This window comes from Pseudomonas sp. SJZ077 (assembly GCF_007993905.1).
Classification (GTDB): Bacteria; Pseudomonadota; Gammaproteobacteria; order Pseudomonadales; family Pseudomonadaceae; genus Aquipseudomonas; species Aquipseudomonas mandelii.
The window spans coordinates 1-57,671 of sequence record NZ_VIUJ01000027.1; the positions used below are offsets into that span (position 1 = coordinate 1).

The 57,671-nt window shown below is 60.5% G+C and carries 44 protein-coding genes and 2 riboswitches (1 of these 46 running past the window's edge); of the genes, 21 read left to right on the forward strand and 23 right to left on the reverse strand.

Annotated elements, in window-relative coordinates; all coding sequences use genetic code 11:
* Positions 1–270: 270 nt before the first annotated feature.
* The gene (gene metH / locus FBY01_RS28175; protein WP_102595011.1) at positions 271–3,981 is read right to left on the reverse strand and encodes a methionine synthase; all 3,711 of its coding nucleotides are present in this window, start codon (positions 3,979–3,981) and stop codon (positions 271–273) included.
* Positions 3,982–4,136: 155 nt separating this feature from the next.
* Between metH and FBY01_RS28180 the strand changes: the two genes are divergently transcribed.
* From FBY01_RS28180 to nfuA, 3 genes are all read left to right on the forward strand, one after another.
* Positions 4,137–6,422 (forward strand): fatty acid cis/trans isomerase, encoded by a 2,286-nt coding sequence (locus tag FBY01_RS28180; RefSeq protein ID WP_145310540.1) that lies wholly within the window; start codon positions 4,137–4,139, stop codon positions 6,420–6,422.
* A 186-nt stretch (positions 6,423–6,608) separates the two neighbouring features.
* Positions 6,609–7,643: an acyltransferase gene (locus tag FBY01_RS28185; RefSeq protein WP_010460918.1), complete on the forward strand. Its 1,035-nt coding sequence runs from the start codon at positions 6,609–6,611 to the stop codon at positions 7,641–7,643.
* Between the two features lie 57 nt (positions 7,644–7,700).
* Complete coding sequence (gene nfuA, locus FBY01_RS28190; RefSeq protein WP_007898222.1) at positions 7,701–8,285, forward strand: Fe-S biogenesis protein NfuA; 585 nt, start codon at positions 7,701–7,703, stop codon at positions 8,283–8,285.
* A 156-nt stretch (positions 8,286–8,441) separates the two neighbouring features.
* Here nfuA and cobM read toward each other — a convergent pair whose 3' ends face one another.
* The 4 genes from cobM to FBY01_RS28210 form a co-directional block, all read right to left on the reverse strand.
* Positions 8,442–9,188, reverse strand: a complete 747-nt coding sequence (cobM, locus tag FBY01_RS28195) for a precorrin-4 C(11)-methyltransferase (RefSeq protein ID WP_145310538.1) — start codon at positions 9,186–9,188, stop codon at positions 8,442–8,444.
* Positions 9,189–9,286: 98 nt separating this feature from the next.
* Positions 9,287–9,700, reverse strand: coding sequence for a cobalamin biosynthesis protein (locus FBY01_RS28200; RefSeq protein WP_102595008.1), 414 nt, complete (start codon positions 9,698–9,700; stop codon positions 9,287–9,289).
* On the reverse strand, positions 9,697–10,401 hold the full coding sequence (locus FBY01_RS28205; RefSeq protein WP_077747684.1) for a CbtA family protein: 705 nt from the start codon (positions 10,399–10,401) through the stop codon (positions 9,697–9,699). The genes FBY01_RS28200 and FBY01_RS28205 overlap by 4 nt, the downstream gene beginning before the upstream one ends.
* 11 nt (positions 10,402–10,412) lie before the next feature.
* On the reverse strand, positions 10,413–10,604 hold the full coding sequence (locus FBY01_RS28210; RefSeq protein ID WP_010460909.1) for a CbtB-domain containing protein: 192 nt from the start codon (positions 10,602–10,604) through the stop codon (positions 10,413–10,415).
* A 118-nt stretch (positions 10,605–10,722) separates the two neighbouring features.
* A riboswitch (cobalamin riboswitch) is annotated at positions 10,723–10,951 on the reverse strand.
* Between the two features lie 176 nt (positions 10,952–11,127).
* Positions 11,128–11,342: riboswitch (cobalamin riboswitch) on the forward strand.
* 99 nt (positions 11,343–11,441) lie between these two features.
* On the opposite strand from FBY01_RS28210, the gene cobW reads away from it, so the two are divergent.
* The 5 genes from cobW (at position 11,442) to FBY01_RS28235 (ending at position 20,042) form a co-directional block, all read left to right on the forward strand.
* Positions 11,442–12,503, forward strand: a complete 1,062-nt coding sequence (gene cobW / locus FBY01_RS28215; RefSeq protein WP_145310536.1) for a cobalamin biosynthesis protein CobW — start codon at positions 11,442–11,444, stop codon at positions 12,501–12,503.
* A gap of 3 nt (positions 12,504–12,506) precedes the next feature.
* A complete protein-coding gene (gene cobN, locus FBY01_RS28220) occupies positions 12,507–16,415 on the forward strand; it encodes a cobaltochelatase subunit CobN (protein ID WP_145310534.1) in 3,909 nt (1,302 codons plus the stop codon).
* 149 nt (positions 16,416–16,564) lie between these two features.
* A complete protein-coding gene (locus FBY01_RS28225) occupies positions 16,565–17,563 on the forward strand; it encodes an ATP-binding protein (RefSeq protein WP_145310532.1) in 999 nt (332 codons plus the stop codon).
* A 53-nt stretch (positions 17,564–17,616) separates the two neighbouring features.
* Positions 17,617–18,228 carry a VWA domain-containing protein gene (locus FBY01_RS28230; protein ID WP_145310530.1) on the forward strand — a complete coding sequence of 204 codons (612 nt, stop codon included), beginning with the start codon at positions 17,617–17,619 and terminating at the stop codon, positions 18,226–18,228.
* 167 nt (positions 18,229–18,395) lie between these two features.
* Positions 18,396–20,042, forward strand: coding sequence for a phospholipase D-like domain-containing protein (locus FBY01_RS28235; protein WP_145310528.1), 1,647 nt, complete (start codon positions 18,396–18,398; stop codon positions 20,040–20,042).
* A 117-nt stretch (positions 20,043–20,159) separates the two neighbouring features.
* Here the strand turns inward: FBY01_RS28235 and poxB are convergent, their stop codons facing one another.
* Positions 20,160–21,884, reverse strand: coding sequence for a ubiquinone-dependent pyruvate dehydrogenase (gene poxB / locus FBY01_RS28240; protein WP_145310527.1), 1,725 nt, complete (start codon positions 21,882–21,884; stop codon positions 20,160–20,162).
* Between the two features lie 83 nt (positions 21,885–21,967).
* Positions 21,968–23,191: an NADH:flavin oxidoreductase/NADH oxidase family protein gene (locus FBY01_RS28245; RefSeq protein WP_145310525.1), complete on the reverse strand. Its 1,224-nt coding sequence runs from the start codon at positions 23,189–23,191 to the stop codon at positions 21,968–21,970.
* Positions 23,192–23,268: 77 nt separating this feature from the next.
* On the opposite strand from FBY01_RS28245, the gene FBY01_RS28250 reads away from it, so the two are divergent.
* Positions 23,269–23,673 carry a MerR family transcriptional regulator gene (locus FBY01_RS28250; RefSeq protein ID WP_010460898.1) on the forward strand — a complete coding sequence of 135 codons (405 nt, stop codon included), beginning with the start codon at positions 23,269–23,271 and terminating at the stop codon, positions 23,671–23,673.
* Here the strand turns inward: FBY01_RS28250 and FBY01_RS28255 are convergent.
* Positions 23,670–23,927, reverse strand: a complete 258-nt coding sequence (locus FBY01_RS28255; RefSeq protein WP_145310523.1) for a DUF2790 domain-containing protein — start codon at positions 23,925–23,927, stop codon at positions 23,670–23,672. The two genes, FBY01_RS28250 and FBY01_RS28255, sit on opposite strands and share 4 nt — an antisense overlap.
* Positions 23,928–23,990: 63 nt before the next feature.
* Positions 23,991–25,529 carry an MFS transporter gene (locus FBY01_RS28260; protein ID WP_145310521.1) on the reverse strand — a complete coding sequence of 513 codons (1,539 nt, stop codon included), beginning with the start codon at positions 25,527–25,529 and terminating at the stop codon, positions 23,991–23,993.
* 164 nt (positions 25,530–25,693) lie between these two features.
* Between FBY01_RS28260 and FBY01_RS28265 the strand changes: the two genes are divergently transcribed.
* On the forward strand, positions 25,694–26,560 hold the full coding sequence (locus FBY01_RS28265; protein WP_145310518.1) for a LysR family transcriptional regulator: 867 nt from the start codon (positions 25,694–25,696) through the stop codon (positions 26,558–26,560).
* A gap of 104 nt (positions 26,561–26,664) precedes the next feature.
* Here FBY01_RS28265 and FBY01_RS28270 read toward each other — a convergent pair whose 3' ends face one another.
* On the reverse strand, positions 26,665–27,105 hold the full coding sequence (locus tag FBY01_RS28270) for a thioredoxin family protein (protein WP_145310516.1): 441 nt from the start codon (positions 27,103–27,105) through the stop codon (positions 26,665–26,667).
* 343 nt (positions 27,106–27,448) lie between these two features.
* On the opposite strand from FBY01_RS28270, the gene FBY01_RS28275 reads away from it, so the two are divergent.
* The 8 genes from FBY01_RS28275 to FBY01_RS28310 all read left to right on the forward strand — a co-directional run bounded on the left by FBY01_RS28275 (position 27,449) and on the right by FBY01_RS28310 (position 34,149).
* Positions 27,449–28,297 (forward strand): transporter substrate-binding domain-containing protein, encoded by an 849-nt coding sequence (locus tag FBY01_RS28275; RefSeq protein ID WP_010460890.1) that lies wholly within the window; start codon positions 27,449–27,451, stop codon positions 28,295–28,297.
* Positions 28,298–28,349: 52 nt separating this feature from the next.
* Positions 28,350–29,012: an amino acid ABC transporter permease gene (locus FBY01_RS28280; protein ID WP_010460889.1), complete on the forward strand. Its 663-nt coding sequence runs from the start codon at positions 28,350–28,352 to the stop codon at positions 29,010–29,012.
* 9 nt (positions 29,013–29,021) lie between these two features.
* On the forward strand, positions 29,022–29,684 hold the full coding sequence (locus FBY01_RS28285) for an amino acid ABC transporter permease (RefSeq protein WP_077747697.1): 663 nt from the start codon (positions 29,022–29,024) through the stop codon (positions 29,682–29,684).
* Positions 29,681–30,472, forward strand: coding sequence for an amino acid ABC transporter ATP-binding protein (locus FBY01_RS28290; RefSeq protein WP_077747698.1), 792 nt, complete (start codon positions 29,681–29,683; stop codon positions 30,470–30,472). The genes FBY01_RS28285 and FBY01_RS28290 overlap by 4 nt, the downstream gene beginning before the upstream one ends.
* Positions 30,473–30,504: 32 nt before the next feature.
* A complete protein-coding gene (locus tag FBY01_RS28295) occupies positions 30,505–30,894 on the forward strand; it encodes a RidA family protein (RefSeq protein WP_010460883.1) in 390 nt (129 codons plus the stop codon).
* A gap of 157 nt (positions 30,895–31,051) precedes the next feature.
* Positions 31,052–31,816 carry an IclR family transcriptional regulator gene (locus FBY01_RS28300; RefSeq protein WP_010460880.1) on the forward strand — a complete coding sequence of 255 codons (765 nt, stop codon included), beginning with the start codon at positions 31,052–31,054 and terminating at the stop codon, positions 31,814–31,816.
* Positions 31,817–31,855: 39 nt separating this feature from the next.
* Positions 31,856–33,073, forward strand: a complete 1,218-nt coding sequence (locus FBY01_RS28305; protein WP_145310514.1) for an amino acid deaminase — start codon at positions 31,856–31,858, stop codon at positions 33,071–33,073.
* Positions 33,074–33,213: 140 nt separating this feature from the next.
* The gene (locus tag FBY01_RS28310; protein WP_083376588.1) at positions 33,214–34,149 is read left to right on the forward strand and encodes a sugar kinase; all 936 of its coding nucleotides are present in this window, start codon (positions 33,214–33,216) and stop codon (positions 34,147–34,149) included.
* 121 nt (positions 34,150–34,270) lie between these two features.
* On the opposite strand, the gene FBY01_RS28315 is transcribed toward FBY01_RS28310, so the two are convergent.
* Positions 34,271–34,546 carry a peptidylprolyl isomerase gene (locus FBY01_RS28315; protein ID WP_007898282.1) on the reverse strand — a complete coding sequence of 92 codons (276 nt, stop codon included), beginning with the start codon at positions 34,544–34,546 and terminating at the stop codon, positions 34,271–34,273.
* A 65-nt stretch (positions 34,547–34,611) separates the two neighbouring features.
* Positions 34,612–37,149, reverse strand: coding sequence for a PAS domain-containing protein (locus FBY01_RS28320; protein ID WP_145310512.1), 2,538 nt, complete (start codon positions 37,147–37,149; stop codon positions 34,612–34,614).
* 121 nt (positions 37,150–37,270) lie between these two features.
* Between FBY01_RS28320 and FBY01_RS28325 the strand changes: the two genes are divergently transcribed.
* Together FBY01_RS28325 and FBY01_RS28330 are read left to right on the forward strand one after the other, a co-directional pair.
* Positions 37,271–38,380, forward strand: a complete 1,110-nt coding sequence (locus tag FBY01_RS28325; RefSeq protein ID WP_145310510.1) for a PilT/PilU family type 4a pilus ATPase — start codon at positions 37,271–37,273, stop codon at positions 38,378–38,380.
* 125 nt (positions 38,381–38,505) lie between these two features.
* On the forward strand, positions 38,506–42,366 hold the full coding sequence (locus FBY01_RS28330) for a hypothetical protein (protein WP_145310502.1): 3,861 nt from the start codon (positions 38,506–38,508) through the stop codon (positions 42,364–42,366).
* Here the strand turns inward: FBY01_RS28330 and FBY01_RS28335 are convergent.
* The 11 genes from FBY01_RS28335 to FBY01_RS28385 form a co-directional block, all read right to left on the reverse strand.
* Positions 42,363–44,318: an acetoacetate--CoA ligase gene (locus FBY01_RS28335; protein WP_145310500.1), complete on the reverse strand. Its 1,956-nt coding sequence runs from the start codon at positions 44,316–44,318 to the stop codon at positions 42,363–42,365. The two genes, FBY01_RS28330 and FBY01_RS28335, sit on opposite strands and share 4 nt — an antisense overlap.
* A 148-nt stretch (positions 44,319–44,466) precedes the next feature.
* Positions 44,467–45,240 (reverse strand): 3-hydroxybutyrate dehydrogenase, encoded by a 774-nt coding sequence (gene hbdH, locus FBY01_RS28340; protein WP_010460859.1) that lies wholly within the window; start codon positions 45,238–45,240, stop codon positions 44,467–44,469.
* A gap of 7 nt (positions 45,241–45,247) precedes the next feature.
* On the reverse strand, positions 45,248–46,639 hold the full coding sequence (locus FBY01_RS28345) for a GntP family permease (protein ID WP_145310498.1): 1,392 nt from the start codon (positions 46,637–46,639) through the stop codon (positions 45,248–45,250).
* 298 nt (positions 46,640–46,937) lie between these two features.
* Positions 46,938–48,353, reverse strand: coding sequence for a sigma-54-dependent Fis family transcriptional regulator (locus tag FBY01_RS28350; RefSeq protein WP_010460855.1), 1,416 nt, complete (start codon positions 48,351–48,353; stop codon positions 46,938–46,940).
* Positions 48,354–48,523: 170 nt separating this feature from the next.
* A complete protein-coding gene (locus FBY01_RS28355) occupies positions 48,524–50,098 on the reverse strand; it encodes an ABC transporter ATP-binding protein (protein WP_083376592.1) in 1,575 nt (524 codons plus the stop codon).
* A gap of 14 nt (positions 50,099–50,112) precedes the next feature.
* Positions 50,113–51,135 carry an ABC transporter permease gene (locus tag FBY01_RS28360; RefSeq protein WP_010460851.1) on the reverse strand — a complete coding sequence of 341 codons (1,023 nt, stop codon included), beginning with the start codon at positions 51,133–51,135 and terminating at the stop codon, positions 50,113–50,115.
* On the reverse strand, positions 51,135–52,196 hold the full coding sequence (locus FBY01_RS28365; RefSeq protein ID WP_010460849.1) for a microcin C ABC transporter permease YejB: 1,062 nt from the start codon (positions 52,194–52,196) through the stop codon (positions 51,135–51,137). The genes FBY01_RS28360 and FBY01_RS28365 overlap by 1 nt, the downstream gene beginning before the upstream one ends.
* Positions 52,196–54,064 carry an extracellular solute-binding protein gene (locus tag FBY01_RS28370; protein ID WP_145310496.1) on the reverse strand — a complete coding sequence of 623 codons (1,869 nt, stop codon included), beginning with the start codon at positions 54,062–54,064 and terminating at the stop codon, positions 52,196–52,198. Before FBY01_RS28370 ends, FBY01_RS28365 begins: the two co-directional genes overlap by 1 nt.
* Before the next feature lie 135 nt (positions 54,065–54,199).
* A complete protein-coding gene (locus tag FBY01_RS28375; RefSeq protein ID WP_007912303.1) occupies positions 54,200–54,481 on the reverse strand; it encodes a peptidylprolyl isomerase in 282 nt (93 codons plus the stop codon).
* Positions 54,482–54,563: 82 nt separating this feature from the next.
* Complete coding sequence (locus tag FBY01_RS28380; RefSeq protein WP_145310494.1) at positions 54,564–55,445, reverse strand: triacylglycerol lipase; 882 nt, start codon at positions 55,443–55,445, stop codon at positions 54,564–54,566.
* A 289-nt stretch (positions 55,446–55,734) separates the two neighbouring features.
* Complete coding sequence (locus FBY01_RS28385; protein ID WP_145310492.1) at positions 55,735–56,823, reverse strand: 3-deoxy-7-phosphoheptulonate synthase; 1,089 nt, start codon at positions 56,821–56,823, stop codon at positions 55,735–55,737.
* Between the two features lie 661 nt (positions 56,824–57,484).
* Here FBY01_RS28385 and FBY01_RS28390 point away from each other — a divergent pair.
* A protein-coding gene (locus FBY01_RS28390) for an N-acetyltransferase (RefSeq protein WP_145310490.1) crosses the window boundary here: on the forward strand, positions 57,485–57,671 show its beginning. Its footprint extends 257 nt past the window's final position; the window shows 187 of its 444 coding nt (coding positions 1–187); it begins with the start codon at positions 57,485–57,487; its stop codon lies off the right edge, out of view.

The window sequence follows — 57,671 nt, forward strand, 5'->3', positions numbered from 1 at the left end:
GCTTGCGCGGGTGGCATTCGCCTTGCTGAAAGGGCAAAGCGAATATCAGTCAAAGGTCAGTTGAGGGTTTCCCCTCAACCATAGAATCTCCCACACTTGATCGGGTTGATCCACACGTTTGTGAACGACCCAAAACAACTGTGGGAGCTAGCCTGCTAGCGAATTGGCCATAGCATTCAACATCTTCGTTGAACGTTATAACGCCTTCGCGAGCAGGCTCGCTCCCACAGGGGGCTCATCTGGCCACAATATTGTGGCCAGGCGCCTGGGTTAGTTGTCGTAACCGAGGTTAGGCGCCAGCCAGCGTTCGGTCACGCTCAGTTCCTGCCCTTTGCGCGATGTGTAGCTCTGCACCTGGTCCTTGTCGATTTTGCCCACCGCAAAATATTGCGCCTGCGGATGAGCGAAGTACCAGCCGCTGACTGCTGCCGCCGGGAACATCGCGTAGTGCTCGGTGAGGAACACGCCGCTGCGGCCGGCCTGCATTTCGCTGGCCTCGGGGTCGAGCAAGGCAAACAGGGTGCTTTTCTCGGTGTGATCCGGGCAGGCCGGGTAGCCCGGGGCAGGGCGGATGCCGGTGTATTGCTCTTTGATCAACGCCTCGTTGTCGAGCGTCTCGTCCTTGGCGTAACCCCAGTGTTCTTTTCGCACCTGCTGGTGCAGCCACTCGGCACACGCCTCGGCCAGTCGGTCGGCCAGTGCCTTGACCATGATCGAGTTGTAATCATCGCCGGCGTCTTGATAGGCCTTGGCCACTTCTTCGGCGCCGATCCCGGCCGTGGTGATGAATCCGCCCACGTAGTCGGTGATTTCGCTGTCCTTCGGCGCGACGAAGTCGGCGAGGGAGAAGTTCGGCTTGCCATCGGTCTTGATGATCTGCTGGCGCAAGTGATGCAGCTTGGCAATCGGCTTGCCGTCATCGCCGTAGACTTCGATGTCATCCTCACGCACCTGGTTGGCCGGCCAGAAGCCGAACACCGCACGGGCGCTGATGAGTTTCTCGTCGATCAGCTTGGCGAGCATTTCCTGAGCATCGGCATACAACGCGGTAGCGGCTTCACCGACCACTTCGTCCTGGAGGATGCGCGGGAACTTGCCGGCCAGGTCCCAGGAGATAAAGAACGGCGTCCAGTCGATGTATTCGGCCAGAACCTTGAGGTCGATGTTGTCCAGCACCCTGGAACCGGTAAAGGTCGGTTTGACCGGCACATAAGTGCTCCAGTCGAACTGCGGCTTCTTGGCGATGGCGGCCGGGTAGCTCAGGCGTTCGGTGCGGGCGCTGCGATTGGCGGTGCGCTCGCGAACGTCGATGTATTCCAGGCGAGTCTTTTCGACGAACGCCGGTTTCAACTCCTTGGACAGCAACTGCGTCGCCACGCCTACGGCGCGGGAGGCGTCGGTGACGTAGATCACCGCATCGTTGCTGTACTTCGGTTCGATCTTGACCGCCGTGTGCGCCTTGGAGGTGGTCGCGCCACCGATCATCAGCGGCAGATGGAAATCCTGACGCTGCATCTCGCGGGCCACGTGGACCATTTCATCCAGTGAAGGCGTGATCAGACCGGACAGGCCGATGATGTCGCACTTCTGCTCCTTGGCCACTTGCAGGATCTTCTCCGCCGGGACCATCACGCCGAGGTCGACGATGTCGTAGCCGTTACAGCCGAGCACCACACCGACAATGTTCTTGCCGATGTCGTGCACGTCGCCTTTCACCGTGGCCATCAGGATCTTGCCCTTGGCTTCCGGCTTGTCGCCTTTTTCCAGTTCGATGAACGGGATCAAGTGGGCCACGGCCTGTTTCATCACACGGGCGGATTTCACCACCTGCGGCAGGAACATTTTGCCGGCGCCGAACAGGTCGCCCACGATGTTCATGCCGGACATCAGCGGGCCTTCGATCACTTCGATCGGGCGGGCGAACGACTGGCGCGATTCTTCGGTGTCTTCCACGATGTGCGTGGTGATGCCCTTGACCAGCGCATGCTCCAGACGCTTGTTGACGTCCCAGTTGCGCCACTCTTCGGTCTCGGCTTCCTTGACGCTGCCGTCGCCCTTGTATTTGTCGGCGATGGCGAGGAGGGCGTCAGTGCCGTTCGGCGTGCGGTTGAGCACCACGTCTTCGACCGCGTCGCGCAGCTCGGCCGGGATCTGGTCGTAGATCTCCAGCTGACCGGCGTTGACGATACCCATGGTCAGGCCGTTGCGGATCGCATACAGCAGGAACACCGAGTGAATCGCCTCGCGCACCGGGTTGTTGCCGCGGAACGAGAACGACACGTTGGACACGCCGCCCGAGGTCAGCGCGTAGGGCAGTTCGTCGCGGATGTAGGCGCAGGCGTTGATGAAGTCCACAGCGTAGTTGTTGTGTTCTTCGATGCCGGTGGCCACGGCGAAGATGTTCGGGTCGAAAATGATGTCTTCCGGCGGGAAGCCGACTTCGTTGACCAGAATGTCGTAGGAGCGTTTGCAGATCTCTTTCTTGCGCGCTTCGGTGTCGGCCTGGCCGGCTTCGTCGAACGCCATCACGACCACGGCGGCGCCATAGCGCTTGCACAGTTTGGCGTGGTGAATGAACTGCTCGACGCCTTCTTTCATGCTGATCGAGTTGACGATGCCCTTGCCCTGAATGCACTTGAGGCCGGCTTCGATCACTTCCCACTTCGAGGAGTCGATCATGATCGGCACACGGGAGATGTCCGGTTCACCGGCAATCAGATTGAGGAAGGTCACCATGGCCTTCTTCGAATCGAGCATCCCTTCATCCATGTTGATGTCGATGATCTGGGCACCGGCTTCAACCTGTTGCAGGGCCACTTCCAGCGCTTCGGTGTAGTTGTCTTCACGGATCAGGCGGGCGAATTTCGCCGAGCCGGTGATGTTGGTACGCTCGCCGACGTTGACGAACAGCGAACTGCGATCGATGGTGAACGGCTCCAGGCCCGAGAGGCGGCAAGCCTTCGGGATTTCCGGAATGACACGTGGTGCATAACCGGCCACGGCTTTGGCGATGGCTTCGATGTGGCCTGGCGTGGTGCCGCAGCAGCCGCCGACGATGTTGAGGAAACCGCTCTGGGCGAATTCTTCGATGACCTTGGCGGTTTCCGCTGGCAGCTCATCGTACTCGCCGAATTCGTTCGGCAGGCCGGCGTTCGGGTGTGCCGAAACGTGGGTGCCAGCCTTGTTTGACAGTTCTTCCAGGTACGGGCGCAATTCTTTGGCACCGAGGGCGCAGTTCAGGCCGACCGAGATTGGCTTGGCGTGGGCGACCGAGTTCCAGAACGCTTCGGTGGTCTGGCCGGACAGGGTTCGGCCGGAGGCGTCGGTAATGGTGCCGGAAATCATGATCGGCAGTTCGATACCCAACTCTTCAAACACACCCTGCACGGCGAAGATCGCGGCTTTGGCGTTCAGCGTGTCGAAAATGGTTTCGATCAGGATCAGGTCGGCGCCGCCTTCGATCAGGCCTTTGGTGGCCTCGGTGTAGTTTTCAACCAATTCATCGAAGGTCACGTTGCGGTAGCCGGGGTTGTTCACGTCTGGTGACAGCGAGCAGGTGCGGCTGGTCGGCCCGATCACGCCAGCGACGAAGCGCGGCTTGTCCGGCGTTTCCAGGGTCTTTGCGTCGGCCACCTTGCGTGCCAGGCGCGCGCCTTCTACGTTTAACTCATATGCCAGGCCTTGCATGCCGTAGTCGGCCAGGGAAACCTGGGTGGCGTTGAACGTGTTGGTCTCCAGAATATCGGCGCCGGCATCCAGGTAGGCTTTCTCGATCGACCCGATCACGTCCGGGCGCGTCAACACCAAGAGGTCGTTGTTACCTTTGACGTCGCTTGGCCAGTCAGCAAAGCGTTTGCCCCGGTAATCCTGCTCTTCGAGCTTGTAGCTCTGGATCATCGTGCCCATGCCGCCATCGAGAATCAGGATGCGCTCTTTGAGGGCGTGCTTGAGAGCTTGAAGGCGAACGCTGCGATCGGACATTGGGACTACTCGAAAAGACCATGACGAAGGGCCGGGATAATAGCAAACCTGTGCGCTTTTAGAGCATGCTCCGGTTTTGCATGAATATCGCTCATGTTGGTGAGGGGGCGAGACCGGTAGAATCGCGGCGTTTTTTCAGGATCAGGACCAGGGACATGTCGTATCGCGTCATCACCAGCATCTTTATGCTGCTTATAAGCTGGGATGCCGCTGCGCAGGATCCGGCGATTTCCTACACACGTGACATTCAACCGATCTTCACCGAAAAGTGCGTGGCCTGCCATGCCTGCTACGACTCCGCCTGTCAGCTCAATCTGGGCAGCGGCGAAGGGGCGGCGCGTGGCGGGACCAAATCCCCGGTCTACGACGGCGAACGCAGTCAGGCTGCGGCGCCGACCCGGTTGTTTTATGACGCTTTCGGCAAGCGTGCCTGGCAGCAGAAAGGCTTCTATTCGGTACTTGACGCCCAAGGCAGCCAGGCGGCGTTGATGGCGCGAATGCTGGAACTGGGCCACACAACCCCGTTGCAACCCAACGCCAGGTTGCCGGAAGACATCGTCCTTGGCCTCAACCGGGAAAACATGTGCGCCATGCCGGCGGAGTTCGACGGCTACGCCAGTACCCACCCGAAAGAAGGCATGCCGCTGGCCGTCACCGGCCTGACCGACCAGCAATACCAGACGCTCCAGCGCTGGCTGGCTTCGGGTGCGCCCATCAATGAGCAAGGCCTGGTCCCGAGCGCGAAAGAGGCCATGCAGGTGGTGCAGTGGGAAAACCTGCTCAACGCCCCGGGTGCCCGGGAAAGTCTGGTCGGTCGCTGGTTATTCGAGCATTGGTATATCGCCCATATTTACTTCAAGGACGGTGAGTCGGGGCATTTCTTCCAATGGGTCCGTTCACGCACCCCGACGGGGCAGCCGATCGACCTGATCGACACGCGCCGGCCGAATGATGATCCGGGCACTCGGATTTATTACCGTTTGTGGCCGGTGCAGGGCGTGATCGTGCACAAGACTCACATCACTTATCCGCTGAGCGCGTCGAAGATGGCGCGGATCAAAACACTCTTTTACAGCGGCAACTGGCAGGTCGATGCCTTGCCGGGATACGGGCCGGAGCGCCGGGCCAATCCGTTCAGTACGTTTGAAGCGATCCCGGCTCAGGCGCGTTATCAGTTCATGCTCGATAACGCCGAGTACTTCGTCCGTACTTTCATTCGCGGTCCGGTCTGCCGTGGCCAGATCGCCACGGACGTGATTCGTGACAACTTCTGGGCGTTGTTCCAGGCGCCGGAACATGACCTCTACATCACCGACCCGAACTACCGCGGCCAGGCCACGCCGTTGTTGGCGATGCCGGGACAAAACGACGATGTCGGCAGCGTCCTGAGCCTGTGGCATGACTACCGCGACAAGCGCAACGAGTACGAAGCGCTACGCCGGGACAACTACGCCGATCTGCCGGCGCCGAGCTGGTCGACCCTGTGGGCAGGCAACGACAACGCGTTGCTGAGCATCTTTCGGCATTTCGACAGCGCGTCGGTGAACAAGGGCCTGATCGGCGACGTGCCGCAAACCATCTGGCTGTTTGACTATCCGCTGCTGGAACGCACGTATTATCAGTTGGTGGTCAACTTCGACGTGTTCGGCAACGTGTCTCACCAGGCCCAGACACGCTTGTACTTCGACCTGATCCGCAACGGCGCCGAGCAGAATTTCCTGCGCTTGATGCCGGCCGATTCGCGGGACGATTACCTCGATGATTGGTATCAAAGCGGTGGCAAATTCAAAATGTGGCTGGATTACGAGTCCATCGACAATGACACGCCGACGGCCCTGAAGCTGGATGAAAAGGACCCCAAGCGCGACTTCGCGATGCAACTGCTGGCCCGTTATGGCGAGCTCGATGCCAAGCCTGATCCGATTAACCGTTGCGACGGCGCTTACTGTTCGCGACCGAACATCGAACCGGCGTTGCAGAGTGCCGAGCAAGCCTTGAGTCGCCTGACGTCACGCCCGGCGGCCGGTTTGAATGTCATCAATCAATTGCCGGAAGCGACGGTGCTGCGCATCGAGACGGCGAGCGGCAAGCGCGAGGTCTACAGCCTGCTGCGCAATCGGGCCCACAGCAATGTGGCCTTCCTGCTCGGCGAATCGCTGCGCTATCAGCCTGGGCTCGACACCTTGACCATTTTCCCGGGCGTGCTCAGCAGCTACCCCAATTTCATGTTCAACATACCCGCCGACCAGGTGCCGGCGTTCGTCGATGCGATGGAAAACGCCAAGGATGCGCACCGCTTCGAGAAAATCGTCGAACGCTGGGGCATTCGCCGCAGCCATCCGCAGTTCTGGTTCTACTTCCATGACCTGAGTCGCTACATCCACGAAACCGAGCCGGTGGAAGAGGGCGTGTTGGATATGAACCGGTACGAGAATCTTTAATCGACCTTTGACTGCTGGTCGGTGTCGGACTCAATAGGCACCGCCATTCCCCTGTAGGAGCGAAGCTTGCTCGCGAAGAGGCCGGTACATTCAACATCATTGTTGGCCGGTCGATCGCCTTCGCGAGCAAGCTTCGCTCCTACGAGGATCTGCGGTGATTTGTGGAGTGCGATCGGAGGGGCGCCGATGTTGATTTCAGTACAGGCACTGCGCGCCGTCGCGGCATGGACGGTGGTCTGCCACCATTTCATGCAGATATTCTTCGACTTCAAGGCCCGTGGTCCCGTGGGTCAGATGTTCATCGACAAGGGCGCGGTGGGCGTTGATATCTTTTTCGTCATCAGTGGCCTGGTGATCTTCCTGTCCACCGAAGGGAAATCGCTGCCACCTGCACGGTTTCTCCTGTATCGACTGTTTCGCATCGTTCCGGCGTACTGGCTGTACACGGTGCTGATGGCGCTGGTGGTCGTGTTCGCACAGCCTGTGTTGCCGGATCAGACGGTCGACTGGTCACATGTCCTGCTGTCGCTGTTATTCATTCCCACACAAAACCCCGGTGGCTACGGCATCTATCCGACCCTCAATGTCGGCTGGACGCTGAATTACGAAATGCTGTTCTACGTGCTGTTTGCCTGGGCGTTGCTGTTCCGTTTGCAGGTTCGGCTGCTGATCGTCGCGGCGTTGCTGTTTGCGGTGTGCCAGGCGTGGACCGGTTATGGCTGGATCAGCGAGTTCTACCGCTCGGACATTGTTTATGAGTTTCTGCTGGGGATCGCCATCGGCATGATCTACCGGCGCGGCTGGATCAAGCCGGGTGTCTGGCTGCCCTTGCTGGGGATTGGCGGCGCGTTGCTGGCGATTTATAACCTGGCACCGCAGCCACGCTTCCTGGCCTGGGGCGTGCCCGGTGCGGTGTTGGTGATGGCGTGCATGGCGCTGGAACGCTTTTTCGAGAACACCCGTCTGTTCAAGGTGCTTGGCGATTGTTCCTATTCGGTTTACCTGATGCATGTGCTGGTGCTGTCTGTCGGCGGATTTGTCGCCCAGCGTTATGGGGTAAATCCCTACGTGATGTTCGCCGTTTGTGTGGTGACCATCGGCGTGGCTTCCTGGGCAAGTTACGAATATGTCGAAAAATGCAGCTATCGGTGGCTTAAAGAGTGGATCGACGGTGAATCGGCAAGAAACGCTGTTCCGGCTCTTTCCCGACAAAAATACTAGGACTTTGTACGGCGCGATGATTGGCGTAAACTGCGCCCAAGCCTGCGAGGAGTTTCCATGACCGCTATTACCATCACCGACGCCGCACACGATTATCTGGCTGATCTGCTCTCCAAGCAGAACACCCCGGGTATCGGCATCCGCGTCTTTATCACCCAGCCTGGCACCCAGTACGCCGAAACCTGCATTGCGTACTGCAAACCGGGCGAAGAGAAACCTGAAGACACCGCGCTGGGGCTCAAAAGCTTCACCGCTTACATCGATTCGTTCAGCGAAGCTTTCCTGGACGACGCGGTCGTCGACTACGCTACCGACCGCATGGGCGGCCAACTGACGATCAAGGCGCCCAACGCCAAAGTGCCGATGGTCAACGCTGACAGCCCGGTCAACGAGCGCATCAACTACTACCTGCAAACCGAGATCAATCCGGGGCTGGCCAGCCACGGCGGTCAGGTCAGCTTGATCGATGTGGTCGAAGATGGCATCGCCGTATTGAAATTCGGCGGCGGTTGCCAAGGCTGCGGCCAGGCAGACGTCACCCTTCGCGAAGGCATCGAGCGCACCTTGCTCGAGCGCATTCCCGAGCTCAAGGGTGTACGCGATGTGACTGACCACACGCAGAAAGAAAACGCCTACTACTAAGTAAGGTGTTCGCTGCGAAATGAAAAAACGGCACCCGTGAGTGCCGTTTTTTTATGGGTGAAATTCACTGGCCCCATCGCGAGCAGGCTCGTTCCCACAGGGGACTATCATTGGATACCCAATCTGTTTCCGCCGCAGATCCAATGTGGGAGGGCCCTATGGCCTGTAGAGATGTGCATGTCCGGCGCGGTACAGCGACGACTCGCTGAATTGATCACTGCCCAACACCCGACCCACCAGAATCAACGCCGTGCGGCGAAATCCCTTGGCTTCAACCTTCCCGGCAATGTCCGCAATCGTCCCCACCACCCAATCCTGATCCGGCCAGGTCGCCCGGTGAATCACCGCAATCGGGCAGTCGGCGCCGTAATGTGGTTGCAACTCCGCCAGGATCTTCTCCAGATGATTGACCCCCAAATGAATCGCCATGGTCGCCCCGTGCTGGGCCAGGCTCCCCAGTTCTTCACCGGCCGGCATCACGGTTTTGTCGGCGTAGCGGGTCAGAATCACACTCTGTGAAATGTCGGGCAGGGTCAGTTCAGCCCCCAAAAGCGCCGCACACGCGGCAGTCGCTGTGACCCCCGGGATGATTTCAAACGCAATCCCGAGTTCGCGCAGACAGCGAATCTGCTCGCCAATCGCTCCGTAAAGACTCGGATCACCGGAATGCACCCGCGCCACGTCCTGGCCGTTGGCATGGGCGGTCTTGATCAGTTCGATGATTTGCTCCAGGTGCAATTCGGCGCTGTTGACCACCTGTTCGGCACCATGGCCTTCGAGCACGGCGGCGGGCACCAAAGAGCCTGCATAGATGATCACCGGGCAACTGCGAATCAGCCGTTGGCCTTTGACGGTGATCAGTTCCGGGTCGCCGGGACCTGCGCCAATGAAGTAGACGGTCATCGTCCGTTCCTTTGAATAAAGAGTCTGTCAGAAAAGGGGCTTGGGCAAGGCTTCAGATGAAGATTGCTCATGATCGAAGGCGGGGATTATCGGGGGTCTTACGCAACGCAGGCCAATGCCAGGGTGGCCTGGGCATATTTTTGTCGCGAAATCAGCAGTTTTGCCGGGGCCTGGGCCAAGTGTTCGGCGAGGGCCAGGGCGGCACTTTCCGCCACGCCGTAGCAGCCGGTGCGTTCGAACGCGATGTCCGAATGATGGCTGAGTTGCGGTTTGTAACCTTCCAGTTGCTTACTGCTGAAATACATCAGCGGTAACGCCAGTTGTTCGGCGAGCTCGACCAGGCCAGGCTCATCACGCTTCAGGTCGATACTGGCCAGGGCCTTGATCTGGTGAAGTCCGATTTGATGAGCCTGCAATGCCTGATCGATCAACGCCCGCAACGTGCTGGCGGGGCAGCCGCGCTGGCAGCCCAGGCCGACGACTAAAGTCGGCGCTGTGCGGGGATCAATCATGCGTGGTATTGGCCATCGCTTTTGCGGCGGAACAACCAGGCGCTGATCAGGCCCAGGGCCAGCCAGAACGCGACGTTGGTCAGCTGCGACGCGATTTTGAACTGCGCTTCCAGCGCTTGCGGAGCGAGCATCGAGTGCACTTCCGGTTGCGGCGCGCCGATCATGTGCGGAACGGCGAGAATCGCCACGCCAAGGATCTTCATCAGCCAGTGACGGCTGAACACGATCAAGGCGATGCCGACCGCCGTTGAGGCGGCTGTACTGATCCACCAGAGTTGCCGTTGCGCCAGATCAGCCGCGGCAGTGCCCGGCAGTTCAGGCGGCAGGCCGAGGGTCGGGGCCAGCACGAAGGTCGCGTAACCGGCCAGGCCCCAAAGCAAGCCCTGGGAGGTTTTGGTGGGTGCACGCAAGGTGTAGAGGCCCGCGAGCATCAGGGCGAAACCGACGGCGACCACCAGGTTACCGCCCGTGGTCGACAGCACCCGCTGCCAGCCGTCTTCCGGCTCCCAGGCTTCGGCGTCGTGAGTGTGAGCGGCGGCACCGGCGGCGTGTTCGTGAACTTCAACAGCGGCCGGCTCGGATTTTTCGTAGGTTTCGGCCTGCAGAATCAGCGGCGATACCCAGAAACTTTGCAGCAGGGTCAGCAGCAGGGCGGCCAGCAGCCCTGTGAAACCTGCGGTTTGCGCAATACGCTTGATCATGTCAGCAGGTCTCAATGGCACGGGAAGGCAGAGCTGTGACGGGTGTCGTGCGCGGCATTGTGCACCGCTTCGATGTGCGAGAACCCAGCGAAATACACAAGGCATGCGCCAAGGATCGACGCACACACGGCGGCGGTCAGGCGTTGGCTCAGGGTTGTGGTGGTACTGGCGGTGCTGTGGTCGGTGCTGCTGATGATCGACATGGCGCATCCCTCTGGTCTGTCAGCGGGTGAATAGAGCGCATGGAAGACCCCTGCGAATCGGGCGCACAGAGGTTCAAACAGCGCCCGCCCACCGCGGGTTTGTTATTCAGTGACGTAAAGGTCACTTTGTGTTGCGGGCCGGTCTCCGGGCTCACGAGGGGTCAAGGCTTGCGCCTGTACCTGCAAGCATCACCTTCCCATGCCGAACTGCTGGCACAGTGGATCTGACGCTTCGCTCGCTTACCGTTGCGGGGGCAGCACCGGACTGACATGGCTTGGAGTAAAGCACATGATTCACCGGTTTCCCGTTTCACCCTGTGAAGGGCACCCGTAACAAGGCGTGTAGGAGAGCATGGGCGGGGGTTTGACGTCAATTGGCATGGGTTCTCATTCGATGGCCAGGTGAATTCTTCGCGGGCACGCCTCGCTCCTGTAAACGCACCGCTGTCCCGCAGGAGCGAGGCGTGCCCGCGAAGGCGCCGGTGAGAGCGCCACAAGACATTGACCCGCCCCCACACCATGCGTAGCCTTGCGCTTTCGAGGTTCTTCGGCATTTGCCGAAGCTAAGAAGGGAACGCGGTCGATGCCGCGGCTGCCCCCGCAACTGTGAACGGTGATGTTCGCTGCCACGCCACTGCAAACCCTGTGCAACGGGTTCGCGGGAAGGCGCAGCGAATGCCAGGTCCATCGACCGGCACACCGTCAGCCAGGAGACCTGCCTCGACACAGATTCTCACTACAACCGGGCGGGGTGATCCGGTGGCGAACTCTTCCGCGCGCGCATCCGTCGCAGCGATTGTCGTCCCGTATGCCCGCCACCTTGCCAAAGGGCATCCGATGAAAACACTGGCCAAACTCCCCGTCACCATCGTTACCGGCTTCCTCGGCTCGGGCAAAACCACCTTGCTGCGGCACATGCTCGACAACGCTCAGGGCCGCCGCATTGCGGTGATCGTCAACGAGTTCGGCGAGCTGGGCATCGATGGCGAAATCCTCAAGCAGTGCTCCATCGGCTGTACCGAAGAAGAGGCCAACGGCCGCGTCTACGAATTGGCCAACGGTTGCCTGTGCTGCACCGTTCAAGAAGAATTCTTCCCAGTGATGCGCGAGTTGGTCGCCCGTCGTGGCGATCTCGACCACATCCTCATCGAAACCTCGGGCCTGGCCCTGCCAAAACCGCTGGTGCAAGCCTTCCAGTGGCCGGAAATTCGCAGCGCTTGCACCGTTGACGCGGTCATCACCGTGGTCGACAGCCCGGCCGTCGCCGCTGGCACGTTCGCCGCGTTCCCGGATCGGGTCGATGCCCAGCGCAAACTCGACCCGAACCTGGACCACGAATCGCCGCTGCACGAGCTGTTCGCCGACCAACTGGCCAGCGCCGACCTGGTGATCCTCAACAAGGCCGACCTGATCAGCCCTGAAGATCTGGCCCGGGTGCGCCTGGAAGTCGCCGAAGAACTGCCACCGGCCGTCAAAGTCATCGAAGCCAGCAGCGGCCGCGTGCCACTGGACGTGCTGATCGGTCTCGGTGCCGGTTCCGAAGAACACATCGACAGCCGTCACAGCCATCACGATCACCACCACGAAGGCGAAGACGATCACGACCACGACGCCTTCGACTCCATTTCCATCGAATTGCCCCAAGCCGACGAAAGCCTGCTGCTGGACGCGCTGACCCAACTGGTGGTCCAGCACAGCATTCTGCGGGTCAAAGGTTTCGCGGCGATTCCGAACAAACCGATGCGCTTGCTGATTCAGGGCGTGGGCACACGTTTCGACAAGCACTTCGACCGTCAGTGGGGCATCGATGAAGCGCGCAACACGCGTCTGGTGTTGATCGGTCAGGAGCTGGACGCCACGCTGCTTGAAGCGCAATTGCGCGCCGCGCTCAGCGTTTAAGCCATGCACCTGCTCAGGACCCAGCCCGGCGGTTTCGTGTCGGATGACAACATTGCCGACCTTGGACAAACCCCCGCCGAGCTGGTGATCCTGTGCAGCGGCGATTCCAGCCTGGCGCTGCTCGCCGAAGCGGCGCAGCAGTTGCCGGACAACTACCCGAGCGTGCGCCTGGCCAACCCGATGCAGGTGCAGAATCACGCGTCGGTCGACCTGTATGTCGACGAAGTGTTGCGCCACGCCAAGGTCATTCTGATTTCGTTGCACGGCGGCATCGCCTATTGGCGTTACGGGGTCGAGCGTCTGGTGGAGCTGTCCCAGCGCGGTGTTCAGCTGATTCTGGTGCCCGGCGATGACCGCCCGGACCCGGAACTCAGCGACCTGAGCACCGTAACCGCCGCCGACCGCGACCGGCTCTGGCAGTTTTTGCGTCAGGGCGGCATGGCCAATGCCCTGGATTTTTTCCGCTGCCTGGCCAATCGCTGGCTGGATCGCGATTACGCCTGGGCCGAGCCGCAAACCCTGCCGCGCACGGCGATATACCACCCGCAAAAGAGCCCCGCCGACCTTCACGATTGGCAAGCCGATTGGCAGGCCGGTCAACCGGTGGCAGCGGTGCTGTTCTATCGATCGCATTTACAGGCGGCGAACACCGCGTTCATCGATGTTTTCTGCCAGCGTTTGCAGGCGGCGGGTTTGAATCCGTTGCCGATTGCTGTGGCCAGTCTGAAAGAACCCGGCTGCCTGACGGTGGTCGAGGACCTGCTGGACGACGTCGAGGCGGGGGTGATCTTGAACACCACCGGTTTCGCTCAATCCAGCCCCGAAGCGCCGCATCTGCGGCCGTTTCGACGCAACATTCCGGTGATCCAGGCGATCTGCGCCCAGGACAACGAGCCGGGTTGGCTCGCCAGTGAACAGGGCCTCGGCCCCCGTGATCTGGCGATGCACATCGCGTTGCCGGAACTGGACGGACGGATCATCAGCCGGCCGATCAGCTTCAAGGACCTGGCGTGGCGCAGCGAGCGCAGTCAGTCGGACGTGGTGTGCTATCGGGCGCAACCGGAGCGCATGGATTTCGTCGCCGAACTGGCGCGGCGCTGGATCGATCTGGCCCGGGTACCGAACAGCGAAAAACGCATCGCGCTGATCCTCGCCAACTACCCGACCCGTGACGGGCGCATCGGCAACGGTGTCGGCCTCGACACCCCGGCCGCCGCGCTCAACATCCTGCGGGCGCTGCACACCGAAGGCTATCCGCTGCCTGCCGGGTTGCCGGACAGCGGCACTGCGTTGATTCAACAGTTGCTTGGCGGCGTCAGCAACGACCTCGACACCCTTGATCAGCGTCCCTGCGCGCAAAGTTTGGCGATGGACGACTATCGGCTGATGTTCCACCAATTGCCCAAAGCCAATCAGCAAGCGGTGCTGGAGCGCTGGGGCACGCCCGAAAGCGATCCGATGTGCCGTGACGGCCGCATGATGGTCGCCGGGCTGCGCTTTGGCCTGACCTTCGTCGGCATTCAACCGGCGCGGGGTTATCAGGTTGATCCGAGTGCGGTGTATCACGACCCGGACCTGGTACCGCCCCACGGCTACCTGGCGTTCTACTTCTGGCTGCGCCATACCTATGGCGCCCACGGCGTGATCCACGTCGGCAAGCACGGCAACCTCGAATGGCTGCCGGGCAAAGGCGTCGGGCTGTCGGAAAACTGCTGGCCGGATGCGCTGCTCGGGCCACTGCCGAACATTTATCCATTCATCGTCAACGACCCGGGCGAGGGCGCCCAGGCCAAGCGTCGCACCCAAGCGGTGATCATCGACCACCTGATGCCGCCGCTGACCCGCGCCGAAACCTACGGCCCGCTGCGCAATCTCGAACTGCTGGCCGACGAGTATTACGAAGCGCAATTGCTCGATCCGCGCCGCGCCCGAGAGTTGCAGCGCGACATCCTGCAACTGGTGCGCGACACGCACATCGACCGTGAACTGCAACTGGACGAAAAGCTCAACAGCGACGTCGATGCGGCGATCTGGTTGCCACGGCTGGACACGTACTTGTGCGACTTGAAAGAGTCGCAGATCCGCGATGGCCTGCACATCTTTGGCGAGTCGCCGACCGGGCGCTTGCGCATCGATACGTTATTGGCGCTGTTGCGCATCCCCCGTGGCGACGGTCGTGGCGCGCAATCAAGCCTGTTGCGGGCGTTGGCCAAAGCGTTTGAACTGGGGTTTGATCCGCTGGATTGTGCGTTGGCCGAGCCATGGGCGGGGCCGCGTCCTGTGGAACTGCAATCGCTTGACGAGGAGGCTTGGCGCACCGCCGGGGATACCCGCGAACGCCTCGAACTGTTCGCAGCTCAACTCATTGCGCAAACTCTGAATACCAACGCCGAACCTCATGGGAACGAGCCTCTGTGGCGAGGGAGCTTGCTCCCGTTGGTTCGCGAAGCGGACCCGGAAAGTGGGACTGCTGCGCAATCCAGCGCGATGATGCTGCATTCCGACAAACTCCCTCGCCACAAAGGCCTGTTACCACAGGAAGCGGGTTGGTCCGACGTCCGCGCCATCCTCGACAGCCTGCGCGAAGTCGTCGCCCCGCGCCTGGACGCCTGCGGCCCGGCAGAAATGCGCGGCCTGCTCGATGCCCTGAGCGGTCGTTTCGTCCCGGCCGGCCCCAGTGGCGCGCCGAGTCGCGGTCGTCTGGACGTGCTGCCGACCGGGCGCAATTTCTACTCGGTGGACGTGCGCAACCTGCCAACTACCACGGCGTGGCGCATCGGTTTCCAGTCGGCCAACCTGATTCTCGAACGGCATCTGCAAGACCACGGCGATCACCTGCGTCAGCTCGGCCTGTCCGTCTGGGGCACCGCGACCATGCGCACCGGCGGCGATGACATCGCCCAGGCCATGGCGCTGATGGGCGTGCGTCCGGTCTGGGCCACCGGCAGTCAGCGGGTCGACGACTTTGAAATCCTGCCACTGAGCTTGCTCGACCGTCCTCGCGTGGATGTGACCTTGCGCGTGTCCGGATTCTTTCGTGATGCCTTCGCCAATCTGATCCGCCTGTTCGACGCTGCCGTGCAAGCGGTCGCCGCGCTGGACGAGCCGGACGATCTCAACCCGTTGGCCGCCAAAGTGCGCGCCGAACGTGAAGCACTGATGCAATCGGGCCTTGATGAAGACGCGGCCAAGCGTCAGGCCGGTTGGCGCATCTTCGGGGCCAAGCCCGGTGCTTATGGCGCAGGCGTGCAGGGTGCCATCGACGGTCGTCTGTGGCAAAGCCGCGAAGATCTGGCCGAGGTTTACCTGAACTGGGGCGGCTACGCTTACGGCGGGTCCGATGAAGGCACCGCCGCCCGCGAACAATTCGCCCAGCGTCTGAGCCAGGTGCAGGCGGTGCTGCAAAACCAGGACAATCGCGAGCATGACCTGCTCGATTCCAACGACTATTACCAATTCCAGGGCGGCATGCTCGCTGCCGTGGAAAGCCTCAGCGGCGAAGCGGCGGCCAGTTACCACGGTGATCACAGTCAGCCGGACTTGCCGAAGATCCGCACCTTGAAGGAAGAGTTGAACCGGGTGATCCGCTCCCGGGCGGCGAATCCGAAGTGGATCGACGGCGTGAAGCGTCACGGCTATAAAGGCGCATTCGAATTGGCCGCGACGGTCGATAACCTGTTTGCGTTCGACGCCACGACCCAGTTGATCGACGATCATCAATATGCGTTGCTGGCGGATGCGTATTTGCTCGATCCGGCAACCCGGGATTTTGTGCGTGAGCATAATCCGCATGCGCTGCGCGACATGACCGAGCGCATGCTCGAAGCGCAGCAGCGGGGAATGTGGCAGGAGCCGGGCGCGTATCGCGAGGCGCTGGAAAACCTGTTGCTGGACATAGAAGAAGACGGCTGATACACCGCAAACCCCGTACGAGCGAGGCTTGCCCGCGATGAGGCCTTCACATTCAATAGTGATATCGACTGAATAGACGCCTTCGCGGGCAAGCCTCGCTCCTACAGGTACAAAGTGTGCCTGCTACAGACCATGACCGAGTATTGAATATGACCGACACCCCGCATTTCCCGCTCTCCGCCGTGGTCGGCGCCGACGATCTGAAGCTCGCCCTCTACCTGACCGCCATCGACCCGAAAATCGGCGGCGTGCTGATCGAAGGCCCGCGCGGCATGGCCAAGTCGACCCTCGCCCGAGGCCTGGCGGACTTGCTGGCCAGCGGTCAATTCGTCACCTTGCCCCTCGGTGCCACCGAAGAACGGCTGGTCGGCACCCTCGATCTCGACGCCGCCCTGAGCGAAGGCCGCGCGCAATTTTCCCCCGGCGTACTGGCCAAGGCCGACGGCGGTGTGCTGTACGTCGATGAAGTCAATCTGCTGCCCGATCACTTCGTTGACCTGTTGCTCGACGTGGCCGCCAGCGGCACCAACTTGATCGAGCGCGACGGTATATCCCATCGGCATTCGGCGAAGTTCGTCCTGATCGGCACCATGAACCCGGAAGAGGGCGAGCTGCGTCCGCAACTGCTCGACCGTTTTGGCCTGAACGTCGCCCTCAGTGGTCACACCGCACCGGTCGAGCGTGGCCAGATTATTCGCCGGCGTCTGGATTTCGACACCGATCCCCAGGGTTTCTGCGTCGAGTGGGAAAGCCAGCAGCAGTCCCTGCGTGAACGTTGCCAGAAGGCGCGCGGCGCATTGGCGAGCATCCCCCTGGATGATGCCGCACTGACGCAGATTACCGAGCGCTGTTTTGCCGCCGGTGTCGATGGCCTGCGCGCCGATCTGGTCTGGTTGCGCGCGGCCCGTGCCCACGTCGCATGGCGAGGGGCGGGCGCCATCGCCGAGGAAGACATCGACGCCGTCGCCGAGTTTGCCCTGCGTCATCGTCGTCGCGAGCAATCGCCACCAGCGCCGCACCACAATCAGTCGCCCTCGGCGCAATCTTCCAGCCCGAGCGAAGGCCAGGGCCAATGGGGCGAAATGCCCGCTCAGGCCCTGCCGGTCGGCGCCCGACGTGAAGTGCCGAGCTGGCCAAAAAAGCCCTAGGCATTCGCCCTCGATCTGACGCGGGGGCGAATGCCAGACCCCGCGCAGGCCGACTGGATAACGGTAAACAGGGCAAGCGTCACGCTGCGCGCAGTGGCTCGATCAACTGGCCCGGCACTTTGCTCAATGGTCGGCCGCGTCAACGCAAAGATGTGCTGTTCCACCTGCGCACACGTTCCTCCCATGAGCTGTGGCTGGTGATCGTCGACGCGTCGGCCTCGACACGCCGTCATCAGGCGTTGAGCGATGCCAAGGGTTTACTTGCGCAAGTGTTCGACGACGCGTACCGCCAACGCGCGCGCCTGGCCTTGTTGACCGCCAGCGGTCAGGCGCCGAAGTGGCAGGTGCAAGGCTTGAAAGCGTCGACGGGGTTGCGTGCCTGGCTCGATGGCCTGGGTGCGGGCGGCGGCACGCCGTTGTTGGCGGCGCTGGATGAAGCGGGGCGTTGGCTGGCGGCACGGAAAAAACGCTTTCCGGCGGAACAGCAAAGGCTGCTGCTGGTGACCGATGGGCGATTGAAGGACTGGCCGGGGTTGCCGGTGCTGGACTGCCCGGGGTTATTGATTGATATCGAGCGCGGGGCGATTCGGTTAGGTCGGGCCAGACAGATGGCGGCAGAGTTGCAAGCGGATTATCGCCACATTGATGAGCTGGTTTCAGGCTGAGGACTGTGTTGTCTGCAAAGGCCCCATCGCGTGCAGGATTTGTTTACGCCGCAGATCCCTTGTGGGAGCGAGCCTGCTCGCGATGGCATCACCCCGGTTCCGGATATTCATGGTGAATCCGCATCGCTCCCCTATGCTCTGAGTGCATTCGATCAAAGGAGTGAATCATGCGCGCACTTGCCGTTAACCATCAGAACGATTTCCGCGTCAAAGCCTATGCCGGCACCAATGGCGTGCTGTTGGCCATGGATGTGGCCGAACCCCGCCGCAAAGGCCTGCTGGGTTTCGCCATCGAAAAGCAGCAGGGCAGCAAACCCTGGCAGTTTTTATTCAACAGCCTGACGTTCCCGGGCAAGACCCATAGCTTCCCTCAATACCACGCCACCCCCAGCAATATCGCGCCGTTGCAGAAATTTCGCTGGGCCGATTACGCGGTCAATCCGGGGCTGACGATCCAATACCGGGTCTATCTGGCTTACGGCAGCGCCGATGCGCCGCAACTGGGCGAATCCCTGGAGGTGACGGTCACTTCCGACGACGGCCATCCCGGCAACCAGAGTGTCAATTTCAACCGCGCCGTGGCCGCCAGCCAGGCGTTCCAGCGCAAGTTTCCAGAGCTCGACGCGCTCCTTGGCGGCAAGGAAAGGTTGCCCCTGGAATCTTGGCCCGATGCCCCGCGTCGATGGCTGGAAAACGGTCTGCTCGGGCGTTTGCTGGGGTTTATCGAGCGTGCCGTCGGCAGCGAATGGGCACTGGATGTCGCCATCTACGAATACCAGTTACCGGTGATTGTCGAGGCGGTGAACGCGGCGCGGGAGCGCGGGGTGCACGTTCGCGTTCTGTATCACGCGCAACCGGGCGAAGACACCACCGCCTTTAACGAGGCCAGCCTGGAAAAGATCCCGGCGGCAAACAAGCGCGGGCGCGTCACCCACAGTATTTTCCATAACAAGTTCATCGTCCTGAGCCGGTTCGATGCCGCGGGTCTGCGTCAGCCTGAAGCCGTGCTCTGCGGCAGCACCAACTTCACGCCCAACGGCATTTACCGTCAGGCCAACGTGGTGCATGTGCTGGACGATGCTCGGGTCGGCGCCCGTTATCTGCAAACGTTCGAGCAGGTCTGGGACACACCGGCGGATGTCGGTGCCGCGCGGCAGTGGATTACCGAACACAACCCGATGGACCCGAGCCAACCGTTGTTCGCCGGATTCTCCCCGCGCTCGGGTCAGGGCGACTTGCATGAGTTCGTCGACATCATCAATGCGGCGAAGAAAGACCTGCTGTTCGTCACTGCCTTTACCTTGCCCGACGCCATCCTCAACGCGTTGCTCGGTAAGCCCCACGACGACATTCTGCGCTACGGCCTGCAGAACTCCGTGAGCAAGATCACCGGGTTTCATGCCGACCGCAGCGCCGAATTCACCACGGTTGCGTTGCTCAATACCGGCATTGAAGGCTGGCTCCTTGAAAGCAAGGAAGGACAGAAGGGCAACCTGCTGGTGCACACCAAAGCGATCGTCACGGATTTCACCAGCGATACGCCAACGATCATCAGCGGCAGTCATAACCTCAGTGCGGCGGCCAGCAACAGCAATGACGAGAACTACTTGATCATCCGCGGCGATACCGACCTGGCGGACCGTTATGGTCTGGAGTTGCTGCGGTTTTATGAGCATTACCGGTTTCGCTATTACGCGAAAAAACTGGCGCTAAAGCAGGTCCAGCCGTTGGCGGCGGATGACAGTTGGACGGATGATTATTATGTCGAGGGGAATTTGCGACAGTTGTCGCGACTGCGTTTTTCCGGGCAGTAATCGTTGGCCTCACGGGGCCCCATCGCGAGCAGGCTCGCTCCCACACTGGATCTCGGGCGTTCACAAATCCTGTGGGAGCGAGCCTGCTCGCGAAGGGGGCGATGCGGTCCAGGCGCGTCAGCGGAACAGATTAGTACGCGCCAACTCAATCACCTCATCCCCACGCCCGCTCATCACCGCTTTGAGCATGTACAAACTGAACCCTTTGGCCTGTTCCAGCTTGATCGTCGGGGGCATCGCCAGTTCCTGGGTCGCCGTCACCACGTCCACCAGCACGGGCCCGTCATGCGCCAGCGCGCGGCGCAAGGCCGGTTCCAGCGCTTCGGATTCCTCGACACGAATCCCCAGGATCCCCATGGCATTGGCCATCGCCGCGAAGTCCGGATTGTGCAGGTCCGTACCGGTGTCCAGCAGCCCGCTGGATTTCATTTCCATGGCCACGAACCCGAGCGAGGCATTGTCGTAGACGATGATTTTCACCGGCAGCTTGAGTTGCGCCAGCGAAATGAAGTCCCCCATCAACATGCTGAAGCCGCCATCGCCAGACAGCGAAATTACCTGCCGCCCGGGAAATGACGCTTGCGCGCCAATGGCCTGGGGCATCGCGTTCGCCATGGAACCGTGGTTGAACGAGCCGAGCAATCGGCGCTTGCCGTTCATTTTCAGATAACGCGCGGCCCAGACGGTCGGCGTGCCCACGTCGGCGGTGAAGATCGCATCGTCATCGGCCAGCTCACTGAGCAGGCGAGTGAGGTACTGCGGATGAATCGGCCGACCCGACGCCGACGGTTGAGCCAGGTCATCCAGCCCCTGACGGGCCTTCTGGTAGTGCTTGAGGGATGATTCGAGAAAGCTCCGGTCGCCACGATAAGGCAGGCGCGGCAGCAACGCGGCGAGGGTTTCACCAACATCGGCGGCGATGCCCAGATCCAGCGTGGTCCGCCGTCCGAGGGCTTGCGGGTCGTGGTCGATCTGAATGATGGTGGCGTCGGTTGGGTAGAACTGGCGATAGGGAAAGTCAGTCCCGAGCATCACCAGCGTGTCGCAGTTGAGCATCGCGTGATAACCGGAGCTGAAGCCGATCAGCCCGGTCATGCCGACGTCGAACGGATTGTCCCACTCCACATGCTCCTTGCCGCGCAACGCATGCACCACTGGCGCGCCGAGGGCGTCGGCCAATGCCACCACCTGATCGTGGGCGCCCGCGCACCCGGCGCCGCACATCAGCGTCACGGCGTTGCTTTGACTCAGCAATTCGACCAGCCGATCCAGGTCGTGAGGCGCGGGCAGGGTGCGAGGTTTGGACAGCGCCGGCCAGGGTTTGAGGTTGTCTTCGACCTCCTGCAGCGCGACGTCGCCGGGAATCACCACCACCGCGACACCGCGATTGAGGATGGCACTGCGCATCGCCCGATGCAGCACCTGGGGCATCTGCGCCGGGCTGCTCACCAGCTCGACGAAGTGGCTGCATTCCTTGAACAGTTCCTGCGGGTGGGTTTCCTGAAAGTAATTCAGGCCTACTTCCGAAGACGGAATCTGCGCCGCGATGGCCAACACCGGTACATGGTTTTTATGGCAATCGAAGAGCCCGTTGATCAAGTGCAGATTGCCCGGCCCGCAACTCCCGGCGCAGACCGCCAGTTCCCCGGTAACCGCCGCATCGGCGCCGGCGGCGAACGCGGCGACTTCCTCGTGGCGCACGTGCATCCACTCGATGCTGTCCATGGTGCGCAGGGCTTCGGTCAGGCCATTGAGGCTGTCGCCCGTCAGGCCCCAGATGCGTTTCACACCTGCTTGTTCAAGGGTGGTCGCCAGTTGCTGGGCAAGGGTGATTTTCGCCATGGGGTGCTCCAGTGGTTAATGAATGGTCCTCAGGGTTAAAAGAGGACAACGCTGCGGCAACCATGACTCACCCCGATTTGAGATTACTTGCCCATCGCCTGCCGGTACTGACGCGTGCGCCGGGCGAGATACAGCTGATCAACGATCAGCGCCCATAGCGCTGAAACCTGTGGCCGGGTCTTGCGTCCGCGGCTCAGGCGATTGAGCTGGAACTTCACTACGGCCATGTTCGCCAGGGCGGCCAGCGGTTTACGTTTCCAGAGGATCGGCGGCAATTGCGGGTGGCTGTCCTGGCCTTCGCGCCAGCGTTTGACCAGCTGCGGTTCAATGGCGAGCGCCGTGCCGATACCGGCCATGGCGATGCCGCTGTCGAGCACCTGTTCGACGATGGCCAGACGTCGAATCCCACCCGTTACCATCACCGGCATGCTCGCAACGCTAGCCAGTTCGCCGGCCATTTCCAGAAAGTACGCCTCTCGGGCCAGGGTCCTGCCGTCGCGGGCATCGCCTTGCATGGCTGGTGCTTCGTAGCTGCCCCCAGAGAGTTCGAGCAAATCCAGTGGTTGGTCGTTGAGCCACTGGATCACTTGGCGGGCGTCGTCAGCGTCGAAACCGCCGCGCTGGAAGTCTGCCGAGTTGAGCTTTACCGAGACGCAAAACTGAGGCGACACCGCTTGGCGAACGGCGCTGACCACGGCCAGCAACAGCCGGGCGCGATTCTCCAGGGAGCCGCCCCACTGGTCAGCCCGACGGTTGGTCAAGGGCGACAGAAACTGGCTGATCAGGTAGCCGTGTGCCGCGTGAATCTGCACGCCGGTGAAACCGGCTTTTTCTGCAAGGGCGGCACTGGTGGCGAAGCGTTGGATAACCTCGGCGATATCGCTTTCCGACATCGGTTTGGGCTCGGCAAACATCTTGGAAAAAGAACCCAGGTCCAGCGCCACGGCGGAGGGTGCCCAGGCTTGCTGACCGAGGTTGGCCATGATCTGGCGCCCGGGATGGTTGAGCTGCATCCACACATGCGCGCCACCGGAGCGGCCAATGGTGGCCCACTGACGGAACAGCTCAAGATGGCGCTCGTCTTCCAGCACGACACCTGCAGGGCTGGTCATGGCGCGGCGATCGATCATCACGTTGCCGGTCAGCAACAGGCCCGTTTCACCTTCGGCCCAAGCCTGATACAACTTGAGCAGCGCAGTAGAAGGCGCTTGTCCGGTATCGGCAAGGTTCTCATCCATCGCAGCTTTGGCGATGCGATTGTCGAGGGTCTGGCCGTTGGGTAACTTCAGCGTTTGAAAGGGTGACATGCTTGACTCCTCATCAGTAATGCGAAGAGGCTAAGCTTAAAGTTAACTTTAATGTCAAGCAGGCAAATGAGGCCGAGATGAAGATTGGTGAATTGGCGCAATTGAGCGGGTTGAACGCGTCGCGCATTCGGTTCTACGAGGCTCAAGGCCTGATCCGGCAAGTGGAGCGCATGGCCAACGGCTATCGGCGTTACCCGCCGCAAGTTCTGCAAACCCTGAAGATTATTCAGTGCGCACAGCAGGCCGGGTTCAGCCTCGACGAGCTCAAGTTATTGTTGCCAGACACCGTAACAGGCGAGTTCGACGACGATGCACTGGTGGCGAGCCTGGGGCGCAAAGTCGAACAGATCGAAGCGATGCAACTGCACCTGGCGCAAAACAAGGCGCAGTTGCTGGGGTTGATCGAGAACATCCAGACGCGGCCCGAAGGAATGGCGTGCGGTGAGAATGCCGAGCGAGTGCTGGCGTTGATCCAGCATTAATTTTGACCGAGGCAGTTATCGCCAAAGGCCTGGTAACGCAGGACATGGGTGGTGCCCGCAGTATCAATGTAAGTCATCTCCCGTGGCAGGGGACCGCAACCATCGTCGCGGGTCATGTTAAGTACTTTGGCGATATGGAGCGGCGTCGAGTACTTGTAGTCCTCGACTTTCGGCGTGCTGGAGTTGTCGACGGAGGCGGCCGCTGCAACACCGCTCAGGCTGATGAGAAACAGGGCGGACAGAATGCGTTTCATGATGGGGCTCTCATAATGACTACTGAACGATTTCAGTGGCAGTACGACGAGCCCCGTTGGGGTTTATTCCAGGCTCAGGGAAAAACTTTTCGGCGCAGGGATCGGATTGCGCATCAGCGTGCCGACCACCAGTGCCCCCAGCAGGGCCAGCAAACCCGCGACCAGAAGCAGCAGGCTGAAGCCGCCGACGAAGGCCTGACGCGCCAGTGGCTCGACCAACGCACGCGCGGTTTCCGGCAGCAGGTTCATCGCCGCCGTCATGTCTCCTGCGACCACCCGTGAGGCAATGCCCTGGTTCTGGCCGAGCCATTGCGGACCCTGCGTCGACAGGCTGGTGCGCAACAGCAATTCGGTGTGGCTGGACAGCAGCGCGCCAAAGACACCGATGGCCAGCACGATCGCGCTGAAACGCATGGTGGTGCTCATGCCTGAGGCCATGCCGGTGCGCTCGCGAGGGACGCAGGCCATGATGTTCTTTTGCGTGTCGCCATTGAGTAGGCCGGCACCGGCGCCCGTCACGGCGATGGCCAGTGCGAAGGGCAAGTAGCCGCCGCTGCTGACGGCCCAGGCGCTGAGCAGGTTGCCGCTGCCGACCAGGGTCAAACCCGCCGCCATCAGCGTGGCTGGGGCAAGTCGATTGGCCAGCCGAGCGCCGATGCGCGAGCAAATCAACATGGTCACGGCAAACGGCAACATCCCCAGCCCCGACGCGATGGCCGAGAAGCCCAGGCCGTTTTGCAGGTAGAACGGCAGCAACGTCATCATCACCTGAGCGCAACCGGCGTAGGCAAACATGCCAAGGAGGGCGCCGATGAAACGCGGATGCCTGAATAATTTCAGGTCGACCATCGGCCGCTGTTGCATCCGCTCAATCAGTACAAACAGCCCCAATAGCAGCGCGCCCCCGATGATCCGGGCGTAGGTGAGCGGGTTGCTCCAACCGATTCGATTGGCTTCGATCAAGCCCCAGATCAGGCACAGCAAACTCGCACTGAACGCCAGGCTGCCCCAGGGATCGAGTCGCGCCGATTGGGGGTCCCTGGATTCCGGCACGGCGCGCCATACCATGAACATCAAGAATGCGCCCACCGGCAGGTTGAGGTAGAAGATCCAGCGCCAGCCAACATATTCGGTGATCAGCCCGCCGACCGTCGGCGCAGCGGTCATCGCCACGCCCATGCACGCACCCCAGAACGCCCAGGCCTTGGCCCGTTCGACTTCATCGTGAAAGGTGTGGCCGATGGAGGCTAGGGCCGAGGTCAGCAACAGTGCCGCGCCGACACCCTTGACCGCCCGCGCAATGTCAAGGAACAACGCCGTGGGCGCCGCGCCGCAACCGATGGAGGCAAGGATGAAAATCCCCAGCCCCCAGAGCAGGGTTTTCTGCCGGCCAAAGCGGTCGGCGATGCTCCCGGCGGGCAGCAACAACGCTGCGAACGCCAGCATGTAAGCGCTGACCACCCATTCAATGTCGGCAAAGTCCGCGCCAAGGTCCCGTGCGATGGTCGGCAGGGTGACGGCGACGATGTTGGTGTCGAGCACGATCAGCGAGCAGACGCCGGAGGCCGTCAGCAGCGTCAGGCGCGGACTGACCCGGCTCACGGCCTGATTGCCTTTTGGGCAAGGTCGTTGATTGTGGCGGCGCAAAGGTGTTTGACGTACATGGCGTTGGCTCTCTACTGTGATTGCCATTGAGCTTATCGCGGTCGATTGTCGGCTCTGTTAGCCCGGCACCGGGACTTCATTACCTTTGAGCTAATGCACCCATGGACATACGGCATTTCCGCTACTTTCTGGCCGTTGCCCGGCAAGGCAACTTTACCCGCGCCGCCGAACAACTCGGTATCGCGCCGCCGACCTTGACCCGGCAGATCCAGGACATGGAGAACGAACTCGGCACGCGACTGTTCGTGCGCCAGACACGTGAAGTCAGCCTGACCGAGGCCGGCGCGGCGTTAATGATCGAAGCCGAGGCGACGGTGCGGCAATTCGAGTACGCCCAGCACAATGCCCAACGGGCCGGACGCGGGGATATTGGCCATATCGAACTCGGTTACGTGGCGTCGGCGGTGTACTCGGGGGTGCTGCAAAAACAGGTGCAGGCTTTTGGTCGTGAATGCCCGGACGTCAGCTTGAATGTTCGGGAAAGCCCTATGGCGTCATTGCCAGCCATGGTGGTCGAGGGGCGATTTGATGTGGGCTATGTCCGCTCACCGATGACCCTGCCCGACGGACTGGAGGCTATTCGTCTGGACTCAGAAGGCTTTGTGCTGGCGCTGTCCTCCGAGTCCTGGTTGTGCCGACTGCCAGAGATTGCTCCGGAGCATCTGCAAAACGAGACGTTCATCCTGCCGGAGCAAATCAGCGGCACTTTGCAAGTCGCCGCCGAGGGCGGGTTTGCACCGAAACTGGGCGCGCAGCCGGGCGGGCTGGTGGCAGTGATCGCGCTGGTATCGTTGGGGCAGGGCGTGGCGGTCGTGCCGGCGTCGGTGGTCGGGCATGTCGGGTTGCCCGGTGTGTTGTACCGCACGATCAAGGGCTGCGAGGCGACGTCGTGGTTGTCGTTGATTCATCGACGGTTCGAGAAATCGGCGGCGGTGTCCAGGTACATCGAGCAGGTCAAAAATCGCTAAGGCCAAAAGCTTTCGCGAGCAGGGATCTTGTGAACACTGAAGATCCAATGTAGGAGCGAGCCTGCTCGCGAAAGCAATCTACCCAACGCCACCAATGCCCCAACCTAACAGCAAACCCGACGATTCAACCGCTCAGTGGCACGAGGCACCGTGCACAGCCGGCGCAAGGTCCGTCGCAACCATGTCATATCGTGCGTCGGTTTACGCTTCTCCCTCGCCGGTTTCACCCTGCCAATGTGCCTGGCGAAATCCGCCCTCAACGCTTCCTCAGTGCCGATCCCCTTGAGCTTCTTCAGCAGTTTCCCGTCCTTATAAAACAGCACAGTCGGCGTACCGGTGACGTTCGGGTGTCGAGGCGAGTCAACCGTGTTCAGCATGTAGATGTGCGCTTGGTGCCGATAAGTCTCGGCGATCCCACGAAAGACCGGCCCAGCCATTTCGCAGGCAGGACAGTGCTGGCTGCCGAAGTACAAAATCACTGGGCGCCAGGTTTTCAGGGCTTTGCGGTAGGTCGGGGCCAGCGTGTTGTGGGCAGCCGAGCGCATGGTGAACTCCTTTTTCACTGTGCATTGAGTGTCTGTCGACGGTAAAGGATCGGAGACGGGTGGGTCTACTGTCAGAAATTACAGGTAACACGCTGCCCCAATTTGAACCGCCTCAAGACGAATGTGGTGCAAGTACCCGAACCGTGTAGCCAAAGGTAGCGTTCGTTCCCCTGTGCGTTTCGTAACGTGCATTTTTAACGTTCACCCATCCATTTGATTCACAACACTTTCCAATCTACCCGACATTCCCCTCGCAACCTGTGGCACACTTTCTGCTGTCTATTCCGTTGTTACACACCTATGTCCGGTATAGCGGAATAAACATCACCCTGGAGTGCTTGCCATGCAACGCCGACCTTCCTTGTTTAAAGCGTGTATTTTTCTTGTCGCTGCTTCGGCTGCTGCCATGGGCGTGGCCCAGGCGGCGGACAGCAAGCTCGATAGCGTGCTGGCCCGCGGGAAACTGATCGTGGGCACGGGCAGTACCAATGCGCCGTGGCACTTCCAGGGAGCGGATGGCAAGTTGCAGGGGTTTGATATTGATATCGGGAAAATGATTGCCAAGGGTTTGTTCAATGACCCGACCAAGGTTGAATTCGTGGTGCAGTCGTCCGATGCGCGGATTCCCAACCTGCTGACGGACAAGGTCGACATCAGTTGCCAGTTCATCACCGTGACCGCCAGCCGTGCCCAGCAAGTGGCGTTCACCCTGCCGTACTACCGCGAAGGTGTCGGACTGCTGCTGCCGGCCAACAGCAAGTACAAGGAAATCGAAGACCTCAAGGCCGCCAACGACAGCGTGACCGTGGCGGTGCTGCAGAACGTGTACGCCGAAGAGCTGGTGCATCAAGCCTTGCCCAAGGCCAAGGTCGATCAGTACGACAGTGTTGATCTGATGTATCAGGCCGTGAATTCCGGCCGGGCCGACGCCGCCGCCACCGATCAATCGTCGGTGAAATACCTGATGGTGCAGAACCCTGGCCGCTATCGCAGCCCGGCCTACGCCTGGAGCCCGCAGACCTACGCCTGCGCGGTCAAGCGCGGCGATCAGGACTGGCTGAACTTCGTCAACACCACCTTGCATGAAGCCATGACCGGCGTTGAGTTCCCGACTTACGCGGCGTCCTTCAAGCAATGGTTCGGTGTAGATCTGCCAACCCCGGCCATCGGTTTCCCTGTCGAATTCAAATGATCCCGTGAGAGCGGGGCGCCGATGACGCGCCCCGTTCAAGGTACTGCTGACCATGAACTATCAGTTGAACTTTGCCGCCGTGTGGCGCGATTTCGACACCTTGCTGGCGGGGCTCGGTCTGGGCCTTGAGCTGGCGCTGGTGTCGATCGCCATCGGTTGCGTGATCGGCCTGATGATGGCGTTTGCTTTGCTGTCAAAGCACCGTGCATTGCGGGTGCTGGCGTCGGTGTATGTGACGGTGGTCCGTAATACGCCGATTCTGGTGTTGATTCTGTTGATCTACTTCGCCTTGCCGAGCCTGGGGATCCGGCTGGACAAGATCCCGTCGTTCATCATCACCCTGTCGCTTTACGCCGGGGCGTACCTGACTGAAGTGTTCCGTGGTGGCTTGTTGAGCATTCCCAAGGGGCAGCGTGAAGCGGGCCTGGCGATCGGGTTGGGCGAGTGGCAGGTCAAGGCCTACGTCACCGTGCCGGTGATGCTGCGCAATGTGTTGCCGGCCTTGTCGAACAACTTCATTTCGCTGTTCAAGGACACCTCGCTGGCCGCCGCGATTGCGGTGCCGGAGCTGACTTACTACGCACGCAAGATCAATGTCGAGAGCTACCGGGTGATCGAAACCTGGCTGGTGACCACAGCGCTCTATGTTGCGGCCTGTTACCTCATTGCCATGATGCTGCGTTACCTCGAGCAGCGTCTGGCGATCCGCCGATAGGAGGCCACCATGTACGAATCCCCCAGTTGGTTGCATGAGTTATGGGTGGCGCGGGAAGTTCTGTGGCAGGGCTTTTTGACCAGTGTGCAGGTCTCGGCCCTGGCGATTTTGCTGGGTACGATGGTCGGTATTGTTACCGGTCTGGTGCTGACCTACGGCAAGTTCTGGATGCGCGCACCGTTCCGGTTTTACGTGGACATTATTCGCGGCACACCAGTGTTTGTACTGGTGCTGGCCTGCTTCTACATGGCGCCCGCATTGGGCTGGCAAATCAGCGCGTTTCAGGCCGGTGCCTTGGGGCTGACGCTGTTCTGCGGCTCCCACGTCGCGGAGATTGTGCGCGGCGCGTTGCAAGCGTTGCCCAGTGGCCAGATGGAGGCAAGCAAGGCCATCGGCCTGACGTTTTATCAGGCGCTCGGCTACGTGTTGTTGCCTCAGGCGTTGCGGCAGATCCTGCCGACCTGGGTCAACTCGTCGACCGAAATCGTCAAGGCGTCGACCTTGCTGTCGGTCATCGGTGTGGCGGAATTGTTGCTCAGCACGCAGCAGATCATCGCGCGCACCTTCATGACGCTGGAGTTTTACCTGTTCGCCGGATTTCTGTTTTTCGTCATCAACTACGCCATCGAATTACTCGGCCGGCACATTGAAAAGCGGGTGGCCTTGCCATGACTCAACCTCAAGTTTCGACACAGAACCAGGCCCTGCTGGACATTCGCGGCCTGCACAAACAGTACGGCAAGCTTGAAGTGCTCAAGGGCGTCGACCTGACCATGCAGCGCGGCAACGTGGTCACGCTGATCGGCTCCAGCGGCTCGGGCAAGACCACGCTGCTGCGTTGCGTGAACATGCTCGAAGAATTCCAGGGCGGGCAGATCGTGCTCGATGGCGAGTCCATCGGCTATGACGAGGTCAACGGCAAGCGCGTGCGTCACCCGGAAAAAGTCATCGCCCGGCACCGGGCAATGACCGGCATGGCGTTCCAGCAGTTCAACCTGTTCCCGCACCTGACCGCACTGCAGAACGTCACTCTTGGCTTGCTCAAGGTCAAGAAACTGCACAAGGACGAAGCGGTGGCGCTGGCGGAGAAATGGCTGGAGCGGGTTGGCCTGCTGGAGCGTCGTGATCACTATCCCGGCCAGTTGTCCGGCGGTCAGCAACAGCGCGTGGCGATTGCCCGGGCGATTGCGATGAACCCGAGCCTGATGCTGTTCGACGAAGTGACCTCGGCCCTGGACCCGGAACTGGTCGGCGAAGTGCTGAACGTGATCAAGGGCCTGGCCGACGAAGGCATGACCATGTTGCTGGTCACCCACGAGATGCGTTTTGCCTTCGAGGTCTCGGACAAGATCGTCTTCATGAACCAGGGGCGGATCGAGGAGCAGGGGCCTCCCAAGGAGCTGTTCGAACGCCCGCAATCGCCGCGTCTTGCCGAATTTCTCAAGAACACGCGGTTTTAACTTTTATATTTTTTCGATCAGGAGAAACACTCATGAGCATTACTCGTTACGGCACCGGCAGCACCGCCGCTGGCGGTCAGCCTCGCCCTTTCGCCCGAGCCGTTGAAGCCGATGGCTGGCTGCACGTTTCCGGGCAGGTGCCGGCGGTGGACGGCGAGATCATTACCGGTGGCATCGTCGAGCAGACCCACCAGGCCATGAAGAACCTGATCGCGATTCTCGAAGAGGCCGGTTATGGCCTGGAAGACGTGGTGCGTGCTGGCGTGTGGCTGGAGGATCCGCGGGATTTCACCAGTTTCAACAAGGTCTTCTCCGAGTACTTCAAAAGCGAGCACGCACCAGCCCGGGCCTGTGTGCAGGCGAACATGATGGTCGATTGCAAGGTCGAGATCGACTGCATCGCGTACAAGAAAAAGGCCTGAGCCTAATGATCGATCCCACGCTCTGCGGGGGAATGCAGCCCGGGGCGCTCCGCGTCGCAAAGCGGACTCAGAGCGTCCATTGAGGCATTCCCACGCCGAGCGTGGGAACGATCATTAGCGGTAAACTCCCCGGCGAATTTGTATGGGAACCACTGACATGACCGAAGACACCATCAAGCGCCGGGCTCGCGGTCTGGACCGGGCGTTCGATATCCTCGATTTCCTCAAGGAAGTCGGCAAACCGCTGCGCCCGAATGAAATCGCCAGCGGCATCGACAGCCCGAAATCCACGATCTACGAACTGGTCGCTTCCCTGCTGGAACGTCGCATTCTCGAACCCGTGGGCAAGGACGGTCACGTCTACCTCGGCCGTCAGTTGTACTTTCTCGGGCAAGCGCATTTGCGCCATTTCGACCTGACCCGCGAAGCCGATCACGCTTTGCAGGACATCGTCAGCCAGACCCATGAAACCGCGCAGATGTGCCTGCTTAACGGGCGCAAATACACCGTCGCGCTGATGAAAGAGGGCGAGCGGCATTTCCGTATTTCCTCGGACATCGGCGAGAACGCGCCAATCCCCTGGACTGCGTCCGGGCGCCTGCTGCTGGCGCACCTGAGTGATCAGGAGATCATTGACCTGATCGACCACGACGACTTCATCCTGCCCGACGGCGAACGCCTGCCGCTGGAGCAGTTTCTCAAGGAAATCCGTCAGGCCGGTATCGATGGCTTCTTCTCTTTCGATAGCGTCGCCGACACCTTCACCCATTGCTTCGCCGCCCCGGTCAAAGACCCGAGCGGCGTGGCCATTGCGACCCTGTGCATCGTCGCCCCACGGGACGACGCCAAGAACAATTACAACGACTATCGCCGGGTGCTGATCGACAGCGCCAATAGCCTGGCCCGGCGTATCAACGAATAAAAGCGGCTGTCTGCAGCCGCGAATGTGAGGAGTTCGACCATGTCTTCTGCCCAAAACACTGCCGCTGTGGAAAAGGGCTTTGCCCAGACTGGCGCCAATCTCGTGCGCGACGTCAGCCTGCCTGCGCTGGTGCTGCACCGCGAAGCGCTGGAACACAACATTCGCTGGATGCAGGCGTTTGTCAGCAACAGCGGCGCCGAACTCGCGCCCCACGGCAAAACCAGCATGACGCCCGCGCTGTTCCGGCGCCAACTGGACGCCGGCGCCTGGGGCATCACCCTGGCCAGCGCCACGCAAACCCGCGCGGCCTATGCCCACGGTGTGCGTCGGGTGCTGATGGCCAACCAATTGGTCGGTACGCCGAACATGGCGCTGATCGCCGACTTGCTGGCGGACCCGACGTTCGACTTCCATTGCATGGTCGATCACCCGGACAACGTCGCTGACCTGGGCGCGTACTTCGCCTCGCGCGGTGTGCGCCTGAACGTGATGATCGAGTACGGCGTGGTCGGTGGTCGTTGCGGTTGCCGCAGTGAAGACGAAGTGATCGCGCTGGCCAAAGCCATCAACGCCCAACCGGCGCTGGCACTGACCGGCATCGAAGGCTACGAGGGCGTGATCCACGGTGATCATGCGGTCACAGGCATTCGTGAATTCGCCGCCTCCCTGGTGCGTCTGGCCGTGCAGTTGCAGGACAGCGGCGCCTTTGCGATTCCCAAGCCGATCATCACCGCGTCGGGTTCGGCCTGGTACGACTTGATCGCCGAATCCTTCGAAACGCAGAACGCGGGTGGACGTTTCCTCAGTGTGTTGCGCCCCGGCAGCTACGTGGCTCACGACCATGGCATCTACAAGGAAGCGCAATGCTGCGTGCTCGACCGCCGCAGCGATCTGCACGAGGGCCTGCGCCCGGCGCTGGAAGTCTGGGCGCATGTGCAGTCGTTGCCGGAGCCGGGTTTCGCGGTGATCGCCCTGGGCAAACGCGACGTCGCCTACGACGCGGGGTTGCCGGTGCCGCTGCTGCGTTACAAGGCCGGCGTGGTGCCTGCCACCGGCGACGATGTCAGCGCCTGCAAAGTGACGGCGGTGATGGACCAGCACGCGTTCATGACCGTGGCGCCGGGGGTTGAGTTGCGGGTGGGCGACATCATTTCGTTCGGCACTTCGCACCCGTGCCTGACGTTCGACAAGTGGCGCACGGGGTGTCTGGTGGATGAGCAGCTGAACGTCATCGAAACAATGGAAACCTGTTTCTAGGCTTCGGACCGAGGCGCGGCCTTCGCCAGCAAGCCGGCTCCCACAGGGATCTTGTGAACACTGAAGATCCAATGTGGGAGTGAGCCTGATCGCGATGGCATCCTCCCAGACAACACCGCAATACCAGAGACCCCACAACAATGAACACCATCAACACCCTCGGCCCCAACACCCCGCGCATCGCCTTGATCGGCGAGTGCATGATCGAGCTGCAACAACGCGCCGATGGCACGCTGCAACAGAGCTTCGGCGGCGATACCTTGAACACTGCGGTCTACCTGTCCCGGGAACTCGGCACCCGCGGCATCGTCGATTACGTCACTGCACTGGGCGACGACAGTTTCAGCGATGCCATGTGCCAGACCTGGGCCGACGAACACATCGGGTTGGGCATGGTTCAGCGCCTGCCCGGACGACTGCCCGGTTTGTACTGCATCCAGACTGATGCGGCGGGCGAGCGCCGCTTCCTCTATTGGCGTAACGAAGCGGCCGTGCGCGACTGCTTCACCACCCCGGCCGCCGCGCCGATCCTGGCCGCGCTGCCGGATTACGACGTGCTGTATTTCAGCGGCATCACCCTGGCGGTGCTCGGCGTGCAAGGTCGGGTGAAACTGCTGGAAACCCTGATCGAGGCCCGTCAGCGGGATGCGCGGATCGTGTTCGACAACAACTACCGGCCACGCTTGTGGGCGTCAGTCGAAGAGGCGCGGGCGGCTTATCGCAGCGTCTTGCCCTATGTCGATCTGGCGTTGCTGACCGTCGATGACGAGCAGGCGCTGTTTCATTTTTCCGATGGCGAGGCGGTGTTTGCCGCTTACGAGCAGATTGGCACCCCCGAAGTGGTGCTCAAGCGTGGCGCCGAGGCGTGTCTGATTCGCTGTGATGGCGAGTCGTTCGAGGTGCCCGCGCAGAAGGTCGAGCGCGTGGTGGACACCACGGCGGCGGGGGATTCGTTCAGCGCGGCGTATTTGGCCAGTCGGCTCAAGGGTGGAAGTGCGGTTGAGGCGGCCGAGGCGGGGCATCGGTTGGCGAGTCGGGTGATTCAAGTGCCTGGAGCACTGATTCCCAAAGATTGAAATAAGCTTTTGTGGCAAGGGAGGTTGCTCCCGTTCGGGTGCGCAGCAGCCGTAAATTGGGGCCGCTACGCAGCCCAGCGGGAGCAAGCTCCCTCGCCACAGGGCCTTTAAGCCAAACCCATCAATCCCGGTAAAACACCTGCACCAGGTGATACCCGAACTTGCTCTTGATCGGTCCATGCACCACCCGCAGCGGTTTTTTGAAGATCACTGCGTCGATCACCCCGACCATTTGCCCGGGCCGCACTTCACCCAGGTCGCCCCCGCGTTTGCCGGACGGGCAGGTGGAGTACTTCTTGGCCAGCACATCAAAGGCTTCGCCCTTGGCGATGCGTTGTTTGAGCTGCTCGGCTTCTTCCGAGGTTTTCACCAGAATATGGCGGGCTTGAGCTTTCATGGGGGCATACCTTGCAACGGTGGTGGCTATGTTGATGCCAGCGGGGCGCGCGATTATGCCTCAACTCACTCGGGTTGGCCGATCATCGTGCGAATCTTGTTGGCCAACAGGTCAATGGAAAACGGTTTGGCGACCATGTCCATGCCTTCTTCCAGGAAGCCTTGGCGTTCGGCGGCTTTCTCCGCGTAACCGGTCATGAACAGGACCTTGAGTTCGGGGCGGTGCTGGCGAGCGATCTCTGCCAGTTGCCGACCGTTCATGCCCGGCAGGCCTACGTCGGTCACCAGCAGATCGACCCTCAGGTCGGATTCCAGCAAGGGCAGGGCGGTCTTCGCATCCTCGGCTTCGTGGGCGTGATAACCCAGCTCGTTGAGCAGGTCGAGCACCAGCATGCGCACCGCCGGGTCGTCTTCCACCAACACCACGGTTTCGCCGGCAATCGCCGCCGGAGCCTCGCCCGTGAACGGCAGCAGTACTTTTTCCGGTTCCGTGGCGTGCAATCGGGGCAAGTAAAGGCGAACGCTGGTGCCCTTGCCCGGCAAACTGAACAGGCTGACATGTCCGCCCGACTGCTGGGCGAACCCATAAATCATCGACAATCCAAGGCCGGTACCCTGGCCGATGGGTTTGGTGGTGAAGAACGGGTCGAACGCCTTGGCCAGCACCGACGGTGTCATCCCGGTGCCGTTATCGCTGACGGCAATCATCACGTAATCCCCGGCCTTGACCGGTTCCAACGTGGTGATGTCGCTGCCGTCGAGGTAAACGTTGGCGGTTTCGATCAGCAACTCGCCGCCATCGGGCATGGCGTCCCGGGCGTTGATGACGAGGTTGAGCAGAGCGTTTTCCAGTTGGCTGACGTCAGTGCTCACCGGCCAGACCTCGCCGGCCAGCAGCAGTTTGAGTTCGATGTGATCGCCCTTGGTCCGGCTGAACAAGTCTTCCAGGGAGTGCACCAGGTCATTGGCGTTCAGCGGCCGGCGATCAAGCGACTGACGCCGGGAAAACGCCAGTAGCCGATGGGTCAGGGCGGCGGCACGATTGGCCGAGGACACCGCGGCTTCGGTGAAACGGCCAATCTCGGCGGCGCGCCCTTCCGCGATATAGCGCTGCATCAGATCGAGGCTGCCGATGATCCCGGTCAGCATGTTGTTGAAGTCGTGGGCGATGCCGCCGGTGAGCTGCCCGACCGCCTCCATTTTCTGTGCATGGCGCAAGGCGTCTTCCGCGCGTTCACGCTCGAACATCTCGTTTTGCAGCCGTTGGTTGGCTTCGGCCAATTGCTGGGTGCGGGCCGCGACCCGTTCCTCAAGGGTATCGTTGAGATTGCGCAGGGCTTCTTCCGTCTGTTTGCGCTCGGTTTCGTCAATGACAAAGATGTAGAAACCATTCACCGTGCCGTCGGCACCGTGGCGCGGCAAGTAATTCATCAAGGCATGGCGGTTACTGCCGTCCCGGTGCGGGGTATTGATGCTGAAACAGCAAGACTTGCCCGTCAGCGCCAGGGCAATGTGTTCGGCGCGCAAGGCATAGGCTTCTTCGCCCAGCACTTCACGAATGGTGCGGCCATAGAGTTCCTGCGGTGTCAGGCCATACCAGTCCAGATAAGCGGCGTTGTTCAAGCGAAAGCGTTCCTCGCTGTCCACGTAGCTGATCAGGATGGGCATGGCGTTGATGATCAGCTGCAACTCGGTCTGGCTCTGGCGCAGGGCTTGCTCGGTGAGCTTGCGTTCGGTCAGATCCAGCGCGGCGCCAAGGAAGCGGATCGGCCGGCCATGGTGGTCCTTGTAGCAGCGACCGCGGGCAAACACCCAGCGCAGGTGACCGCTGGGTTGCAGCAAGCGATATTCCTCGGCGTATTCGGTGCCGTGGGTGATGGAATATTTGATGCTGCGGGTGACCATGGCGCGATCTTCCGGGTGCACGGCCTGGAGGTAGGCGCTGATGGGCAACTGACTGGCGAGCAGCGGGTCGATGTTGTGCAGTTCGGCGAAATGCGCATCGGCGATGAAGCGATCTTCGCCGATGTCCCAATCCCAGGTGCCGACGGCGTCGGTGGCCGCCAGCGCCAGTTGCAGGCGCTGTTCGGTTTCGTGCTGGGCCTTGAGACTGGCGGCCGACCGCTGTTCCAGTTCCAGCGCGATGCGTCGGCGTTCATTGGTTTCGATGGCGGTGACCAGAATGCCAGCAACCTCAGCGTTTTCATCGCGGATCGGGCTGTAGGTCAGGTCCAGCCAGAAGTCGGAATCACCTTCGTCGCGCTGCAAGGTAAAACGTTGTTCGCTGTAGGTACGCACCTGGCCTTGTAGGACAGCGCTGTAAATGGGGTTGGTAAAGTCCTGAAGTTCTGGCCAGATCTGGTGCGTCGGTTGTCCGAAAGCGTGTGGATGCTTGCTGCCGGCGAGGAGGGCGAAGCCGTCGTTGTAGATCTGCGTGAGGTGCGGCCCCCACAGCAACAGCATCGGCATCGGTGAATGAATCACGATGTCCACGGCAGTGCGCAGGCTCTGTGGCCAGGTGCTGGCAGCGCCCAGCGGGGTGCGTGTCCAGTCCAGTCTGGCGATCAAGGCCTGTGCATCGCTGCCCGTCAGTGTTGCGTTCATCAAATTGTCCTGCACTTAAGTCGGTGGCGCGGCGTCTACTATCCTTGCAGGGCGGTAGACGCTGGATGACCTGCCATGGGTCATTACTTTTTCATTGAATGCTTCGCGGGTGTTTTTTGCCATGGAAATCGATGCACTGTTGCAGATACTGTCTGACCGGAATGGATCCGATCTCTATCTTTCCACCGGCGCACCACCCAGTGCGCGGTTCGACGGTGTGCTCAAGCCGCTGACCGACCAGCCATTCAAGCCGGGAGCAGTCGCGGCCATTGCCGAGTCCATCATGGACGCCGAACAGCGCCTGGAGTTCGATCGGGAACTGGAGATGAACCTGGCAATCTCCCTGGCGGGTGTCGGGCGCTTTCGGGTCAACATCTTCAAGCAACGCAACGATGTGTCAATCGTGGCACGCAACATCAAGCTCGACATCCCGCGTTTCGAAGACCTCAAACTACCGGCTGTGCTGCTCGAAACCGTGATGCTCAAACAAGGATTGATACTGTTCGTCGGCGCCACCGATTGCGGCAAGTCAACCTCCCTCGCGGCGCTGATCGATTACCGCAACCGCCACAGCACTGGCCATATCGTCACCATCGAAGACCCGATCGAGTACATCCATCGGCACAAGCAGTCGATCATCAACCAGCGCGAGGTCGGCGTCGATACCCGCAGTTTTCATGCTGCCCTGAAAAACACCCTGCGCCAGGCCCCGGACGTGGTACTGATCGGCGAAATCCGCGACCGCGAAACCATGGAGCACGCGCTGGCGTTTGCCGATACGGGCCATCTGGTGATCTCGACGTTGCACGCGCACAACGCCCATCAGGCGCTGGACCGCATCATCAATTTCTTTCCCGAAGAGCGGCGGAAGCAGTTGCTGCATGACTTGAGCAACAATCTGAAAGCGTTTGTTTCCCAACGATTGGTGCGGACCCTTGACGGTCAGCGCAGGGCGGCAGTGGAAGTGATGTTGGGAACACCCACGATCGGTGACTTGATAAGGCGCAATCAACTGGACGAACTTAAAGACATCATGGAAAAGTCCGCAGAGTTCGGTATGCAGACGTTCGATGGCGCACTGTATGCACTGGTGATGGAAGGCGCAATCAGTGAGGAAGAGGCGCTAAAAAATGCGGACTCGCTGAGCAATCTGAAGTTGCGCCTCAAGCTGTATGGCGGTGGGCCTTCGACCGTCAATGCGCCCAATGGGGACTGGGGGTTAGTGGATTGATGAGGTGGGTAAGGCGGCGACGATGAAATGTTGTCTTATGAAGTTTTACTGTTTAGTTAATTTTTGGTGGGTCAGGATTCACCTTCGATTAATGAATCAGTGAACTAAATACATAAGGTTGTTTCATGGTTGTTAAGTTGAAATATAAAGACTATCCGTTGTCCGGAGCCGTTTCCGAAGTCCAGCACCAGTGGTTAAGGGCCGATGCCGCTGAACGACAAGTGGTCGCGCGCTTGTTGCAAAGTGTCTTCGAAGATCAAGAGGATGAAGGACCGTACCATTGGCAAGGTTATGAGTTTGAGCTGGCAAAAGGTTCTTCGCTGTATGAAGTCCATATGCCGGGGCGAGTGGCATGGAATAACCTGGCCAACTACACGGTCGTAATGGACGAACTCCGTCGCCACCGTCCGGAGAATATGGCGGCAACCCGTATTAACGAAAACGGCGGACTTGAGATATTCCGAAAAGATCGGCAAGTGTGGGAAGTCGTCGACGTGAATATCGTCCAGGCGTCGCACTATTATCAAAAGCTGCTGGTGGTAGGTGATATTGCCAGGCAAGCCGGTGGATACATTTACACCGAAGATTTCGTCGATGTGGACCAATGGCTGAGGTTTCATGGCCTGACGGTTCCAACGAACGCGAGCGAAACCAGAAACCTGATCGCGCTTTTCGAGTTTGATCCTGATGTCGATGAGTTGGGGCACTATTGGGGGCAGTTGGTTACGGATGATTCATCGTTAGCCGTCTTGTCGGCTGAGCAACGGACCGCCATTCGGCAGGTTACTCAGCGTGTTACCCAGAACACCAGACTGCTGGACATGTTGTACCGCGAAACGGGACGCGCCGTTGCGACACACGATAATGCCGCCGAGCGGATCGTCGCGTTGGTCAAGCATCCGCTGGCCCAGGCCTGTGCCAGGGAGATTCTGGAAGCGTCGGACTGGTTCGGCGCGCATCCCGGGCAGAACGTCTCTGCGCAAGATCTCGAGCAACTGCTGGTCACCAGCCTGTTGCTGGATCTTTATCCGTCTCTTGGTAGCACCGGGGATCGCAAGAGTCTCGGTGGTTTCGCTTTATATGCGCCGAGCAACGTAGAGCGGTCGCCGGCCATGGTCCGCGAAGAGCTGCAAGCCTTTCTCTATACCAAGGGCTGGGTTGATCCTGCGGCGGCGCCACTGGCGTGTCATCTGCTGCTGGCGGACATTGCGCCGGAATTTCTGGTCAGGGGCGTGCCATCGTCGATGACGATGGGGTCGGTTGCCTGGGTAACCTTTTGCCATGGCGTTGCCTTGGCGGAAGCGGTCAGGAAGGGCGCGTCGCGTGTGCTGACGTATGCGCAAATCATGGCGTATGTCGAACTGGAGCCTGTCAGCGAGCCGCTGTCCCGACTGCGGGATTTGGCAATGATCGATCCGATCGTCGACTGGGCCCTGATCAACAGCGTTATCAGCGCAAGCGAGCTGACTCAAGCGGCAAAGGACACCACCGAGCGGGCCATCACCGCGTTCCAGGCATATGCGGAAAACTTCACCCATCTGGCGCGCGTCTATTCCATCCCGATGCCCAACCGCGAAACCATCGCGCGCGAAGCCTTGCAAGGCGCGGTGCCGGAGTGTGATTTTCTCGACGATAAAGTGCTCTATCAACACCCCGGCCTTTATGCGTCCTCCAACCCCATGTCCATGGTCGAGTTGCACATGTCGGCGGATCTGGAAGGTGGCCAGTGGGATTTTCCTGCGGTCTTTCCCGATAAAGTTATTTCCGGGACCCCAGATTTGTTGGCCGGTATCACCCATTACAAAAGACCAACTCGGTACGACCCCTCCGTCACTAGCCTTTATAGTCGCTTTCCAAGGTTGCGGAGCCTGCCTCCCAACAATGTCGAGTACCATCGCCAATTGCGCGATTATCTCGGCCAGTTGAATAACGCACTGACGAGCAACATCAAGTTGGCCCTTTCACACATGCTTCCTCATGATCTGGACGTCTTTCTGAACGGAAAAATCAGCTTTTTTACCGTTCGTCTTCCGGCCACCAGAACCGAGTCTTTCTTTTCAATATCGCCGGTCCCTGTTTCAACGACTTACGAAACCCGGCAAGGTAGCGATGCTGTCAAGGGACGCTTCGGCATTTTCATGTTTGCAACTCACGCAAACACGGCGGTGTGTTATGAGTTGTTCACCTTGCGGGGTGAATTACGGAGAAACAACACGCTCGCCTCGCTGATCATCTCAACAGGCAAATTGCGAACGGCCGCGAGAATGGATTTCACCGGGGACCTGAATGCGCCGGAACGACCTGTGCCCCCCGAATGGTTGCCTCTTTCTGTTATTGAATATACCGACGGCGTTTTCGCCGGGAATGACGCCAGCAGCGACATGGCAATTATTGAAAAACTGGGCGAACTCCCCGCGCCACTGCAAGTAACGGCTCGCCAGCAGAGTACTTATATGAATGTTGGCAATCCGCAACTGGCGCGAATTGCGGCGTTCGTTGTGAACAATCATCCGTTGCGCACATCGGACGAAATCGAGTTGATGGCCACCGTGCCGACAGCGCTTGAAACCGAACGCAAAAAAGGCGAAGAGACTGCCGATTACATCGTGAATCTGGTGGTTCCGTTCAAAAAGTGCATCGAGGATTTGTCTTCCGGAGAGCACAACAAGGTCGTAGACGGGATCTACGGTTGCGTCATGGACGCCATGGCGTTGGGCGGGGCATTCGTGGGGGCGGGCGCCAAAGCGCTGAGCATCTCGTCGAAGGCGATCTCCCTGTCGTCCAAAGGCGCCCGTCTGACCAAACTGGCCTTTGTCACCTCCGTTTCCCTCTTCAACCCCGTGGATGATGTGCCAACGGTGTTTTATGGTGCCGGCAAACTCATCCATAAGGGCGCGTTACGTTTCAGCAGTCAGGCTGAAGCGCTTCTTGGACTGGCGAAGTCCCAGTTGGGCAGACTCCATGGCAGCCACAAATCCTATGACCTGCTCCGCGCCGCCAGTCACGTCCACACCGGACAGGGTAGCTGGCGGCCACGTGGTGCAGTGGGTGAGACCCTGTCAGTGGTGGCCGCGCGCAACCAACTCCAATGGTATGCCCTCGACCGCCTGGGCAAAGCCTGGGGGCCCAAACTGGACCACTTTGCCTACGTGGCGCCTGTCGGCTTGCCGCGCCCAACCAAGACATTGCCTGTCAGTTACACCCGACAGTTCATTGAACAAAGTCTGCCGCGAGCCCGGACTAAAATCGAAAACGCAATCAATGCCTTGATCCGCCGTGACTTTGAGGCGCAGCGCACGTTGGTCGCCAGGCTGCTGATGGGAAGCGATTCGAATGAAGCAATCAATCAGTTATTGAATTATTTGAGAGCGGTCAGGGCGGACTTCGCGGGCGTTTCCATCAGTAACTTCGTCCTAGATCCACTCAAGGACACCCACCACATTGCCGCTTTCGACGCGAACGCTTACCAGCAGTGGAAAGGTGCAACCGGGCAATCCGACGCGAAGTTCGTTGAAATCTACACCGTCAATCTCAACCGTCACTTCATCGGCCAGGGTTTCAACCTTGACGTCGTCGCAGACGACTTGATCCATGAGCTGTTTCACGGACCTGCGCAGATCGGTGATGTCGCCTATGCCCGCGACACCGGCAACGTTGGGGGTAGCCAGTCGCTGGACGTGGCGTCGCTGTTGAACCTGGCCTCCGGACAGCTTGCGGTGACAGATGGAGGCAGTGCCCGTCACGCCCGTGCCAAAGCCTTTGAAAACGCCGACTCACTGGCGGTGGTCACTTCGCTGCTGAGCCAGTTGTACACCGACGAAGGCGGGTTTGACCGCAACATGTCCCTCCTGCGGAGCACGCTGGAAGCAAACCCCGAACGTGCGATTGTCGATCCGGTGCTGATCACGCTGAACACACCCGTGACTGCGCAGAGGTTTGCACAGGGCACGGCAGCCCCGGCCCGAGCGTTCGATCGAACCGTTTAAAAAGCCAGTTCCGGCCGATCCCGAAATTGCTCCAGCGCCTCGGGATTGGCCAACGCATCGGTGTTCTTCACCTTCTGCCCATGCACCACGTTCCGCACCGCCAGCTCGACGACCTTGCCGCTGATGGTCCGTGGGATATCGGTCACCGCGACAATCTTCGCCGGTACATGCCGGGGTGTGGTGTTGGCGCGGATGACCTGGCGGATCTGCTGCTGCAAAGCTTCATCCAGTTCGACGCCGTCGCGCAACTTCACGAACAGCACCACCCGCACGTCATCCTGCCATTGCTGACCAATGGCCACGCTGTCCAGCACCTGTGGGACCTTCTCCACCTGACGATAGATTTCCGCGGTACCGATGCGCACGCCGCCAGGGTTGAGCACCGCGTCCGAGCGGCCGTGGATCATCATCGCGCCGTGTGGCAGCTGTTCGGCGTAATCGCCCTGGGCCCAGACGCCGGGGAACTGGCTGAAATATGAAGCGTGCAGCTTCTCTTGCTGCGGGTCGTTCCAGAAGCCAATGGGCATCGCCGGGAAGTGCCGGGTGCAGACCAGTTCACCTTTCTCGCCGATCACAGGCTTGCCGTCGTCATTCCAGACTTCGACCGCCATGCCCAGGCTTTTGCCCTGGATTTCGCCGCGACGCACGGGCTCAAAAGGATTGCTGTTCACAAAGCACGAAACGATGTCGGTACCACCGGACATCGAGGCCAGGCACAGGTCGCTCTTGAGGTCGCGATACACGTAGTCGTAACTCTGCGGCGACAGCGCGGAACCGGTGCAAAGCAGGGTTTTCAGGCTGCTCAGGTCATGGCTTTCGCGCGGTTTGATCCCATGGGTTTCCAGGGTGGCGATAAATTTTGGACTGGTGCCGAAGACGCTGATGCGTTCATCGTCGATCAGGTCGATCAAACGCCGGGGGTCCGGATGGAACGGCGAGCCGTCGTACAGCACCACTGCACTGCCCACAGCCAGGGCAGAGACCAGCCAGTTCCACATCATCCATCCGCACGTCGTGTAGTAGAACAAACGGTCGCCGGGGCCGAGATCGCAATGCAGGCCGTGTTCTTTGACGTGTTGCAGCAACACGCCGCCGGTGCTGTGGACGATGCATTTCGGCACGCCGGTGGTGCCGCTGGAGTAGAGGATGTACAGCGGATGGGCGAACGGCACGGGGACGAAATCCGGCTCGCCACCGATGTCGTAAAAATCATCCCACAGCGTCACGTTGGCTCGGGTGTGGAACTGTTCGATGCGTGCCTGTGGTCGGGCATAGGGCACCAGGATCAACTGTTGCAAGGATGGCAGGCGTTCGAGGATTTCATTGACCTTGGCGGTCTGATCGATGTCCTTGCCGGCGTAGCGATAACCGGCGCAGGTGATGAGCACTTTCGGTTCGATCTGGCCGAAGCGGTCGATGACGCCCTGGGTGCCAAAGTCCGGTGATGAGCAAGACCAGATCGCCCCCAGACTGGTGGTGCCGAGCATGGCCACCAGAGTTTGCCAGGTATTGGGCATGCACGCGGCGACACGGTCGCCGAGGCCGACGCCAGCGGCTTTCAGACTGTTTTGAAAACCGGCGACATGCTCGGCGAGTTCCGCCCAGGTCAGGTGTTCACGCTGGCCGTTCTCGCCAATCGCAATGATCGCCACGGCATCGTCGCGACGGCGCAGCAGGTGCTCGGCGAAATTCAGGGTGGCGCCTGGGAACCACTCGGCGCTGGGCATTTGCGCGCCTTCCACCAGCACTGCGTCCGGCTGATCGTGGAAACGGATGTCGAAGAAGTCGACGATCGCCTGCCAGAAAGCTACGCGCTGATCGATGGACCATTGGTGCAGGGCGGGGTAGTCGTCGAGGTGAATGTGGTGCCGTTTAATGATGAAGCGCCGAAAGGCCTCCATGCGGGTTTTGCTGATGCGCTCGGCGCTGGGTTGCCAGAGGATGTCGGACATGGCTTGCCTCTTCTTCTATTTTCAGATTCATTCGCGGGCAAGCCTCGCTCCTACAGGTTTTGCGTCGAGCCACAAATCCGGCTGCAACCACAAAACCTGTGGGAGCGAGGCTTGCCCGCGAAGAACGATAACGCGGTTTACTGCCGAATTACTGCGCCAACCACCCACCATCAATATTCCACGCCGCGCCGCGCACCTGGCTGCCGGCCTCACTGCACAAGAACAACACCAGTTCGCCCAATTGCGGCGGGGTGACGAACTCCAGCGACGGCTGCTTCTCCGCGAGCAAATCATGCTGCGCCTGTTGCGGCTCGATCCCGGTCGCGATGCGTGCATCAATCTGCTTCTGTACCAGCGGCGTCAATACCCAGCCCGGGCAAATGGCGTTGCAGGTCACATTGGTCGTTGCCGTTTCCAGCCCGACGACCTTGGTCAAGCCGATCACGCCATGTTTGGCCGCGACATAGGCGGCTTTACCCACCGAGCCCACCTGGCCATGCACCGAGGCAATGTTGATGATCCGCCCCCAACCTTTGGTGCGCATGCCCGGCAGGCTCAAGCGGGTGCTGTGAAACACCGACGACAGGTTGATCGCAATGATCGAGTCCCAACGTTCCACGGGAAAGTCTTCTACCGCCGCTACGTGCTGGATACCGGCGTTGTTCACCAGGATGTCGACGCCGCCGAACTCACGCTCGGCATAAGCAATCATGTCGGCAATCTGCACCGGGTCGCTGACGTCGGCCGGGTGATGACCGACCTTGCCACCGAATTGCTCGACCTCGGCAATCACCTTGGAGGCATCGCCGAAACCGTTGAGAATCAGATTGGCGCCAGCCTTGGCCAGGCTCAGGGCAATGCCCAGGCCGATGCCGCTGGTGGAACCGGTGACCAGTGCAGTCTTGCCCGAAAGAGTCGTCATGAATACCTCACACAATGCCAGTGGCGTAGAAAGTACCGATCACCACAAAAACCGCCAGGGTCTTGATCAGCGTAATACAGAAAATATCTTTGTAGGCTTCACGGTGGGTCAGGCCGGTGACCGCCAGCAGGGTAATCACTGCGCCGTTGTGCGGCAGGGTGTCCATGCCACCACTGGCCATCGCAGCCACTCGGTGCAGCACTTCCAACGGAATGTTGGCAGCGTGGGCCGCGGCGATGAAGTCATTGGCCATGGCCGCCAGCGCAATGCTCATGCCGCCCGACGCCGAACCGGTGATGCCGGCGAGCAGGGTCACGGTAATCGCTTCGTTGACCAACGGGTTGGGAATGCTCTTGAGCCAGTCGGCCAATACCAGGAAGCCCGGCAAGGAGGCGATCACCGCACCAAAACCGTACTCCGACGCGGTGTTCATCGCCGCCAGCAATGAACCGCTGACTGCACTTCGACTGCCCTCGGCCAACTTGCCGCGAATCGCCTGGAAGCCGAACACCAGCACCAATATGATGCCGACCAGCAAGGCCGCTTGCACCGCCCAGATCGCCGTGAGCTTGGCGATTTCGGTGGTGACCGGCGCGGCCATGCCCGGCAGCGCGAGGCTGTGGGTCTTGCCGTACCACTGCGGAATCCACTGGGTAAACAGCAGGTTCATGATGCCGACTGCCAGCAACGGCGACAGGGCGATCCATGGATTCGGCAGTTTGATGTCGGCCGCGGTTTCCGGCTCGTTGCGCAGTTCGGTGCCATAACCTTCACCGGCGGCCTGCGCCTTGTTGCGCTGGCGTTGGAGAAACAGCATGCCGGCGCAGACTACGAAGATCGCGCCGATTACACCCAGCCACGGCGCCGCCCACGCGGTGGTGTTGAAGAAGGTGCTCGGGATGATGTTCTGGATCTGCGGGGTGCCGGGCAGGGCGTCCATGGTGAACGAAAACGCGCCGAGGGCGATGGTCGCCGGGATCAAGCGCTTGGGGATGTTGCTCTGGCGGAACATTTCAGCGGCAAACGGGTAGACCGCGAACACCACCACAAACAGCGACACGCCGCCGTAAGTCAGCAGGGCGCAGACCAACACGATCACCAACATCGCCTGACGTGTACCGAGCAACCGAATCGCTGCCGCGACGATGGAGCGTGAGAATCCCGACAGCTCAATCAGCTTGCCGAACACCGCGCCGAGCAGGAACACCGGGAAATACAGTTTGATGAAGCCGACCATTTTCTCCATGAACACCCCGGTGAAGGCAGGGGCGACGGCGGAAGGGTCGGTGAGCAAGACGGCGCCGAGGGCGGCAATCGGGGCGAAGAGAATAACGCTGTAGCCACGGTAAGCAGCCAGCATCAGCAGCGCGAGGGCTGCCAAGGCAATGATCACACTCATGGTGTGTCTCCTGGATTGTTATTTTTGTAGGGTGGAACTTTTGTGGGAGAGGGCTTTAGCGAGTTTCGTGCCATTTATTTAAGGCATTGAAATATAAGGATATTTATTTATGTATAAGGTGATTCTGAATGATTTGTCTCTTATTCGAGATTTTTTTGCGGCTGTGAGAGTGCCTTCGCGGGCAAGCCTCGCTCCTGCATGATTTGCGGTCGTCCGCACAAACAAGAGCGCCTTGGTCCTGTAGGCGCGAGGATTGCCCGCGAAGAGGCCCAATCTACCAATAGAGATCAATGTCTCTTTATGGAGACTCGGCAATCCCTAGCGCCACCATCTTCTTATACAAAGTAGACCGCCCCAGCCCCAGCCGCGCCGCCGCTTCAATCACCTTGCCCCCGCATTGCGCCAGGGCAGATTCAATCAATTGCCGGTCAAACCGCTCCCGCGCCTCGCTGAACGTTTCCTGCGCAACGGCCTCAACGACCCTCGGCGCCACACGCGTCACTGGTGTGAACGTCCCGATTGCCGCGCGGATGTCCCCTGCATTCAGCACCAGGTCATCACTGAGCAGCGCCGCGCGTTCCAGCACGTTGCGCAGCTCACGGATATTGCCCGGCCAGGCGTGATGCGCCAGCAGGTCCAAGGCTTCGGTGTTCAGCTCATGCTGGCTGCGAAGTTCCTCAAGGATCGCTTCACTGAGCGCTGGCAAGTCATCAAGACGATCGCGCAGAGGCGGCACGTTGATCGGCAGCACGTTGAGCCGGTAGTACAAGTCCGCGCGAAATTCGCCGCGCTTGATCGCCGCTTCCAGGTCCGTGGAGGTCGCTGCAATCACTCGCACATCACTCTGGATGACCTCATTGGAACCGACCGGCTCGAATTCCTTTTCCTGCAAAACGCGCAGCAACTTGCTTTGCAGCGGCAGCGGCATGTCGCCGATTTCATCGAGAAACAGCGTGCCGCCCTGGGCGATCTGCAACTTGCCGGCCCGGCCTTTGCGATCGGCGCCAGTGAAGGCGCCCGGCGCGGTGCCAAAGAACTCGGCTTCGAGCAACGACTCGGGAATCGCCGCGCTGTTGATGCTGACGAAGGCTTTGTGCGCGCGGGGCGAAGCGCCGTGGATCGCCTGGGCCAGCAGCTCCTTGCCGGTGCCGGTTTCGCCGAGCAACAGCACCGGTGACTCGGCACTGGCACTGCGCCGGGCGCGGCGTTTGACTTCCAGGCTGGCGGCGCTGGTCCCGATGAAGTGGGCGAAGTTGTATTTGGTCTGCCGCGACCGCAGCAACGAGCGGGTAGAGGCCAGTTCTTCCTGCATGCTCAGGTAGCGTTTGAGCATCGGAGACAGGCTGTGCAATTCGTCGAACAGCGCAAAACCAATGGCGCCGATGACGGCGCCCGCGTCGTCGTGGATCGGCAAGCGCATGACCACCAGGGGTTCTTTCGGCGTGTCCTGCATATCCAGCAAAATCGGGCGACCGGTGCGAACCACCTCACGTAGCAAGCTGCCCGGTATCACGCTTTCGCACGCTTTGCCGATGGCCACTTCGGCTGATTCCAGGCCGAAGCGGCGGGCATAGCGCTCGTTCATCCAGACGATATTCGCGTCGCGGTCGACAATCACCGTGCCCTCGCTGGATTGCTCGATGATCTCGAACAGCGAACGGATTGCCAGCAAGCGAACGCGCTGGTAGTCCTTGAGGCTTTCGGTGGTGTTCATGGGTTTCATGTCCAGAATGTGTGTTGTCTTGGCGGGCCTCTTCGCGGGCAAGCCTCGCTCCTGCAGGGTTTGTGTCGAGCCACAAATTCAGCGATAACCACAAAACCTGTGGGAGCGAGGCTTGCCCGCGAAGGCCGCGACGCGGTTCATCGATGTGGACGCGATTATGCCTACCGCGTATGCGCCGCCGCCAACAGCTCTTTGGTGTACGGATGCTGCGGCGAATCGAATACGTCGTGGCTGGCACCGCTTTCTACCACTTTGCCGTCCTTGATCACGATCATGTCGTGGGCGAGGGCACGTACCACCGCCAGATCATGACTGATGAACAGGTAGGTCAGGCCGTGTTTTTCCTGAAGTTGGCGGAGCAGGGCGACCACTTGTTTCTGCACGGTGCGATCCAGTGCCGAGGTCGGTTCATCGAGCAGAATCAGCGCCGGTTTCAGCACCAGCGCCCGGGCAATGGCGATGCGCTGACGCTGGCCACCGGAGAACTCGTGGGGATAGCGATCACGGCTTTGCGGGTCGAGGCCGACTTCTTCCAGTGCACGAATCACTTCGGCTTTGCATTCATCAGCGGTCAATTGGCTATGCACTTCAAGCCCTTCGCTGATGATCTGCGCCACGGACATGCGTGGACTGAGACTGCCGAAGGGGTCCTGGAACACCACCTGCATCTTCTTGCGCCATGGCCGCAACTGCTTTTGCGTCAGACCGTCCAGTGCCTCGCCCTGAAAGCGAATGCTGCCTTCGGAATCGAGCAAACGCAGAATCGCCTGGCCCAGGGTCGATTTGCCCGAACCGGACTCGCCCACGATGCCCAGGGTCTTGCCACGCTGAATGTTGAGGCTGATGCCGTCCACCGCGTTCAGATACGTCTTGCGCTGGAACAAGCCGCCACCAAGGGCAAACTGCACGCGCAGGTTGTCCACTTCCAGAACGTTCTCGCGCTCGTCCCGGGGCAGGGCTTCGCCTTCCGGTTCGGCGTTCAGCAGCACGCAACTGTAGGGATGTTTCGGTTCGGTGAAGATCGTTTCGCAGGTGGCCTCTTCGACGATTTCCCCAGCCTTCATCACGCACACACGCTGAGCGATGCTGCGCACCAGATTGAGGTCGTGGCTGATCAACAGCAGCGACATGCCGAGACGCTGTTGCAGGGACTTGAGCAGAATCAGAATCTTGCGCTGCACTGTCACGTCCAGCGCCGTGGTGGGTTCGTCGGCGATCAGCAACTGCGGCTCGCACGCCAGGGCCATGGCGATCATTACCCGTTGCCGCTGGCCACCGGACAGCTGATGGGGATAGGCCTTGAGCCGCTCTTTGGGTTTCTGGATGCCGACCAGTTGCAGCAACTCCAGAATCCGCGCTTGCGCCGCGTTGCCCGTCAGGCCCTTGTGCACCAGCAGGGTTTCGCCGATCTGCTTTTCGATGCTGTGCAACGGGTTGAGCGAGGTCATCGGTTCCTGGAAGATCATCGCGATCCGGTTGCCGCGTAGCTCACGCAACACCTGGGGCGGGGCACCGAGCAACTCCTTGCCGCGATAGCGAATGCTGCCCGTGGTCCGGGTGCCGGTCTCGGGCAGCAGTTGCAGGATCGAGTGGGCGGTCACCGATTTGCCGGAGCCCGATTCGCCGACCAATGCCAGGCATTCGCCGGGATGGATGTCCAGGCACAGATTGCGCACCACCGTCTGGCCATTGAAGGCCACGCTGAGGTCACGGATTTCGATCAGGTTGGTACTCATATCTACAGTCCGCGTCAGGATCGGGGATCAAAGGCATCGCGCAACGCCTCGCCGATAAACACCAATAAGGAAAGAATCAGCGCCAGGGTGAAAAACGCCGTCAGCCCCAGCCACGGCGCTTGCAGGTTCTGCTTGCCTTGCCCGATCAGCTCGCCCAGCGATGCGCTGCCGGCCGGCATGCCGAAGCCGAGAAAATCCAGGGCCGTGAGGGTGGAGATGGCGCCGGTGAGAATGAACGGCAGGTAGCTCAAGGTCGCGTTCATGGCGTTGGGCAGGATATGCCGGACAATCACTTTTCGATCCGTGAGGCCCAGCGCCCGGGCGGCTTTGACGTATTCCAGATTGCGCCCGCGCAGGAACTCGGCGCGCACCACGTCGACCAGCGCCAGCCAGGAAAATAGCGCCATGATCCCCAGCAGCCACCAGAAATTCGGTTCGACGAACCCCGACAGAATGATCAGCAAGTACAGCACTGGCAGACCGGACCAGACCTCCAGCAAGCGTTGACCCAGCAGGTCGACCCAGCCGCCGTAATAGCCTTGCAAAGCGCCGGCGGCGATGCCGATCAAGGCGCTGACGAAGGTCAGCATCAACGCAAACAGGATCGACACCCGTGCGCCGAAAATCACCCGGGCCATGACGTCCCGGGACTGGTCGTCGGTGCCCAGCCAGTTGACGCTGGAGGGCGGGCTCGGCGCCGGTGTATTGAGTTCATAGTTGGGCGTGTCATCGCTGAACGGGATCGGCGGGAACAGCATCCAGCCGCCGTCCTTGTGAATCAGCTTTTGCACGTAGTCGCTGCGATAGTCAGCCTGGAATGGCAGTTGCCCGCCGAACTCCTGCTCGGTGTGGCGCTTGAATACCGGGAAGTACCACTGGCCCTGATAACTGACCACCAGCGGTTTGTCGTTGGCGATCAACTCACCGCCCAAGGTCAGCAGAAACAGGCCAATGAACAGCCACAGCGACCACCAGCCCCGACGGTTTTTCTTGAAGCGTTCAAAGCGGCGACGGCCTAACGGCGAGAGCTTGAACATCAGGCGTTCCTCGCGGCAAAGTCGATACGCGGGTCGACCAGGGTGTAGCAGAGGTCGCCGATCAGTTTTATCAAAAGCCCGAACAGCGTGAAGATAAACAGCGAGCCGAACACCACCGGATAGTCCCGCGACACGGCAGCCTCATAGCTCATGCGCCCCAGGCCATCGAGGGAGAAAATCACTTCGATCAGCAGCGACCCGGCGAAGAACACGCTGATGAACGCCTGGGGAATCCCCGACACCACCAGCAACATCGCATTGCGGAACACATGGCCGTACAGCACGCGTCGTTCGCTCAAGCCTTTGGCCCGTGCGGTGACCACGTACTGGCGCGTGATTTCATTGAGGAACGAGTTCTTGGTGAGGATCGTCAGCGTGGCGAAACCGCCGATCACCAACGCCGTCACCGGCAGCACCAAGTGCCAGAAATAGTCGGCGATCTTGCCCACGGTCGACAGCGATTCGAAGTTGTCCGACACCAGTCCGCGCACCGGGAACCAGTTCAGCGAGGTGCCACCGGCGAAGACCACGATCAGGAACATCGCGAACAGGAACGCCGGCATCGCGTAACCGATGATGATTGCCGTGCTGCTCCAGATGTCGAAATGGCTGCCATGATGCACGGCCTTGCGGATGCCCAGCGGGATCGACACCAGGTACGTGATCAGCGTCGCCCATAGCCCGAGGGAAATGGTTACCGGCATTTTTTCCAGGATCAGGTCGGTGACGGTGGCGCCGCGGAAGAAGCTCTTGCCAAAGTCCAGGCGCGCGTAGCTGGTGAGCATCAGCCACAGGCGTTCGTGTGCGGGCTTGTCGAAGCCGTACTGCTTTTCGATGTCCTTGATCAATTGCGGGTCGAGACCGCGACTGGCCCGGGAGGTGCCGGACATGGTCTCCCCGGAGCCGCCGCCGACACTGGCGCCACCGATGCCTTGCAAATGCGCGATGGCCTGCTCCACCGGACCGCCCGGTGCAGCCTGGACGATGACGAAGTTGACCAGAAGAATGATCACCAGCGTCGGGATGATCAGCAGCAGACGCCGCAGTATGTAAGCCCACATCAATGCGGCCCTCCGGGTGTGCCACGGCGGATTTTTTCCGCCGTCATCTGCTGGTTGGTCAGCGGCGTGGTGCTCACTTCCCACCAGCTTTCGATGGCTTCGTCATTACTGGCCTGCTCGTTGGGCATGCCGAACCGGTTCCACCACACCGTTGAAGTGCCCGGCGGGTAATAGTTGGGAATCCAGTAGTAGTTCCATTGCAGCACCCGGTCCAGTGCGTGGGCGTAGCGCAGCATTTCGGGCTGGGTGTTGGCGCGGACCAGGCCGTTGATCAGGGTGTCGACCGCCGGGTTCTTCAGCACCATGTAGTTGTTGGCGCCGGGGTCGTTGGCCGAGACCGAGCCGAAGTAGTTGAACAGCTCGCCACCCGGTGAAGTGGTGACCGGGTAACCGGTGACGATCATGTCGTAATCGCGGCTCATCAGGCGATTTACATACTGGGACGCGTCGATGCGGCGGATGTTCAGGTCGATGCCGATCTGTTTCAAGGTGCGCTTGTATGGCAGGAGCAATCGGTCCATGCCGTTTTGGCTGACCAGAAAAGTGAAACTCAGTGGCGTGCCCTCGGCGTTGACCAGTTGGTCGCCGTCGGGTTTCCAGCCGGCCTGCTCGAGCAAGCCCAGCGCTTGCAATTGTTTGTCGCGAATCAGACCGCTGCCATCGGTTTTCGGCGCTTCGAAGACCTGGGTGAAGACTTCGTCGGGAATCTGCCCACGCAGCGGTTCGAGAATGGCCAGCTCGCCGGCGTCCGGCAGTTTGCGGGCGGCGAGGTCGGTGTTGGAAAAGAAGCTTTGCTGGCGGATGTACAGGTCGCGCATCATCTGCCGATTGCTCCACTCGAAATCCCAGAGCATGGCCAGGGCCTGGCGCACTCGTCGGTCCTGGAATATCGGTTTTTGCAGGTTGAAGACAAAACCCTGGGCCGATTGCGGAGCTTCTGTGGCCAGATGTGCTTTTTGCAGGCGACCGTCGCTCAGGGCCGGGCTTTCGTAGCCGATGGAGTAACCGGTCGCGGAGAATTCGCGGTTGTAGTCATAGGCGCCGCCACGCAGGACCTGGCGGGCGACGTCGGTATCGCCGAAGTACTCGATGCTGAAATGATCGAAGTTGTAGAGGCCGCGGCTGACCGGCAAATCCTTGCCCCACCAGGTGGCATTGCGCTCGAAGGTAATGCTGCGACCGGAGTCGACCTTGCCCACCTTATAAGGGCCGCTGCCCAATGGCGCCTCATAACCACCGCCATTGGCGAAGTCACGGGTCTTCCACCAGTGTTCGGGAAATACCGGCAACGTGGCGATGTCGAGGGGCAGGGTACGGTTTTCGTTGCTTTTGAAGTCGAACCGGACCGTTAGCGGCCCTTCGACTTCGACGCCTTTGACGTCGGCGAACTGGGTGCGGTAGCGCAGGCTGCCCTGGGTCATCAGCAGGTCGAAGGTGTAGCGCACGTCCTGGGCGGTGATCGGTGTGCCGTCGGCGAAACGCGCCTTCGGATTCAAATAGAAGCGCAGCGACATACCGTCGTCGGAGCGCTCCATTTTCTGTGCCACCAGACCGTACACGGTATAGGGTTCGTCCAGCGAACGCTGGGCCAGGGGCGAGTAGAGCAAGCCGTCGATCTGCGTGACGCCAATGCCTTTGTCGATGTACGGCAATATATGGTCGAAATGCCCGATCTCGATGGCCGAGCGACGCATCGTGCCGCCCTTGGGGGCTTGCGGGTTGGCGTAGGCGAAATGACTGAAGCCGGCGGGGTACTTCGCCGGTTCGCCGTACACGGTCAACGCATGTTGCGGTGCAGCATTCACACCGACGGCACTCAACAGCAGGGCCATGGCAGTGAACAACAAAGTGGGGAAAGCCAGTCGCATTGTCAGCCTTAGAGCCGGGTGGTCGATAACCGCAATTTGTACGCTAGCGGCGCGTCCCTCGCCAGCCGTATTACGTATCCGAAACACAACGGCCCGCCAAAAGGCGGGCCGCTGTGCAGAATATCAGAGTGCTGATCAGTCCTGACGGCTGGTCACTTCCAGCAGGTGGTAACCGAACTGGGTCTTGACCGGGCCTTGCACCACGTTGATAGGTGCGCTGAAGACGACGGTGTCGAACTCCTTGACCATCTGTCCTGGACCGAACGAGCCGAGGTCGCCGCCCTGGCGGCTGGATGGGCAAGTGGAGTTGGCTTTGGCAACTTCGGCGAAATCAGCGCCGCCTTCGATCTGGGCCTTGAGTTCGTTGCACTTGTCTTCCGAGCTAACCAGGATGTGACGGGCAGTGGCTTTAGCCATGGAAAATTCTCCTTTCAATGTTCAGTAAAGTGCGGAGCCTACCGGATTCAGTGGCCTATTTCTCGACAAAGTTCCGGACAGATTATAGGCCGGCATTTCTCAGGCGCTCGGCATGCTGCACATACAAGGCAATCGGATCGATGCCCTTGCGCAGCGGGCCGGCGGTTTGACAGAGGCTGTCCAGATGATCCAGCGGATAGTCGGAACGGATGACTTTGCCTAAATGGGAGCTGTAGCGGCCCACCATGCCGTCATTTTGCTCTGCCTCGGTGGTGAAGTAGCGAGAGAAGGCCTGGAGGAAACCGTGCAGCGGACTGACCGCCCCCAACCCTTTATCGAGAAGGTCACCCTGCAATGTGCCGCTCCAGGAGTAATAACGCACGCCGTTCACCAGTTCGCGCCCCTTGCCGCCCCAGGTTTTCGGCAGTCCTTGCGGGTATTTGTCGTTGAACGCGCCCACACCTTCGGTGGTCAAGGCGTTGAGCGCAGCGATGGCATTCTGCGGCAAATGCTGATGACCGCTGAGCAACGACAGAAAGTCAGCAAACAGCGTGGCAACCGTGGCCGCGACGTGTTCCGGCAGGCGTCCCGGTGTGAGGGCCTTGCGCAGGAAATCGGCCAGTTCCGAGCCGTGGTTCGGGCCGCTGACCGAAGTCACCGACGCGACAATCTCCGGCGCGATGGCGGCGGCGTAACGTGCTGCGAGGGCACCCTGACTGTGACCGATCAGGTTGACCTGGTGGGCGCCGGTTCCTTCCAGCACCCGTTCGATCTGTGCCAACAGTTGGTCACCGCGCACTTCGTTGCTTTGGGTAGCCGAGAGGTGGGGGATGAACACTCTTGCACCGGCACTTCTGAGGGCCTGCTTGACGTCATGGAAGAGTTCGACTTTGCCAATGCGATCAAAGCCGAAGAGGCCGTGGATCAACAGGATTGGATACTGAGTAGTTGCATTCCGTAGCATGTTCATTCCTTTTTCGCGATGGTTCAGAGAGGTGAATATGGGCTCACTCTAAAGCACACCAGCGGCTCGGCGATGTATGAGGAATCCGCTGTAAGTTGATGAAAAAGGTATAGAAAACGTAGGAAAGTTCGAAAGAGCCTGAGGTCCCGTTCGGAATATTTGGACATCTTTTTGTCGCTCGCCGAGCGCATCAATGCAACGGCCTACTGTGTCTACGCCGTTTACCTGTCAACCGATTCGCTTTTCAGACGCCCAGCCCTCGAATCGAGGGCTGGAAGGTCGGCGGTGGTTATGCCGGTCGCTGAACGCCGTTCTGTGCCCGCAGCCGGTCGACGGCCTGTCGCAACAGGTGTTCCGTTCCGGTCCAGCCGAGGCAGCCATCAGTCACCGATACGCCGTAGCGCAGCGATGGGCTCAAGGGCTGGCAGCCTTCGAACAAATGGCTCTCGATCATCATGCCGATCAGCGATTGATCGCCTTGCAGGCGTTGCTCAAGCACATCGTTGAATACGGCGGGCTGACGAGCCGGGTCTTTGCCGCTGTTGGCGTGGCTGCAGTCGACCATGATCCGTGCGGGGATCTTGAGTCGGGTCAAGTCGCTGTTCACTTGGGCGACGCTGTCGCGATCGTAGTTCGGCCCGCGATGACCGCCGCGCAACACCAGATGGGTGTCGGGATTGCCCGGGGTTTGAATGATCGCAGGATGCCCCTGGCTGTCGACACCGAAATGACGATGCGGGTGGGCGGCCGAACGCATGGCATCGCTGGCAACGGCCACGCCGCCATCGGTGCCGTTCTTGAATCCGACGGGCATGCTCAGGCCGCTGGCCATTTCCCGGTGGATTTGCGACTCGGTGGTGCGGGCACCGATGGCGACCCAGCTCAGCAGATCGTCGAAGTAGCCGGCCGCCATCGGTTGCAACAGTTCGGTGGCAATTGGCAAGCCGAGGCGCAGCATCTCGCGCATCAGTTCACGGGACAGGGTCAAGCCGCCGGCCATGTCATCGCTGCCGTCAAGCTGCGGGTCGTAGGCCAGGCCTTTCCAGCCGACCGTGGTGCGGGGCTTTTCGACGTAGGCGCGCATCACCAGCAACAACTGGTCGCTGACTTCGGTGGCGAGGCGAGCGAGGTTGGTGGCGTATTCGAGGGCGGACTGGGGGTCGTGAATCGAGCAAGGGCCGACGATGACCAGCAGACGGGAATCTTCACCGTTGAGGATCGCGCGGACCGCGTCGCGGTGGGCGGCGACTTGCCGGGTCAGGGCGTTGTTGAGGGGCAGTTGCTGCTTGAGTTGCAACGAGCTGGGCAGACGCAAGGTCAGCGCTTCATTGGCGGGACTCAAGGTGGACAGCGGCAGAGCAGAGACGGACGAGTTCATATTCAGGCTTCCTGGGCTGGCGGCGGGTTCGTTCCCCCGCGCTCGGCCCTACTGGGGTGTTCGACAATTGGCCGGATTGGCTGCGTGTGTGTGCTTGCCACCTGTGGGTGACCGATCGGAGGCGGCAGGCTGTCCCGAGCGGAGGCTGCTAAATCGCCAGGCGGAAAAACTGTCGTAACGGTAATAAGTGGCGTAGTTCATTTCGTAAATCCTCTGGTTGTCTGGTGTGTCGCAAAAAAATCAGGGGCTGAAAAAACAAAACCCCCGATCGGGAAGCCGACCGGGGGTTGAGAATTCTCTGGTGGCGACCCGTTTAAAGTGGGCGCCGTGTGGGTATCAGGCGCGCCAGTGGCTAAACCAATACCCAAAATAAAAGCTGACCGGAGCACAAACGTCAGTCGCCCGGGCAGCCGTAACCGAGCGCGAGGCGCTGGCGGTACGAAGCTGTAAGAGGGCGTTGAACATGGTCTGTCTCCGATGAATGCCCCGAGCTTACTAGAGGCCGGTGCGCGGTTTCAATCAGAAAATGCTATCGATGACCGATCACCTTTTCTATCGCTTGAGTGGTCGAGGTTTGTGACACACTTTGGGCGTCACTCACGAGTGATGTCACAAGGGCGAACCATGACGACACTGATCGTTGGCACCTGCGGAGGTTTTAATGGCTTTTGACTGGCGCCCGGCAACATCCGGCGACCTTGATTTCGCTCGCGAACTGACCTGTCGCAACATGCTCCGCTATTACATTCAAAATGACCTGCTCTGGCAGGACGAGGCGTTCGATGTCGCCTGGGCCGGGCGCGAGAACTGGTTGATTGTCCGGGACGATGTCTTGCTGGGTTATGTGA

Bases quoted from the DNA above. Each gene is read 5' to 3' on its own strand.
- metH (WP_102595011.1), bottom strand. From the start codon at position 3,981: ATGTCCGATCGCAGCGTTCGCCTTCAAGCTCTCAAGCACGCCCTCAAA.
- FBY01_RS28180 (WP_145310540.1), top strand. From the start codon at position 4,137: ATGTCGTATCGCGTCATCACCAGCATCTTTATGCTGCTTATAAGCTGG.
- FBY01_RS28185 (WP_010460918.1), top strand. From the start codon at position 6,609: ATGTTGATTTCAGTACAGGCACTGCGCGCCGTCGCGGCATGGACGGTG.
- nfuA (WP_007898222.1), top strand. From the start codon at position 7,701: ATGACCGCTATTACCATCACCGACGCCGCACACGATTATCTGGCTGAT.
- cobM (WP_145310538.1), bottom strand. From the start codon at position 9,188: ATGACCGTCTACTTCATTGGCGCAGGTCCCGGCGACCCGGAACTGATC.
- FBY01_RS28200 (WP_102595008.1), bottom strand. From the start codon at position 9,700: ATGATTGATCCCCGCACAGCGCCGACTTTAGTCGTCGGCCTGGGCTGC.
- FBY01_RS28205 (WP_077747684.1), bottom strand. From the start codon at position 10,401: ATGATCAAGCGTATTGCGCAAACCGCAGGTTTCACAGGGCTGCTGGCC.
- FBY01_RS28210 (WP_010460909.1), bottom strand. From the start codon at position 10,604: ATGTCGATCATCAGCAGCACCGACCACAGCACCGCCAGTACCACCACA.
- cobW (WP_145310536.1), top strand. From the start codon at position 11,442: ATGAAAACACTGGCCAAACTCCCCGTCACCATCGTTACCGGCTTCCTC.
- cobN (WP_145310534.1), top strand. From the start codon at position 12,507: ATGCACCTGCTCAGGACCCAGCCCGGCGGTTTCGTGTCGGATGACAAC.
- FBY01_RS28225 (WP_145310532.1), top strand. From the start codon at position 16,565: ATGACCGACACCCCGCATTTCCCGCTCTCCGCCGTGGTCGGCGCCGAC.
- FBY01_RS28235 (WP_145310528.1), top strand. From the start codon at position 18,396: ATGCGCGCACTTGCCGTTAACCATCAGAACGATTTCCGCGTCAAAGCC.
- poxB (WP_145310527.1), bottom strand. From the start codon at position 21,884: ATGGCGAAAATCACCCTTGCCCAGCAACTGGCGACCACCCTTGAACAA.
- FBY01_RS28245 (WP_145310525.1), bottom strand. From the start codon at position 23,191: ATGTCACCCTTTCAAACGCTGAAGTTACCCAACGGCCAGACCCTCGAC.
- FBY01_RS28250 (WP_010460898.1), top strand. From the start codon at position 23,269: ATGAAGATTGGTGAATTGGCGCAATTGAGCGGGTTGAACGCGTCGCGC.
- FBY01_RS28255 (WP_145310523.1), bottom strand. From the start codon at position 23,927: ATGAAACGCATTCTGTCCGCCCTGTTTCTCATCAGCCTGAGCGGTGTT.
- FBY01_RS28265 (WP_145310518.1), top strand. From the start codon at position 25,694: ATGGACATACGGCATTTCCGCTACTTTCTGGCCGTTGCCCGGCAAGGC.
- FBY01_RS28270 (WP_145310516.1), bottom strand. From the start codon at position 27,105: ATGCGCTCGGCTGCCCACAACACGCTGGCCCCGACCTACCGCAAAGCC.
- FBY01_RS28275 (WP_010460890.1), top strand. From the start codon at position 27,449: ATGCAACGCCGACCTTCCTTGTTTAAAGCGTGTATTTTTCTTGTCGCT.
- FBY01_RS28280 (WP_010460889.1), top strand. From the start codon at position 28,350: ATGAACTATCAGTTGAACTTTGCCGCCGTGTGGCGCGATTTCGACACC.
- FBY01_RS28285 (WP_077747697.1), top strand. From the start codon at position 29,022: ATGTACGAATCCCCCAGTTGGTTGCATGAGTTATGGGTGGCGCGGGAA.
- FBY01_RS28290 (WP_077747698.1), top strand. From the start codon at position 29,681: ATGACTCAACCTCAAGTTTCGACACAGAACCAGGCCCTGCTGGACATT.
- FBY01_RS28295 (WP_010460883.1), top strand. From the start codon at position 30,505: ATGAGCATTACTCGTTACGGCACCGGCAGCACCGCCGCTGGCGGTCAG.
- FBY01_RS28300 (WP_010460880.1), top strand. From the start codon at position 31,052: ATGACCGAAGACACCATCAAGCGCCGGGCTCGCGGTCTGGACCGGGCG.
- FBY01_RS28305 (WP_145310514.1), top strand. From the start codon at position 31,856: ATGTCTTCTGCCCAAAACACTGCCGCTGTGGAAAAGGGCTTTGCCCAG.
- FBY01_RS28310 (WP_083376588.1), top strand. From the start codon at position 33,214: ATGAACACCATCAACACCCTCGGCCCCAACACCCCGCGCATCGCCTTG.
- FBY01_RS28315 (WP_007898282.1), bottom strand. From the start codon at position 34,546: ATGAAAGCTCAAGCCCGCCATATTCTGGTGAAAACCTCGGAAGAAGCC.
- FBY01_RS28320 (WP_145310512.1), bottom strand. From the start codon at position 37,149: ATGAACGCAACACTGACGGGCAGCGATGCACAGGCCTTGATCGCCAGA.
- FBY01_RS28325 (WP_145310510.1), top strand. From the start codon at position 37,271: ATGGAAATCGATGCACTGTTGCAGATACTGTCTGACCGGAATGGATCC.
- FBY01_RS28330 (WP_145310502.1), top strand. From the start codon at position 38,506: ATGGTTGTTAAGTTGAAATATAAAGACTATCCGTTGTCCGGAGCCGTT.
- FBY01_RS28335 (WP_145310500.1), bottom strand. From the start codon at position 44,318: ATGTCCGACATCCTCTGGCAACCCAGCGCCGAGCGCATCAGCAAAACC.
- hbdH (WP_010460859.1), bottom strand. From the start codon at position 45,240: ATGACGACTCTTTCGGGCAAGACTGCACTGGTCACCGGTTCCACCAGC.
- FBY01_RS28345 (WP_145310498.1), bottom strand. From the start codon at position 46,639: ATGAGTGTGATCATTGCCTTGGCAGCCCTCGCGCTGCTGATGCTGGCT.
- FBY01_RS28350 (WP_010460855.1), bottom strand. From the start codon at position 48,353: ATGAACACCACCGAAAGCCTCAAGGACTACCAGCGCGTTCGCTTGCTG.
- FBY01_RS28355 (WP_083376592.1), bottom strand. From the start codon at position 50,098: ATGAGTACCAACCTGATCGAAATCCGTGACCTCAGCGTGGCCTTCAAT.
- FBY01_RS28360 (WP_010460851.1), bottom strand. From the start codon at position 51,135: ATGTTCAAGCTCTCGCCGTTAGGCCGTCGCCGCTTTGAACGCTTCAAG.
- FBY01_RS28365 (WP_010460849.1), bottom strand. From the start codon at position 52,196: ATGTGGGCTTACATACTGCGGCGTCTGCTGCTGATCATCCCGACGCTG.
- FBY01_RS28370 (WP_145310496.1), bottom strand. From the start codon at position 54,064: ATGCGACTGGCTTTCCCCACTTTGTTGTTCACTGCCATGGCCCTGCTG.
- FBY01_RS28375 (WP_007912303.1), bottom strand. From the start codon at position 54,481: ATGGCTAAAGCCACTGCCCGTCACATCCTGGTTAGCTCGGAAGACAAG.
- FBY01_RS28380 (WP_145310494.1), bottom strand. From the start codon at position 55,445: ATGCTACGGAATGCAACTACTCAGTATCCAATCCTGTTGATCCACGGC.
- FBY01_RS28385 (WP_145310492.1), bottom strand. From the start codon at position 56,823: ATGAACTCGTCCGTCTCTGCTCTGCCGCTGTCCACCTTGAGTCCCGCC.